This is a genomic window from SAR324 cluster bacterium (genome assembly GCA_029245725.1).
Classification (GTDB): domain Bacteria; phylum SAR324; class SAR324; order SAR324; family NAC60-12; genus JCVI-SCAAA005.
The window spans coordinates 1-51,439 of the sequence record JAQWOT010000129.1 but is presented as its reverse complement, the minus strand read 5'-3'; the positions used below and the strand labels follow the sequence as shown (position 1 = coordinate 51,439).

49 protein-coding genes are annotated in these 51,439 nt (G+C 45.3%); 34 read left to right on the top strand and 15 right to left on the bottom strand.

Annotated features, from left to right (window positions below; genetic code table 11):
• The first annotated feature begins 373 nt into the window (after window positions 1–373).
• A complete protein-coding gene (locus P8O70_05840) occupies window positions 374–790 on the top strand; it encodes a hypothetical protein (protein MDG2196398.1) in 417 nt (138 codons plus the stop codon).
• Between the two features lie 170 nt (window positions 791–960).
• Here P8O70_05840 and P8O70_05835 read toward each other — a convergent pair whose 3' ends face one another.
• A complete protein-coding gene (locus tag P8O70_05835; GenBank protein ID MDG2196397.1) occupies window positions 961–1,377 on the bottom strand; it encodes a hypothetical protein in 417 nt (138 codons plus the stop codon).
• 163 nt (window positions 1,378–1,540) lie between these two features.
• On the opposite strand from P8O70_05835, the gene P8O70_05830 reads away from it, so the two are divergent.
• The 16 genes from P8O70_05830 to P8O70_05755 all read left to right on the top strand — a co-directional run bounded on the left by P8O70_05830 (window position 1,541) and on the right by P8O70_05755 (window position 20,310).
• The gene (locus P8O70_05830; GenBank protein ID MDG2196396.1) at window positions 1,541–2,905 is read left to right on the top strand and encodes a hypothetical protein; all 1,365 of its coding nucleotides are present in this window, start codon (window positions 1,541–1,543) and stop codon (window positions 2,903–2,905) included.
• On the top strand, window positions 2,906–3,583 hold the full coding sequence (locus tag P8O70_05825; GenBank protein ID MDG2196395.1) for a hypothetical protein: 678 nt from the start codon (window positions 2,906–2,908) through the stop codon (window positions 3,581–3,583). It abuts the gene before it with no gap.
• 126 nt (window positions 3,584–3,709) lie between these two features.
• The gene (locus tag P8O70_05820) at window positions 3,710–4,417 is read left to right on the top strand and encodes a GntR family transcriptional regulator (protein ID MDG2196394.1); all 708 of its coding nucleotides are present in this window, start codon (window positions 3,710–3,712) and stop codon (window positions 4,415–4,417) included.
• A 25-nt stretch (window positions 4,418–4,442) separates the two neighbouring features.
• On the top strand, window positions 4,443–5,294 hold the full coding sequence (locus P8O70_05815; GenBank protein MDG2196393.1) for a phytanoyl-CoA dioxygenase family protein: 852 nt from the start codon (window positions 4,443–4,445) through the stop codon (window positions 5,292–5,294).
• On the top strand, window positions 5,291–6,490 hold the full coding sequence (locus P8O70_05810; protein ID MDG2196392.1) for an AGE family epimerase/isomerase: 1,200 nt from the start codon (window positions 5,291–5,293) through the stop codon (window positions 6,488–6,490). Before P8O70_05815 ends, P8O70_05810 begins: the two co-directional genes overlap by 4 nt.
• Window positions 6,487–7,263 carry a glucosamine-6-phosphate deaminase gene (locus P8O70_05805; GenBank protein ID MDG2196391.1) on the top strand — a complete coding sequence of 259 codons (777 nt, stop codon included), beginning with the start codon at window positions 6,487–6,489 and terminating at the stop codon, window positions 7,261–7,263. Before P8O70_05810 ends, P8O70_05805 begins: the two co-directional genes overlap by 4 nt.
• Window positions 7,264–7,386: 123 nt before the next feature.
• Window positions 7,387–9,297 (top strand): ABC transporter substrate-binding protein, encoded by a 1,911-nt coding sequence (locus P8O70_05800; protein ID MDG2196390.1) that lies wholly within the window; start codon window positions 7,387–7,389, stop codon window positions 9,295–9,297.
• A 73-nt stretch (window positions 9,298–9,370) separates the two neighbouring features.
• Complete coding sequence (locus P8O70_05795) at window positions 9,371–10,360, top strand: ABC transporter permease (protein MDG2196389.1); 990 nt, start codon at window positions 9,371–9,373, stop codon at window positions 10,358–10,360.
• A 1-nt stretch (window position 10,361) separates the two neighbouring features.
• On the top strand, window positions 10,362–11,864 hold the full coding sequence (locus P8O70_05790; GenBank protein ID MDG2196388.1) for a sulfatase-like hydrolase/transferase: 1,503 nt from the start codon (window positions 10,362–10,364) through the stop codon (window positions 11,862–11,864).
• A 22-nt stretch (window positions 11,865–11,886) separates the two neighbouring features.
• Window positions 11,887–13,020: an ABC transporter permease gene (locus P8O70_05785; GenBank protein ID MDG2196387.1), complete on the top strand. Its 1,134-nt coding sequence runs from the start codon at window positions 11,887–11,889 to the stop codon at window positions 13,018–13,020.
• 8 nt (window positions 13,021–13,028) lie between these two features.
• Window positions 13,029–14,060, top strand: coding sequence for an ABC transporter ATP-binding protein (locus tag P8O70_05780; GenBank protein ID MDG2196386.1), 1,032 nt, complete (start codon window positions 13,029–13,031; stop codon window positions 14,058–14,060).
• Window positions 14,050–15,114 (top strand): dipeptide ABC transporter ATP-binding protein, encoded by a 1,065-nt coding sequence (locus P8O70_05775; protein MDG2196385.1) that lies wholly within the window; start codon window positions 14,050–14,052, stop codon window positions 15,112–15,114. The genes P8O70_05780 and P8O70_05775 overlap by 11 nt, the downstream gene beginning before the upstream one ends.
• A gap of 13 nt (window positions 15,115–15,127) precedes the next feature.
• Window positions 15,128–16,252 carry an amidohydrolase family protein gene (locus P8O70_05770; protein MDG2196384.1) on the top strand — a complete coding sequence of 375 codons (1,125 nt, stop codon included), beginning with the start codon at window positions 15,128–15,130 and terminating at the stop codon, window positions 16,250–16,252.
• 44 nt (window positions 16,253–16,296) lie between these two features.
• A complete protein-coding gene (uxaC, locus tag P8O70_05765; GenBank protein ID MDG2196383.1) occupies window positions 16,297–17,727 on the top strand; it encodes a glucuronate isomerase in 1,431 nt (476 codons plus the stop codon).
• A complete protein-coding gene (locus P8O70_05760; protein MDG2196382.1) occupies window positions 17,724–19,208 on the top strand; it encodes a mannitol dehydrogenase family protein in 1,485 nt (494 codons plus the stop codon). Before uxaC ends, P8O70_05760 begins: the two co-directional genes overlap by 4 nt.
• Window positions 19,209–19,224: 16 nt before the next feature.
• Window positions 19,225–20,310 (top strand): Ldh family oxidoreductase, encoded by a 1,086-nt coding sequence (locus P8O70_05755; protein MDG2196381.1) that lies wholly within the window; start codon window positions 19,225–19,227, stop codon window positions 20,308–20,310.
• 12 nt (window positions 20,311–20,322) lie between these two features.
• Here P8O70_05755 and P8O70_05750 read toward each other — a convergent pair whose 3' ends face one another.
• The 7 genes from P8O70_05750 to msrB form a co-directional block, all read right to left on the bottom strand.
• Window positions 20,323–20,712 (bottom strand): SH3 domain-containing protein, encoded by a 390-nt coding sequence (locus tag P8O70_05750; protein ID MDG2196380.1) that lies wholly within the window; start codon window positions 20,710–20,712, stop codon window positions 20,323–20,325.
• 350 nt (window positions 20,713–21,062) lie between these two features.
• Window positions 21,063–21,290 carry a hypothetical protein gene (locus P8O70_05745; protein MDG2196379.1) on the bottom strand — a complete coding sequence of 76 codons (228 nt, stop codon included), beginning with the start codon at window positions 21,288–21,290 and terminating at the stop codon, window positions 21,063–21,065.
• Between the two features lie 278 nt (window positions 21,291–21,568).
• On the bottom strand, window positions 21,569–22,066 hold the full coding sequence (locus P8O70_05740) for a dienelactone hydrolase family protein (GenBank protein ID MDG2196378.1): 498 nt from the start codon (window positions 22,064–22,066) through the stop codon (window positions 21,569–21,571).
• On the bottom strand, window positions 22,035–22,154 hold the full coding sequence (locus tag P8O70_05735; GenBank protein MDG2196377.1) for a dienelactone hydrolase family protein: 120 nt from the start codon (window positions 22,152–22,154) through the stop codon (window positions 22,035–22,037). The genes P8O70_05740 and P8O70_05735 overlap by 32 nt, the downstream gene beginning before the upstream one ends.
• 17 nt (window positions 22,155–22,171) lie before the next feature.
• Window positions 22,172–22,432, bottom strand: coding sequence for a hypothetical protein (locus P8O70_05730; GenBank protein ID MDG2196376.1), 261 nt, complete (start codon window positions 22,430–22,432; stop codon window positions 22,172–22,174).
• Between the two features lie 236 nt (window positions 22,433–22,668).
• On the bottom strand, window positions 22,669–23,385 hold the full coding sequence (locus P8O70_05725) for an alpha/beta hydrolase (protein MDG2196375.1): 717 nt from the start codon (window positions 23,383–23,385) through the stop codon (window positions 22,669–22,671).
• Window positions 23,382–23,792, bottom strand: a complete 411-nt coding sequence (gene msrB / locus P8O70_05720) for a peptide-methionine (R)-S-oxide reductase MsrB (GenBank protein MDG2196374.1) — start codon at window positions 23,790–23,792, stop codon at window positions 23,382–23,384. Before msrB ends, P8O70_05725 begins: the two co-directional genes overlap by 4 nt.
• Window positions 23,793–24,043: 251 nt before the next feature.
• On the opposite strand from msrB, the gene P8O70_05715 reads away from it, so the two are divergent.
• From P8O70_05715 to P8O70_05700, 4 genes are all read left to right on the top strand, one after another.
• Window positions 24,044–25,216 (top strand): FIST N-terminal domain-containing protein, encoded by a 1,173-nt coding sequence (locus tag P8O70_05715; protein MDG2196373.1) that lies wholly within the window; start codon window positions 24,044–24,046, stop codon window positions 25,214–25,216.
• A gap of 69 nt (window positions 25,217–25,285) precedes the next feature.
• Window positions 25,286–26,167 carry a DMT family transporter gene (locus P8O70_05710; protein ID MDG2196372.1) on the top strand — a complete coding sequence of 294 codons (882 nt, stop codon included), beginning with the start codon at window positions 25,286–25,288 and terminating at the stop codon, window positions 26,165–26,167.
• Window positions 26,168–26,205: 38 nt separating this feature from the next.
• Window positions 26,206–26,904: a glutathione S-transferase N-terminal domain-containing protein gene (locus tag P8O70_05705; GenBank protein ID MDG2196371.1), complete on the top strand. Its 699-nt coding sequence runs from the start codon at window positions 26,206–26,208 to the stop codon at window positions 26,902–26,904.
• The gene (locus P8O70_05700; GenBank protein ID MDG2196370.1) at window positions 26,901–27,239 is read left to right on the top strand and encodes a tRNA-binding protein; all 339 of its coding nucleotides are present in this window, start codon (window positions 26,901–26,903) and stop codon (window positions 27,237–27,239) included. The genes P8O70_05705 and P8O70_05700 overlap by 4 nt, the downstream gene beginning before the upstream one ends.
• 7 nt (window positions 27,240–27,246) lie before the next feature.
• Here P8O70_05700 and P8O70_05695 read toward each other — a convergent pair whose 3' ends face one another.
• The 4 genes from P8O70_05695 to P8O70_05680 form a co-directional block, all read right to left on the bottom strand.
• Window positions 27,247–29,751, bottom strand: coding sequence for a hypothetical protein (locus tag P8O70_05695; protein ID MDG2196369.1), 2,505 nt, complete (start codon window positions 29,749–29,751; stop codon window positions 27,247–27,249).
• Window positions 29,752–29,765: 14 nt separating this feature from the next.
• Window positions 29,766–31,385 carry a SpoVR family protein gene (locus P8O70_05690; GenBank protein ID MDG2196368.1) on the bottom strand — a complete coding sequence of 540 codons (1,620 nt, stop codon included), beginning with the start codon at window positions 31,383–31,385 and terminating at the stop codon, window positions 29,766–29,768.
• 16 nt (window positions 31,386–31,401) lie between these two features.
• Window positions 31,402–32,466 carry a DUF444 family protein gene (locus tag P8O70_05685; GenBank protein MDG2196367.1) on the bottom strand — a complete coding sequence of 355 codons (1,065 nt, stop codon included), beginning with the start codon at window positions 32,464–32,466 and terminating at the stop codon, window positions 31,402–31,404.
• Between the two features lie 168 nt (window positions 32,467–32,634).
• Window positions 32,635–33,396 (bottom strand): helix-turn-helix transcriptional regulator, encoded by a 762-nt coding sequence (locus tag P8O70_05680; protein ID MDG2196366.1) that lies wholly within the window; start codon window positions 33,394–33,396, stop codon window positions 32,635–32,637.
• Window positions 33,397–33,675: 279 nt separating this feature from the next.
• On the opposite strand from P8O70_05680, the gene P8O70_05675 reads away from it, so the two are divergent.
• Window positions 33,676–34,974, top strand: a complete 1,299-nt coding sequence (locus P8O70_05675; GenBank protein ID MDG2196365.1) for a nitronate monooxygenase — start codon at window positions 33,676–33,678, stop codon at window positions 34,972–34,974.
• A gap of 51 nt (window positions 34,975–35,025) precedes the next feature.
• Here P8O70_05675 and P8O70_05670 read toward each other — a convergent pair whose 3' ends face one another.
• The gene (locus tag P8O70_05670; protein ID MDG2196364.1) at window positions 35,026–36,327 is read right to left on the bottom strand and encodes a PhoH family protein; all 1,302 of its coding nucleotides are present in this window, start codon (window positions 36,325–36,327) and stop codon (window positions 35,026–35,028) included.
• Between the two features lie 157 nt (window positions 36,328–36,484).
• Here P8O70_05670 and P8O70_05665 point away from each other — a divergent pair, with 157 nt between their 5' ends.
• The 7 genes from P8O70_05665 (at window position 36,485) to P8O70_05635 (ending at window position 42,381) form a co-directional block, all read left to right on the top strand.
• A complete protein-coding gene (locus P8O70_05665; GenBank protein ID MDG2196363.1) occupies window positions 36,485–37,279 on the top strand; it encodes a lysophospholipid acyltransferase family protein in 795 nt (264 codons plus the stop codon).
• Window positions 37,280–37,313: 34 nt separating this feature from the next.
• On the top strand, window positions 37,314–37,781 hold the full coding sequence (locus P8O70_05660) for a TerB family tellurite resistance protein (GenBank protein MDG2196362.1): 468 nt from the start codon (window positions 37,314–37,316) through the stop codon (window positions 37,779–37,781).
• On the top strand, window positions 37,778–38,851 hold the full coding sequence (locus P8O70_05655) for an AI-2E family transporter (protein ID MDG2196361.1): 1,074 nt from the start codon (window positions 37,778–37,780) through the stop codon (window positions 38,849–38,851). Before P8O70_05660 ends, P8O70_05655 begins: the two co-directional genes overlap by 4 nt.
• An 11-nt stretch (window positions 38,852–38,862) precedes the next feature.
• Window positions 38,863–39,792 (top strand): Gfo/Idh/MocA family oxidoreductase, encoded by a 930-nt coding sequence (locus P8O70_05650; GenBank protein ID MDG2196360.1) that lies wholly within the window; start codon window positions 38,863–38,865, stop codon window positions 39,790–39,792.
• A 4-nt stretch (window positions 39,793–39,796) separates the two neighbouring features.
• On the top strand, window positions 39,797–40,927 hold the full coding sequence (locus tag P8O70_05645; GenBank protein ID MDG2196359.1) for an LptF/LptG family permease: 1,131 nt from the start codon (window positions 39,797–39,799) through the stop codon (window positions 40,925–40,927).
• The gene (locus P8O70_05640) at window positions 40,924–41,559 is read left to right on the top strand and encodes an outer membrane lipoprotein carrier protein LolA (protein ID MDG2196358.1); all 636 of its coding nucleotides are present in this window, start codon (window positions 40,924–40,926) and stop codon (window positions 41,557–41,559) included. Before P8O70_05645 ends, P8O70_05640 begins: the two co-directional genes overlap by 4 nt.
• Before the next feature lie 72 nt (window positions 41,560–41,631).
• Entirely contained in the window at window positions 41,632–42,381 is a 750-nt protein-coding gene (locus P8O70_05635) for a DUF3750 domain-containing protein (protein ID MDG2196357.1), read from the top strand.
• Between the two features lies 1 nt (window position 42,382).
• Here the strand turns inward: P8O70_05635 and P8O70_05630 are convergent, their stop codons facing one another.
• Both P8O70_05630 and P8O70_05625 read right to left on the bottom strand, forming a co-directional pair.
• Window positions 42,383–44,158, bottom strand: a complete 1,776-nt coding sequence (locus P8O70_05630) for a chloride channel protein (protein MDG2196356.1) — start codon at window positions 44,156–44,158, stop codon at window positions 42,383–42,385.
• Window positions 44,118–44,783, bottom strand: a complete 666-nt coding sequence (locus P8O70_05625; GenBank protein MDG2196355.1) for a PTS sugar transporter subunit IIA — start codon at window positions 44,781–44,783, stop codon at window positions 44,118–44,120. The genes P8O70_05630 and P8O70_05625 overlap by 41 nt, the downstream gene beginning before the upstream one ends.
• A gap of 236 nt (window positions 44,784–45,019) precedes the next feature.
• Between P8O70_05625 and gcvP the strand changes: the two genes are divergently transcribed.
• The 5 genes from gcvP to P8O70_05600 form a co-directional block, all read left to right on the top strand.
• Window positions 45,020–47,902 carry an aminomethyl-transferring glycine dehydrogenase gene (gene gcvP, locus P8O70_05620; protein ID MDG2196354.1) on the top strand — a complete coding sequence of 961 codons (2,883 nt, stop codon included), beginning with the start codon at window positions 45,020–45,022 and terminating at the stop codon, window positions 47,900–47,902.
• Window positions 47,899–48,639, top strand: coding sequence for a PD-(D/E)XK nuclease-like domain-containing protein (locus P8O70_05615; GenBank protein ID MDG2196353.1), 741 nt, complete (start codon window positions 47,899–47,901; stop codon window positions 48,637–48,639). The genes gcvP and P8O70_05615 overlap by 4 nt, the downstream gene beginning before the upstream one ends.
• A gap of 61 nt (window positions 48,640–48,700) precedes the next feature.
• Window positions 48,701–49,057 carry a hypothetical protein gene (locus P8O70_05610; protein MDG2196352.1) on the top strand — a complete coding sequence of 119 codons (357 nt, stop codon included), beginning with the start codon at window positions 48,701–48,703 and terminating at the stop codon, window positions 49,055–49,057.
• A 731-nt stretch (window positions 49,058–49,788) separates the two neighbouring features.
• Entirely contained in the window at window positions 49,789–50,823 is a 1,035-nt protein-coding gene (locus P8O70_05605; protein MDG2196351.1) for an ABC transporter permease, read from the top strand.
• A 192-nt stretch (window positions 50,824–51,015) separates the two neighbouring features.
• The coding region (locus P8O70_05600; GenBank protein MDG2196350.1) for a hypothetical protein at window positions 51,016–51,439 on the top strand (424 nt) is incomplete at its 3' end.

The window sequence follows — 51,439 nt, the reverse complement described above, 5'->3', positions numbered from 1 at the left end:
CTGATGGCAATTTCCAATACTGGAGTGGAGGGTGGAAAGATATCACTAATACAAAGAAACAGATTCGGGCACCAAATGAAGTGAACGGCTTAAAAGTCCCGCCAAGGCCAAAATAGCCAACATTTTACAATCAATAACAGTAATCATTTCAGAATCTTATACTGATTTTTTGTTTGCTGTTAATTGATCCTACCTGTGTTTTTTTGCCCACATTTACGACTTTTTTGCTACCAAAAGTCCAATGCTGGTTGGAACGATTTCTCAATGCAATTACGACTTTTTTGCTACTTTTTCTTCTTCTTGGAAGAGCTATCGCCTAGAATAGCGAATAAAAAGCATTAAAGTTACGGATTGCCTAGTCAGGACCATTAAAGTGGATGTCCAAATTGAATTAGTGAAGGCAATGGGAGAGAATCCTACCCCAATTTCCTGGCCTGAGGTCTGTATCTCTATCGCAACTGGCGTAGTTTACGGGGAAAAATGGCATCAGGGATATCGTGGGGATGAAGTTCCACGAGCATTTGAAGCACATCACGTTGGATGGACATGCCTACATGGAGCTTTGTGGTTCTTTAATCAAGCAAGATGGCAGCAGTTTCCAAGAACGCACCAACTCATTTTGTTTGATAGTTTCCAGCATCAGAAAACAACTGCTCTAGCTTTCCCAATGTGTAAGCAAGTGCCAACTTATGAAGACTTCAAAAAGACAGGAGGTACCATCTATGTACCAACTCTTAAGAAAAAGCTGCTTACAAAGCTGCAGCTGCACCTGTTTATAATTGGTAACTAAATTCGGGGATGGGTGGCTATTCAAACTAGAAAATGCTTTGGCTCAGTGTAATGTATCCCTCACCGATGAATTCCTAACAGCGACTGATCCAAAGCTTAGGGAATAAATTGTTTGCTTAGCTTGGGTTCGAATGAGCCCGATTTTATGAGACTCAACGAAATAGAATTCTATCAATCACTAGAAAGAGGACTTGTTAGCCATTCCAACATGCCTTTACTCGTCGAAATCAAGTAACCCCCGGTTCCTTTCAATCCTGAAACAAACCCATCCACAGTTTTCTGAGTGATGCTGTCATCACAGGATCCTTGTTGCTCCAGCCAGTGAACAGTATTTCCAACGACCACAACACTTCCTGATACTATCAAAGAACCTGCGGATACAGTTATTGCACCTGCAGTCACTATGACTAAATTTGCCAAAACACACTCAGCATCTTGGCAACCCCGTGTTGCTCCAGAAAGTCCTTCAATCACAATTGAATCAGAGTTATCTAAACCCTTGACTTCAAGTGACCATTCCTTCGTAACCAATTGACAATCGTAGTTCTGGTTTGGTTTGGTTTCTGGGACGAAGCAAGAACTCGTCAACAAACAAGCAACTAATACAGATAAATATTTAGAATTTTTTCTAATCATCATTTAACCAAATTTGTAAAAGAAAGATCATTTCTTAATGTCTAAACAGCTGATTACGTTCCTGTTATTTATGATTTTTTTCATAACAGGCACATCTTATTATTACTATTGGACAGTGCCAGCAAATAGTATCTGGCACGACCAGAGAGCAGCAATTGAGGTTTTCCAAAAGATTATTGACGGGCAGTTTCCTTTAGTTGGATACAATCACAGCAACGGGATACCATCATTTGCTGCATTTTATTATATTATGTCACCAGTATATTACTTTTTAAAGGATCCAATTGGGTTATATTATTTTACAGCGTTTATTAATGTCATATCAATTTTAATTTTTACAACCTTTTTATATCTTAAATTAAATATTAGTTCTGCAATTTTATTTGGAGCTTATAGTATTACAAATGTTTGGGGTTTATATTATGGATCATTTCTCTGGAATCCAAATCTAATTCCCTTTTTTATGACTCTTTTATTTATCTTTACATTTAAGTTTTTTGACACTGAAAAAACCATTTTTTTTCACATATCTGGATTAATTATAAATTTGATTGTTCAGATGTCACCACAAGCAATTTCATTGGTATTTTCATTTGGAATTACGATAATAATATTAAATAAATTACCAAAACTAATTCATTTATTTAATCATGCTATTTGCCATTTCATTTTAATATCTCCATGGTTAATTCATACTCGCATCTTAAACCCTTCATCAAAAGCACCGACACACTCGACAATATTCAAAGACTTCACAGCACCCTTACTTGAATATACGAGTTATATTGGAGGTTGGGGATTGACCCAAGAAACTGGAAAATTCTTGGATTATGGAACAATAATTTCTCCGGAAAATCAATATTTTTTACCTCTTCTCAAGATTTCAACAATTGTTTGTATACTATTGGTAGTTTCTTTCAGTTTTCACTTTTTAACCAATAGATTTGATCAGAAAATCAATATCTCTTGGAGAAGTTTAGCATATTTTATAGGCCTTATTAATCTGTTTTCACTTCTTTTTTTCTTCCTTGGGTTAAGAGTAAATACTCACCATTTCCAATTTTTAAATCCCACCATTGCTTTGATTTTAGTTTTAGGAATCAACTTCCAAGTTCATAAAAAGAAATTATTTATGGGATTACTTTCTTTTGTAATTCTTACTCAGGGCACATACAGTTATTGGCGAGCAAATTCAGAATCAATTCGGCCCTACACCACTGACATTGGATATCAGGAGATTTTTTCAGAATATGTGAAAAATCGATGTCCTAATTCCGCGAGGGTACGATATGTTACCCCCAATGGGATTCATACCTATATGCAACACGGAGAATTAAAGGAAATAGTCTCAAGTTGTGATTGGATGCTTGTACAGAAAAATCATTACGATCTATCAATTATCATTCATGATTTCTTAAATGAAAAATTTCAACTATCTCAGAATAAATTTAAAAATTATCTAATTTGGTTTACAAAATAAATGAGAAGAAAATCAATTTTTATCTATATAATATTATTTTTAATTTTTTTGTTTTGTATTTGTTTTATTTACCTTAAAGAAAACGTTGAAACGTTCAATATTCAAGTAAAACAAAATATTGAAAGAAATCTTTCAATGGATTGGGGCCCAAATGAACCTAAGTTATTTGCTGAAGGTTACTCTTCAGATATTTTAAATCTCTCCCTAAATTTTAATAAATTTATCATTGAAATTCCAATGCATGAAAAATCTCATATTCTAAATTTGACAAAAAGAATGGTTTTCGATGAATGTATTTTTAAATTAAGTTTAATATATCTACTTTTAGATCTTGATTGCAGAAAATTTACAGCAAATTCTAAAAATTTAATGTTTAATCAAAATAAGCATATCACTTACTCTAAAAAATTTTATTTTGATAGTGATGTTTTTCAACGACTATTTACCCGATTTAGGTTTTTTGATTTCAAATTCCATTTTAACCAAGTTTCAATTGACAATGATTTTATTCAAGAGATCAATGGACAACTTAAATTTTATAACAATGAAAATGCGACGTTGACTATTAATGATCGATTGATTGAATTTTTCAACAGACCAGAAGGTCTTGAGATTCACCATCAAAATCAGACATTTTTCTTTTTGAACAAAAACTTTTTCCAACACTTTAGGAACTAAGCCAAAGACATAAGCTCCACTGATCCAGTTCTACCAAGCCCCAAACTTTGGTTGACTTTATGAAAAAAACTAATATATCAATACATCGAGAATTTATAGAAATGATAAATTTTCATAAAAATAATCATGGGTATTCTTCCACAAAAATCTGATACTGAGACGATCTGTATTAATCGTCGCTTACCTATCGTACCCCAAGTCCACTCAACTCTACATCACTTGATTGTTCATTGTGAGATTCCACCGGGTTCCCCCATCCGCGAGAAAGATCTGAGTGAACAAATGGAGGTTTCCCGTACACCAATTCGAGAAGCACTGTTGCAACTGGAGAAAGAAGGCCTTGTCGAGATCTATCCTCAATCTGGGACACGTATTTCCAAAATTAGTATGGAAGAAGTCCGTGAGAGTCATTTCATTCGTGAAGCCATGGAAAGCGCCACGGTCCGATTTGCGGCACAGCAGGGTCATTCCCAATTACATAAGCAACTGAACACTCGTCTTCAAGAGTTCAATGATTCTTTAGGCACTGCTGATAAAAATCTTTTATTCGAATTGGATGAACTCTTTCATAAAACAATTGCAGAGTTCCGCTTCCAAAACAGACTCTGGAAAATCACAAACATCGCAAAATCCCACATGGACCGTGTTCGGCACTTAACCCTTCCGCTCCCAGAAAGGATTTACGAAATTGCTGATGAACATCAACGGGTTGTTGATTGTATAATTCAGCACCAACCAGATGAAGCTGTGAGAGCCATCCAAGATCACCTCAGCGTGATTTTTTCGGATATTGAGCGAATTCGAACAGAACATTCAGAGTATTTTATTCAGTAACTTGTCGTTTAAAAAAAACTTACAAATGCCACTTCTGACTCAAACACAACTGTTAGATTTTGAACAAAATGGATTTCTGATCGAAAGAAACCTTTTCGATTCCGATGAAATCCAACTACTTCAGAAAACTGCCAAAGATGATCAGGAATTGGATCTTCGAAGCCAAGGAAGAAAAGACAGGTCAGGTGCCAAAGTCCGTCTTACACTCTGGAATCATCCAGGAGATGGAATTTATGGAATGTTTGCCCGGTGCAAAAAGCTTGTAGGCAGAATGGAAGAGCTGCTGGGTGGAGAGGTCTACCATTACCATTCAAAGATGATCCTCAAAGATCCTAAAATTGGAGGAGCTTGGGAATGGCATCAAGATTATGGTTATTGGTATCACTATGGATGCCTCCAACCTCTCATGACGAGCGCTATGATTGCGGTGGATCCTGCCAAAGTGAGCAACGGTTGTCTCGAAGTTCTGAAAGGAAGTCATATTCTAGGCCGCCTCGATCATTCCTTAGCTGGAGAGCAATCCGGCGCAGACCCTGAAAGAGTAGAGATCGCTGTAGAACGCTTCGACAGAGTCGCTGTAGAATTAGAACCTGGCGACACATTGCTTTTTCACTGCAATCTTCTGCATTGCTCGGGTCAAAACCACTCTCCTGATCCTCGCTGGGCGATGATTTGTTGCTACAACGCTGCACGTAATAATCCGTTCAAAACTTCTAGACATCCCCAATATACTCCTCTAGAGCAAGTGGATGACACTCTTATCAAAATGGTTGGGCTGAAAAGATTTAGTGAAAGTGGAGATGTTGATTTTATGGGTGATAAGGTTGATCGAAAAATCCCTTCAGCTCTTCTCAAACTAATACCTGAAACAATATGAGACCAACCACTGGAATTCGTCTCAGTTGGCCTGAGCTCAGAAAATTTTTGCACCAACATCTCACTGAGCATGTTCTCACATTCTGGTTTCCGAAACTGATTGATCAGAAATACGGGGGCTTAAACAATTGTGTTCAGGATGATGGTGAAGTCCTCTCCACCGAAAAATATCTTTGGTCACAAGGCCGAGCTCTTTGGGTGTTGAGTAAACTTTTTAATGACATTGATCAGGACTATAAATGGCTGGAGATGGCAACTCCTATCTCAAAATTATTAACAGATTATGGGAGGAACACTGACAGAGATTGGCACTTTAGTTTAAACGCAGACGGTACCCCTGCAAGAGAATCTCAATCTATCTATGTAGATGGTTTCTGTATCTATGGGCTGACAGAATATGCGAAAGCAACCGGTCACTCAAAGAGTCTAGACATAGCTTTGGAGGCTTACACCCACGCGAGTCCCAAGTTGGAGGATCATCGCCTAGTAAGGACAATGCCTCACCCAATTCCAACTGGATTCCAGTCCCATGGCCCCCTGATGTTGTTTGCACATGTGTTTCATGAACTGGGAATCCTGAGTGGCAGAGATGACATTAAGCAGCGAGCCCTTGAATTGGCAGAAAGGATTCTATCTCAACATCTTGATCCTGAGTCCGGCCAACTTCATGAGTTCGTTGTTTCTGGTGGTCAAAAAGATTCAAGTGATATTGGGCAGACAACGATTCCAGGGCATGTGGTGGAAAGCATGTGGTTTTTGGAAGAGATCTACCGTTACCACGGCCTCTCAGAAAAAATTCCGCTATTACTGGAAACCATTCGGACACATCTGGAGATCGGCTGGGACCAACAATTTGGAGGTTTAGTTCTTGCCACTCATCTTGGAGATGGGAAGCCCAAGTGGCACAATCCGCATGGTAAAATATGGTGGCCCCACACTGAGAGTCTACAAGCTCTGCTGATGGCTTACGCTCATACCAGAGAAAAATGGGCTGAGGATTGGTACTGGAAAATTCATGATTACAGCTTCACTCACTTTCCCAATTGGGATTCAGGTGAATGGTTTCACAATCTCGATCGGGCGGGAAAACCGACAACTCCCTATTTACAAACTCTTCCAGTGAAGGATCCTTTTCATTTGCCCAGAGCCCTAATTTATTCAATTCAAATCCTTGATGAACTTGGAGAAACAACATGACTACACCTGATCCTCAAAAACGATGGCTCGTAGACCAACTACCTGTTGAATTGTACGCTAGTAACGAAGAACTCGGACAGGCAGCGGCAAATAAAGCTCAACAAATCTTGAGGGAGACAATTGACAAAAAAGGATTCGCTAACTTGATATTGGCAACTGGGAATTCTCAACTAACTTTTCTAAAAGCTTTGAGAAGTTTGGGGGATGTTGATTGGCAGAAGGTCAGAATCTTCCACATGGATGAGTACATTGGAATCAATCCATCACACCCAGCCAGTTTCCCTCTGTTCTTAGAAAACCATTTTCTTCAATTTACGAATCCTGGTCATTTTCATCCGATTCCGAGTGAGCCTGCGGATGTGGATTCCGCCTGCAAGGCCTATGAGGCATTGATTCGTCAACATCCTGCTGATCTTGTCGCAATGGGGTGGGGAGAAAACGGGCATATCGCCTTCAACGATCCCCCAGATGCACATTTTGATGACCCACATTGGGTAAAAATCGTCGATCTAGCAGAAGAAAGTCAGCTTCAGCAGGTCGGTGAAGGGCATTTTAATTCACTGGATGAAGTACCAAAACAAGCGATTACCTTGACAATTCCTGCCCTTCTGTCTCCAGTACACATCCTTTGTATTGTTCCTGAAGCGAGGAAGGCTTCGGCAGTAAAGGCCTGTCTTTCTGAGCCGGTGGATGAATCTAGGCCAGGCTCCATCCTGAGAACAGTCTCACATGCTACCTTGTTGCTGGACCAAGATTCAGCTTCGCTACTCTAATCATATAACAATGGAGTTGCCTATGCTTTAAATTACGGGTAAATGACAGCAGTCTTTTGTCCAATGAGTTCATTTCATTCCAAAAATCTTAACTAACTGGAGTTAGTAAAAAGAGGACACTTCATGAAACGATCTACTTTTCTCAAATCTCTCGTTGCTCTTGGATTTTCTACAATCATTGGGAGCACAGGAGTAATTGCAGGGGAATCCCCCGATCTCGAAGCAATGGTCAAAGCCGGGACATTGCCACCATTGAATGAGCGTCTCCCTGAGATTCCATTGATGCTGCCTGTTGTTGACGAAATTGGTCAATACGGTGGCACACTCCGTCGTGCGTTCCTTGGTCCAGGTGACCACAACAACTACACAAGAGCCGTCTACGACGCACTAGTTCGTTATGCACCAGACGGAAGCCAGATTGTTCCTCATATCGCAGCAGGTTGGGAATCTAACGAAAACTTCACAGAATGGATTATTCGCCTCAGGCCAGGCGCTAAATGGTCAGACGGCACTCCATTCAACGCTGATGACATTATGTTCTGGTACGACAATATTTTGATGAACCAAGAACTAATGCCCGGTGGTGTTGGCTGGATGAAAAACGGAGATGGTTCATTGGCCTCAGTCCAAAAGCTTTCGGACTACTTGGTCAAGTGGACTTACAAGCAGCCAAACACAGCCTTCCTGCTAAATATGGCGAACCTGGATGGTGCTGACAAATCGATCAGCAATCTAGTATTTGTTCCAGCTCATTATTTGAAGCAATTCCATCCTGACCATACCAGCAAGGCTAGCTTGGATGCCAAGGTAAAAGCAGCAGGTTTTGATACTTGGACCCAACTATTCGCGGTGGAAGCACTCCCGCATTTGAGCGGTAATCGACCAGGCATGGCGGCTTGGGTTCCAGATGGAACAACTGTTTCGGACCAGGTCTTCACGATCAAACGTAATCCGTATTTCGTGGGAGTCGATCCACAGGGCAACCAACTGCCCTATATTGACGAAATCCGCTTTACCTTCTTTGCGGACAAGGAAGCTTTGAACCTTGCAGCAGTTGCTGGTGAGATTGATTTTCAGGGGCGTCACATCAACATGAGTAGTTATCCTGTTCTCAAAGAAAACGAGAACAACGCAAACTATCGTGTGGTTACCTGGCCAACCTTTGGAGGCTCAGATGCAGTTGTGATGCTGAACCAAACGTGGATAGGCCCTGAAGGTGAATACTTCCGCAATAAGAACTTCCGCATCGCGCTTTCTCACGCAATTGATCGAGATGCCATCAAGGAGCTAGCATTCTTCGGCCTTGGTGAAGCTCGTCAAGGAGTCCCTGCTCCCTTCCACCCTTACTACCCTGGAGATGAATACGCCTTCCGCTATACCGAGTTCAATCCAGAAGAATCTTCGGCAATGTTGGATAAAGTTCTTCCAAACAAAAACAGCGATGGACATCGTCTTATGTCCAATGGACAGGTACTTGACATTGAAATTGGGGTGGTCCCTCAATTTGGTGCTTGGACAGATATCGCACAATTGATTGTGGAGAATTGGGCAGAAGTCGGAGTCAAAGCACATGTGGAAGTTCGTGAGCGAGCTCAACACTTCTCGATGCGCCCAGCCAATGAGTTGATGTCAGAAGTCTGGAACGAAGACACCACGGGCTTCCCTTTCAGTGGTCAACCCAAGTTTGATCCCCGAAGTGATCCAGCTTTGACCTTTGCACCCTTAGTTGCCAAGTGGTATGCATCCGGCGGTAAGGAAGGACAAGCTCCACCTGCTGAAATCAAGCGCTTGGTCGACATCATTGATGAAGCCAAAACTTCTGGACGTAATCGGCAAATCGCCCTGGCCAAAGAACTCTTCCAAATCTGGGCTGATAATGTCTGGGAAATTGGAACCGTTGGGATGACCCCAATGATTCAGGGAGTTCTAGTTGCGAATGATAAGCTGCGCAATGTTCCAGCCGTTGCTGGAAACGATTGGCCTCTGCGTACTCCAGGAGATACCCGTCTCGAACAGTATTTCTATTCACGCTGAGTCACACTCCTAGCGGTCTGACTTCTTTTTGGAGCCAGACCGCACTCCAAACGTCTGTCCCAGACATTTCTGAATGTTAATCTATATCATCAAGCGGCTCCTGCTGTTGCCGTTCCTGCTACTGATCTTTTCTGTCATCGCCTTCCTCTTGATCCAAGCTCCTCCTGGTGACTTTCTAACCAGCTATATTGCTGAATTGGCAGCATCGGGATCCTCGATGGAAAGGGCCCAGATTGATGCGTTGCGTGCGCTCTATGGCCTTGATCAGCCCATGTACCTCCAATATTTCAAATGGATGGGAAGAATCCTGACTGGAGACCTGGGAGTATCATTGGATTGGCAACGTCCCATTAGTGAACTAATCGGTGAACGCATGGGGCTCACCCTCGCCCTTGGCTTGGGGACTTTTGTATTTACATGGTTGATTGCGATCCCGATTGGAATTTTCTCAGCCACACGCAAGTACTCTTTTTTTGATTACTTCTTCACTGTTTTTAATTACTTCGGTGTTGCCACTCCAACTTTCATGACGGCTTTAGTCCTGATGTGGATAGCCTTTAAATACTATGGTGTGAGCGTCACAGGACTTTTCTCAGCAGAGTACATCGATGCTCCCTGGAGTTGGGATCGAGTCGTAGATTTGTTGCAGCACTTATGGCTTCCCGTTGTCATTCTTGGGTTGGATGGAACTGCCCGTCTTGCCAGAGTTATGCGGGCCAACTTACTCGACGAGCTAAAAAAACCGTACATGGAGATGGCACGAGCCAAGGGTCTCTCCGAGTGGCATCTCGTCATGAAATATCCTGTCCGTTTAGCAATGAACCCCCTGATAAGTACGATTGGTTGGTATCTACCTCTTATCTTTTCTGGAAGTGTAATTGTCGCAACGGTAATGAATTTGCCCACCATAGGCCCTATGTTGCTTAGGGCTCTGATCAGCCAGGATATGTTTCTGGCAGGCACAATCATTCTCTTCTACATGATGCTAGCAGTGGTTGGCACATTGATTTCTGACATTCTCTTGGCTTGGCTGGATCCCAGAATTCGACTGGACGAGGAGTAAAATGTCACAAAAGCTAGAAAACAAACCCAATATTGTTTTGATCATGCCGGATCAACTCAGGCCTGATTTTCTTGGATGCTACGGCAGCAAATTCGTTCAAACTCCCAATATCGATATGCTTGCCCAACAAGGGTTACAATTCAACCGGGCCTTATCTCCCTCCCCAATCTGCATTCCAGCTAGGGCATCTCTACTCACAGGACACAACGCCCTCTCAACTGGAGTATTAACGAACAACTACTGGCTGCGCCCAGACCATGAAGATTGTGGTCTTCTCAGTTTTACCAACGCCCTTTTAGAAAATGGCTATCATAATGAAGGCATCGGCAAGATGCACTTCATTCCCTGGGACCAAGAGGAGGGATTCAGTCATCGTTGGATTGCTGAAGACAAGCGCCATATCCATATTCAGGATGACTACGCTGATTATTTGGCAGCACGAGATCTTCGGAAGCTTGCTGGCACAGAAGAACCTGGCTACCGAGCGGGCCGAATGGCTTCCGTCAACCCAATCCCATTGGAACACCAAGTGGACGTTTGGGTTGGAGATCGGAGTGTGGAGTTTATCAAGGATTTCCGCCAGGATAGACCATACTTTCTGTGGGTGGCTTTCCCAGGACCACATGATCCTTACAACCCACCCTCAGAAATTCTTGATTACATGCGTCCGGCAGAAGAGTTTCCCTTTTCAATTCCTGGAACCGCAGACAGTCAGAACTTTCAAAAGGGGTTTATTCAAGCCCACCTCACTGGATCAGCTCAAGCAGATTTTCGAGAGTTTCCAGAATTAGCCAAACAGACCATTCGACGACACTATGCAGGTTTGGTTCAGATCATTGATCACCAAGTCGGACAAATTTTAAGTGCTATAGAAGAGCAGAATTCTGAGCGTGAGACACTAATCTTCTTCACATCAGATCATGGTGATTTTCTCGGTGACTTCGACATGGTTGGTAAGGCTTTATTTTACGAATCCTCTTCTCGTATACCGCTGATTGCGAAAGGAACACCCTATCAGGTTGGACAATCCAAGAGCTTGGTTTCGTTGACAGATCTATACGCAACAATCCTCAGTCATGCGGGAATAAATATGATAGCTCAGGACTCCCAGGTAATCTCCACAAAGCCTGAGCAGCAGGCTCGTAAAAACCTGTTTGGAGCTACAGGTGCTGGGCTAATGTGGTTTGAAGAGCGTTGGAAATTATCACGCTACAAAAATGGACTCAGTACTTTATTTGATATGGAAGCGGACCCCCTCGAACAAAACAACCTACTTCTTGATCCTGATTTTGATGATATCCGCAACCACATGGAAGCAGAGTTAACCAAATCGTTGATGGAGGGTCTGGTTCAGGGTCATCAAGAAAAATCATATCCCTACATGACACTTACTCCAGATCATGCTGGGCATCATAGAAATTGGCAGCGTCTCTATCCAGCCAATACCTGGGAAAAACCTAACGAAATGAAGGCCAATTGGGGCAAAGCGGGGATGCCTGTATGAATCATTTTGCACAAGCCTACAGATGACTTCTCAAATCACCTTGAGCAATGAAGTCAACGAAACGGTCAAGGATGAGGCCTTTGACTTAGCTCCTAATTGGAAGCTTATCTGGTGGCGTTTTAAGAAGCATCGGTTAGCTTTAGTCAGTGCATTTGTGTTGCTTGGAATCATTCTGATTGCTCTGTTTCCAGATTTCTTCAGTATTCAAGATCCCAACAAATCGAGTGCTCGTGAATCTTTCATGCCGCCTCAGGGGATATCCTTTTTCCATGATGGAAGTTTCCAAATCCATGTTAAACCACTTAAAGGGAAACGGAATAAGACAACACTCAAGATGGAATGGGGTGTCGATGAGAAGAGAATTTTACCTCTTCATTTCTTGACAAGTGGTTATGAATACGAGGTCTTTGGGCTTTTCAAAACAGATCTACACCTCTTTGGTGTTGAAAAACCATCCGCTCGAAATTCGTTTCACCTGCTGGGTACCGATCGTCTAGGCCGAGATCAATGGTCTCGACTTATGCATGGAACCAGAGTTTCACTTTCAATCGGGCTGGTCGCAGTTGGGCTAAGTATTTTTCTTGGAATCCTGCTCGGTGGAATATCAGGATATTACGGAGGCTGGCCCGACTTAGTCATTCAAAGGTTGATCGAGATCCTTCAATCACTGCCACCTATTCCCATCTGGATGGCCTTGACTGCAGCCTTGCCCAGAGACTGGACGGTAGAGCAGACTTACTTTGCGATCACGCTAATCCTCTCACTGTTGGGCTGGACAACACTAGGGAGGGAGGTTCGTGGTAGGTTTTTGTCATTGAGAGAAGAAGACTTCGTCATGGCCGCAAAACTTTCCGGGTGCAGCCAAAGTCGAATCATCTTCCGACATATGCTACCCACCTTCACCAGTCACATCATTGCCACCAGTACTCTGGCTATTCCTGTAATGATCATTAACGAAACATTTTTGAGCTTCTTAGGTCTCGGTTTGCGTCCGCCTGCTATCAGTTGGGGTGTACTCTTACAAGAAGCACAGAATCTTCAGTCGATTGCCCTGGCTCCTTGGTTGTTGCTTCCTGGCTTGGCTGTCATCTTTACCGTTCTTGCGCTCAACATCCTGGGGGATGGCTTGCGTGATGCCGCAGATCCTTATAGTTGAGAATACAAATGACAAATCAGCCTCTGCTAGAAGTCCGCGATCTGCAGACTGTTTTTGAGCTTGATGAGGGATCTGTCAAAGCGGTTGATGGAGTCAGCTTTGATGTGTATCCAGGGAGAGTTCTCGGTATTGTTGGTGAAAGTGGCTGCGGCAAAAGTGTCACGATCAAGTCAGTCCTACGTTTGATCGAAAAACCTGGCAGAATTGCAAACGGTGCCATTCGCTTTCGGTCAAAAATTCTGGGTAATTCCTCTGATGAAATGGTTGATCTTGTTCAGTTACCGGCTAAGAGTGCTCAACTTCGGGCCTTGCGAGGGAATGAGATCGCCCTGATTCCCCAAGAACCAATGGCTGCATTCAGTCCAGTGCATACCATTGGCAATCAATTGATAGAGGTGATTCAACTCCATCAACCCGGCAGTGATGAAGAAGCGAAAAAGATTGCTGTGAATCGTCTCAAAGAAGTTGGAGTTCCAAATCCAGAAAGCGCAATGAATCGCTATTCTTGGGAACTTAGTGGCGGGCTTCGTCAACGTGCGATGATTGGAATGGCTCTTACCTGCGATCCACTGCTCCTTATAGCTGATGAACCCACCACTGCCATTGATGTCACCACACAGGCTCAAGTGCTGAGCCTACTGCGCAAGCTACAACAGGAGCATCAGACATCAATTATCTTCATCACCCGTGACCTTGGAGTGATCGCCCAACTCGCTGATGATGTCGTGGTGATGTATCTAGGAAAGGTGATGGAGAGTGGCCCAGTTGATCAAATTTTTCATAATCCCCAACATCCCTACACGCGGGCTCTACTTAGATCTATCCCAACCGTCTACACAAATAATCGCAGTCGTCTACCAACGATCTCAGGATCAATTCCTCACCCATTTCAGAAACGTACAGGTTGTCCGTTTGTGGCCCGTTGCCAAGAGGCTCTCCCGCAACAGAAGTGTTCCAATCAAGCACCAGTACTCAAAGTGATCAACGAACACCAATCAGTGAGTTGCTTCCTTCATGAAGAGGAGGTCAATGTCAGCTGAACCAACCCCATCAACTTTGACTGCTAGTACACTCATGCCTCCGGAGCGCTTGCTAGATGTCAAGGAGCTAAAAAAATATTTTCCTATCCGAAAGGGGGTTTTTAAAAGTGTAGTAGGCCAGGTAAAATCTGTTGATGGGGTTACATTTCATTTAAACCAGGGAGAGACCTTAGGGCTTGTGGGTGAAAGTGGCTGTGGAAAAACAACCACTTCCCGATGTCTGCTACGTGCCATCAATCCAACATCTGGTGAAATCCGTTATCGTCAAGCTGATGGGCAGTTGGTGGATGTGACACAACTAACCAGTGACCAACTGAGAGCACTACGTAAGGAGATGCAGATGATCTTTCAAGATCCATTTGCCTCTCTCAATCCTCGAATGAACTTACTTGATCTTGTTGGTGAGCCTCTTTTGGTCAACGGTGTCGCCAATCGCAAAGAACGAAGTGATCGAGTCGCTGATCTGCTTCATCTTGTGGGCCTGAGACCAGAATATATGCGTCGGTTTCCACATGCGTTTAGTGGAGGTCAGCGGCAAAGAATCGTGATTGCCCGCGCCCTGGCGCTAAATCCTCGACTGGTCGTAGCCGATGAGCCAGTCTCTGCTTTGGATGTTTCAGTACAGGCCCAGGTACTCAATTTATTGCTGGATCTGCAGGAACAGTTGAAGCTGACTTACCTGTTTGTTGCGCATGATTTGAGTGTCGTTCGTCACATTAGCGATCGTGTGGCCGTAATGTATGTGGGCCGGATTGTAGAAATGTCTCCAACAGATGAGCTTTTCCTGGCTCCAAAACACCCTTACACCGCGGCTTTGCTATCAGCCGTACCGGTTGCTGATCCCAGAATTCGCTCAAAGATGCAACCCTTGGAGGGAGATGTGCCCAGTCCGTCCAATCCCCCTAGTGGTTGCCATTTCCATCCCAGATGCCCCTTTGCCACTGATTTGTGTCGGCAAAAAGCACCAGACTTGGAAGAAGTCCAACCTAATCACTTCGTGGCCTGTCATCGGCAAGCCGAGTTAGCATTGTCTGGAGTCTCTCAGCCAACCTGATCCTAGTAGAAACATGCTCTTTTCAGCTGACCAAAAAATTCACGTCGATGAACAAGGGACTCTAAAAGAGTCCCTTCAGACTGTTGATGGTGCAGTTCAATCTGAAAGAAAGAGAACCCTTGGGTTGTGTGATATCCAGCTCAATGGTTTTGCTGGCATTGATTTTAACAATCCAGACTTAAACCCCGAAGAATTCCATCGATCGATGCAGGCTCTCCTGAAAACTGGGGTGACCAACGTACTTCCGACTTTGATCACTGCTGATCAAGTAGATTTGCATCAAAACTTTGAAGCATTAGAGAGGGCACGGGCGTTCTCTCCCATTGCACAGATGATGGTGCAGGGATATCACCTAGAGGGACCTTTTCTCAATCCAGCACAAGGTTTTGCAGGTTGCCATCCTTCTCAGTTCATGGGAGAAAAGCCATCTTGGGAAAAGTTCGCGAGTTGGCAAGCTGCAGCAGGAGGTCGAATCAAGCTTCTGACTGTGGCTCCAGAGATGCCTGGTGTCCTTGAATTGATTGCCAAATGTGTTGAAAGTGGAGTCCGCGTATCTCTCGGTCATACGAACGCTTCGCATGAAGATATCCGAAAAGCAGTGAATGCTGGGGCATCGTTATCAACACACTTGGGCAATGGGGTTGCCCAGTTATTACCGAAAGTTGACAATCCGATTCTGAGCCAACTTGCTGAGGAAGGTCTTTCTGCTAGTTTTATTGCGGATGGCTTTCATCAGAAACCTCATGTACTGAGCGTCTATATCAAAGCCAAGGGTTCAGACCGAACCATCTTAGTCAGTGATGGAACAGCAGCTTCTGGGGCAGTTCCTGGAATCTATTTTTTAGGCGCTACAAAGATTCAATCCAAACCTGAAGGTGTGGTGCATCTCTTTGGAACCCAGAATCTTGCTGGTTCAGCAGCAACTCTGCTGGAATGTCTGCAAAATGTCATAAGTTGGTACAACGTCTCTCTTGAACAAGGAATTCGCTGGACCTCAATCCAACCTAGAAAGCTATTGGGCTGGCCAACCACACAAAATGTTGGAGATCTTGCTGAATTGTTGGAGTGGGAATACATCAATGACCGTTGGAGCCCAGCATCTGTTCAACTTGGCACGCAGTTCATCAAAATTCATTGAAGAAACAACTGGAAACACACAAAAACTCAAATGGAGCGATGCTAATGAAACCCTATTCGCCATTTAATCACCCAGATAGACTGTTCAGTTCAGATCCATCCCAACGCAATGTTGCGCGAAGACTTTATGAGGAAGTCCGTGATCTCCCCATCGTTAGTCCACATGGTCATACCGATCCAAGTTGGTTTGCTCTAAACCAAAATTTTGGTAATGCGACAGAACTCTTCCTGATTCCTGATCACTACCTATTCCGAATGCTCTACAGTCATGGGATTTCCCTAACAGACTTGGGAATTCCGACTCGTGACAGTTCACCTACAGAAATGGATCACAGGAAAATTTGGCGAATATTTACTGAACATTATTATCTGTTTCGTGGGACTCCGTCGAAGATTTGGTTCGATCACGCCCTGCATGAGGTTCTAGGAATCAATGTTCCCATGCTGCTGGAGAATGCCGACCAAATTTATGACGAAGTGAACGCAAAACTCTCAAGCGAAGCCTTTCGTCCGCGTGCCTTGTTCGAACGCTTTCAAATCGAGATCTTGGCAACAACTGAATCTCCTCTTGATCCCCTGACTCACCATCAAACAATAAAAGATTCAGGCTGGCAGGGTAATGTCATTACCGCATTCCGCCCAGATCCAGTGGTTGATCCTGAGTTTGAGGGCTTTGCTGAAAATATTGGGAAGTTGGCTGAAATTACTGGAGAAAATGCTAATACCTGGAATGGGTACCTGAAGGCCTTGCAACAGCGACGAGAATTTTTCAAGTCGATGGGAGCTACTTCCACAGATCATGGGCACCCAACTGGAACTACAGCAGATCTTTCCCGAGCCGAATGTGAGCGGCTTTTGTCGGGAGCACTAGCAAGGAATCTCAGTGCTGTAGAAGCAGACCAATTCCGCGGACAAATGATCACAGAAATGGTGAGGATGAGTCTGGACGATGACCTTGTTGTCCAGTTGCATCCGGGATCCTTCCGTAATCATAATCAACCGCTCTTCGAACGTTTTGGTCGTGACAAAGGAGCGGATATCCCAATAACGACTGATTATGTCAATGGGCTTAGACCACTACTAAACAAATTTGGCAATGAACCTCGACTCAGCATGATTCTGTTCACCCTTGATGAGACCAGCTACAGCCGAGAGTTAGCCCCACTTGCTGGACACTATCCTATCCTCAAGCTAGGCCCTGCCTGGTGGTTCTATGACAGTCCAGAAGGGATGTTACGCTTCCGTAGACAAACAAACGAAACCACAGGTTTTTACAACACTGTTGGTTTCAATGATGACACCCGAGCTTTCATGTCAATCCCTGCTAGACACGATTTAGCTCGACGAATTGACTGCCGCTATCTGGCAGAACTCGTCTGTGAACATCGAATGAGCGAAGAGGAAGCTAGGGAAGTTGCAATTGATTTAGCCTACCAGCTCGTAAAGAAAGCTTATCGATTCAATGAGGAAAAATGAGTCGCGCATTAGCACTGCAAGAAAAATTTGGTAATCGCTACCCTCGAGAATCCTGTGGGATTGGTATTGTTCATCTTGGTATCGGCGCATTTCATCGCGCTCACCAAGCTTGGTATACTGACAAGTTACTGAGCCTATACCCTGGAAACTGGTCCATCTCCGGTATCAGTCTTCGGAGCCCAAATGTGCGAGATCAATTGGCTCCCCAAGATGGATTATACACTCTGGTGGAGAATGACCGCTGCGGGCAGCGTATGGAAGTCATTGGAGCCGTTCGTGAGGTACTTTGTGCTCCTGAGAACCCAGCAGCTGCCCTCAATCGGCTTTGTCACCCAGAAACCAAAGTTGTTTCCTTAACAGTCACCGAAAAGGGCTACTGTCACGATCCAGCTACGGGTCGTTTAAACCAGAAACACCCTCAAGTGATAGCAGATCTCGAAAACACAAATCAACCTAGCTCCGCCTTGGGTTATCTTTGTGAGGCACTTAATCGGCGTTGGAAACAAGATTTGGGTCCGTTCAGCATTGTTAGTTGTGACAATCTGCCGAGCAACGGCAAAGTGCTGAGGGGACTACTCATCGAATTTGCAAAACTTCGTGATGCTGAACTTGCAGACTGGATCAACGATCGCGTTACCTGTCCAAGCTCAATGGTTGACCGGATCGTACCCGCGACTACAGAGAAAGATCATCAGAATGTGCAAAAGCAGCTTGGCTTAGAAGATCAAGGAGCTGTAGTCACTGAGAGTTTTTCTCAATGGGTCCTGGAGGACAATTTTTGTGAAGGTCGTCCGGCTTGGGAAGAAGTCGGGGTAACCATGGTTGATGATGTAACACCATTCGAGCACATGAAATTAAGAATGCTTAATGGCACACACTCGACTCTGGCCTATTTAGGCTTCATGGCAGGCCATGAGTTTGTTGCTGATGCCGCCAGTGATTCTGATTTTCAAAAGCTCCTTCTTGGAATGTGGCAGGATGAGATCATTCCAACTCTCAGTATGCCTGCAGGGATTGATCTTCAGGCCTATGCCCATGACCTTATGGCACGCTATCAAAACCCAGAACTCAATCATCGCCTCTATCAAATTGCGATGGATGGCTCCCAGAAGCTCCCTCAAAGATTATTAGGTACCCTCCGCGATCATCATGCTGCCAATCGACTTCCAAAAAGGGTCCTGCTCGCCATTGCAGGCTGGATGCGCTATGTGACGGGAATTCAGGAGAATGGTAATAGTTTTGAGGTGCAGGACCCCTTGACTCCAAAGCTGCGTCAGCTTGCCCAAGAGTCTGGATTTCTTAATGGTCAGTTGAATAGTGAAAAGACTACAGAATACGTAAATCAATTACTGCAAATAGAGGAAATCTTCAGCAGCGACCTAGCTAATAATACTATATTCTCTCAGCAACTTACCTCAGTCCTTCAAGAACTAACAGAGAATGGGGTGCGTTCAGTGCTGCGGCAAACGGTAATAGCCTAATCAACAGAGACATTCGATGAGCGAGAATCGAGACTGGGAAAATCAAATGAAGCGTTCCTCCGTGGAGGAATTGAACCAGTTCCTGATAACTGTTCTGGAAAAAGCAGGAACCCGAAGTGAGAGCGCTTCAGCAGTTGCCAAAACTCTTTGCTCAGCCTCTATAAAAGGTGTGGATAGCCATGGTGTACGATTATTACCACACTATGAAAAGGTTGTTCGAGGAGGGCGGGTCAATGGAAAATCACAACTAGAAGTGAGGGAAGTAACCCCAGTCGCAGTTGAGGTCAATGCAAACAACGGCTTTGGACATTATGCATCTTATCGTGCGATTGAGGAGGGAATCCAAAAAGCCAAAACTTACGGAATCAGTATGATTTCAGTGATTCACTCTTCACATCTGGGAGCACTTGGTAGTTACGTTGAAGAAGCTGCAAATGAGGGATTTCTTGCCTTTGGTTTCTCCAACACTGACACTCTAGTTTTGCCTCATGGATCGAAAAAGCCCTTCCATGGTACAAACCCGATCGCATTCGCAGCCCCAGTCGACAATGATACGCCATTCCTAATAGACATGGCTACAAGCTGTGTTCCTTGGAATCGTGTGGCCGATTATGAAGCTCAAGGACGACCATTACCTGACGATATTGCCGTCGATAAAAACGGACAACCAACGAAGAATCACAAAGAAGCCGTTGCGCTCAATTCCTTTGGTGGCAACGACTATAGCTACAAGGGTGCAGCTCTGGGTGGGATGATCGAAGTGCTTTGTTCACCTCTAACGGGTATGCCTTTTTGCTCACAAATCTTAAAGATGAACTCTGACGATTTGTCAATCCCCAGGCATCTTGGCCAATTTTTCATGGTTCTTAAGCCAGATCTTTTTGTCTCTCGTTCTACTTTCATGGAATTGATGCAGAACTATTTACAGGAACTGCGTTCCTTACCAGCACAAGAAGGAATGGCTGTTATGGCACCTGGAGATCGTGAGTGGCGGGTCAAAGAGGAAAGATCGGAGCTTGGAGTTCCAATACCAGCTTATCTGGAAGAAGAATTCAGCAGACTTTGCGGAATTTATGGTGTGAAAGAACTTGGTTACAACTGATTTATACCAATTTTAGCGTAAATATTCCCGAGCAACCCAGCCTTTGTGGCTTTCTTTGTAACGGGCTGGCCGATCAACCATCACTCTTGCCCAATCTCCTGAGAGACACTGTTCTAGAACTCTCATACCGGATTCCAACCTAGCCACCAACTCCTGATCTGAATCGTTGGGATTTACGTAAGTAACCTTCTCAAACTTGGTTCCAGGTCCGACTCTCAGGTTCACCCGATCTCCAACTACTTCTCTGTTCTTGCCAGTCAGATCTTTTCCATCGCAAGGGGACTCTGATTTCACAACTTCTGGTTCCGCCAGATTCTCTTTCGATGAGGCGCGATCAATCGTTTGATAATCCATCAGCGCTACAAATATGATGAGCAAATGGACAGCTACCACTAGGATCAACGTTATCCAAAACTGAGACGATTGGGAAAGTTTGCTAAACATCAAGGGTGGGAGATTGAAGAATCGAATTTACAAGACACTCATTTAACTAAATGGAGATAGTCTGCCGTAGATCACTTTTGGTGTCCACCCTTGGATTTACTACCAATAATAAAGAAGGGATTGATCGGAGATTTGTGGAGGATTCAAATGAGGCCTAATTGAGCCTTCGGTTTCTGATCCAAACCAAAAAAATCTAAGATTAGGTGGGAGTAGATAGAGGTTATTGATCAGAACAATGATCGCTTGAAAGTCTGGGTAAGCAGGAAGGCCCCACATCTTTGACGAGACCTCCTGCCTTCAAGCGATGATTAGACGGCTTGAGGATGCTTGTGATCAATCCCATACTGCTTGTGAATACCAGCAAAACCTAGCAGACCTTGCCAACCCTTGAGAAAAAACTGACGAACTGACACACTTTTTCTCTCTTCTCGCACTTTGACAAACTGGGTCATTGCAAACTCCCAGTCATCTCGATACTCATTCTTGAAATACCGTTGAAGCTCAATTTCTTGATATCTTTGATAGGCGGGAAGCATATTGTCTCCTGTAGAAAAAATTGTTAATTAATTTTTAGTTTATGTTTAGTAATTTTACTTAATTTTTTCGCACTTGCAAAATAATTTTAAATTTTTTTCTAAATTCTTTCCATATACAGTTTAATTTTTGTTGGAAAAAAATTTATCATATATAATTTTTGCTGAACAATAATTTAGTCAGATCCTGATTTTAATAAACAAATCAGGTCGATGGATGGGGATATGTAGAGTGATCTGATCTGAGGACCGAGCTTAGAGCCCGGTGATCAAAGTAGGTATTAAATCTTGATGTAGTGGTTCCAGAATGCAACCGTTCTTTGCCAGGCTAGCTTTGCTGAATCTTGGTCGAAACGTGCACCATTGGTCTCGTTATGGAACGTGTGGTTGACACCGGGGTACATATGCATTGTGAAAGGAGCAGCGTTTACTGTCAGTACATTGATGAATTCAGGAATGCCTTTATTGATTCGTTCATCCAGGCCCGCATAGTGTAACACTAAAGTAATTTTCATCTTAGGCGCATCCTCGGCGCTGACTTGACTTCTGTAGAAAGAAACTGAGCAACTAAACTCAGTTGAGTTTACAGCCAATTGAATTGCCATCCCACCTCCCCAACAAAAACTGACGCAGCCAACTCTTCCGGAACTATCGCTGTGATTCTTGGCGAAACTGACTGAAGACAAGTAGTCCTGCTGGGTGATTCCCCTGTCCAGTTCCCGAATCAAGCTACGAGCCTGATCCTGATCATTTGGCAACTCCCCCCCGACTGAGAGCATCAGGTGCTAAGGCCAAGTAACCCTCCACCGCTGCTCTCCGAGAAATGTCCATGATATGCGGATTCAAACCTCGATTCTCATGAATCACTGTCACAGCAGGTAGCTTTATGCGTTCTTTGGTTTTGCGACGTAAGCTTGAATAGGGCCATTTGGTCTCAGAATTTCATTAGTCCCAGCCGTCAGCCAGATATTCTGCTCCGCTACTACCTGGGCGGCCATCGCATAATTATTCTCCAATACTGGTAGCAGAGCTACTGGAGCTGTGGGCCCCCCTGCTAATAAGGCCAATATCTCCAGAAAATGACGTCGTGGCAATCTTGAGCTTGTGTATTCATCGTAAAGTTCGATGGTCGATTGCTTAAACATGTCTGACTCCTATGGGTAAAGATCATCCTAAGCAAGCAGCTGATAAGACTCTCCAACATTCAAGCAGGCAAATTATCAAGAAGGAAATCCATACCTCGCTCAAGCCGTAGGTAAGTCAAGGAATCTAAGCTTCTATTAATTCACGGGGTCATTTGAACTCAATTAACGGACACTTCGTCAGTTTTTCTGCTGAATCTTGGATTCTCAGGCTTATTCAATCATGAAAAGAATTTTGATCAATCGGCTAATCCCAGTAACCAATTACAAATAAGTGGTCCTACCTTGTCGCCAGCTTCTAGAGTGGATAGATGTCCAGCCCCTGAGATGATTTCAAGTTGAGCTCTTGTTATTTTAGCAGCCATTTCCTGATGAACAGCAGGAGGAGTCATTTGATCAAACTCCCCACACAGAATCAGGGTAGGACAGTCAATCGCTGCCAAAGTTTCAGTACTGTCCGGACGGTTAAAAATTGCAGTTTGCTGCCTTAAATATTCTTCAGGGGAAGTTCGATAGATCATCGCCTTCAGCTTCTCTGATTTCTGAACATCATTTAGATAATCCTGAGCTGTTAGCATCCCATGGAAACGGCTAGCCATCTGATCAAAATTGCCCTTTTCCACCAGTCGCATTGTTTGTTCACGGGCCTTTACACGCTCTGGAGTGTCCAGTCGATAGTTTGTATCACAGAGAATCAGGGCCTTTACACGCCCTGGAGCCTTTCTCCAAATTTCAAAGGAGACATAGCCACCCATTGAAAGTCCCCCAAGAATGAATTCTCCCTCGACCTCCTCCAAAACGAACTCCGCCATTTTGGAGATAGAATCTTGATTTCGCATAAGAGGTTGGTGTACCTCAAAACCAGCTCTCTGAAGATGTCCTTCAGTTGTTTCCCAGAGGTAAGGATCACAAGCCAGACCATGCAGCAAGACGGCAGGATATTGCTCGGGGTTCATTCTGTCTCATCTGGCTGAGGTGGCTGATGTTGCAACGAAATTGAATTCATACAGAAACGGAGACCTGTTGGGGCTGGGCCATCCTCGAAGACATGACCAAGATGTGCATCACAACGAGCGCAAAGTACCTCAGTTCGAACCATAAAATGGCTCCGGTCCACTTCAGTTGCCACCACTTCTGGATGTATTGGTTGGGTAAAACTCGGCCATCCTGTTCCAGAATCAAACTTGTCGTTTGCATCAAATAATAACTGACCGCAACATCTACAAACGTAGATTCCAGGTTTTTTATATTGATTGTAAGTCCCAGTGAAGGCCCGCTCGGTACCTTTTTGGCGACAAACGTAAAATTCCTCAGAGGTCAGTTGATTCCTCCATTCCTTTTCTGACTTGATCACTTTTTCCATAATTTATCTTGTGAAAATGAGGCTTGTGAATTGATCTCCACTCTGTTGAAGAAGAGATCGTTTAGATCATGAAATTCATGGCCTTTGAAAACGCTTTTTGTTAGCTTTGATCTGCTAGATTCAAAAAAAATGGTTCATAGTCATTTTACCGATAAAATACCTCAGCATCGAGACTGATAATTCCATTTCAAACACGGCCCTACTCGACACCAATCATAGCTGAGCGGCGAAGTCACTGGAGATTATAGTTCATGAGCGCTATCGGGACAGGAAGTTCCAGTAAATCTAACTCCGTTCAGGCAGTCGAAGAAGCCCTCCAACAAGCTCGCATGAAAGTTCAGGGGCTTGTGGATTGGGGACTGATCTTCTTCTCAGCAGAGCATCTTGATCATGCTGAGAAGATTCGACAAATCCTGGTTGAAAATACACCCGGAACGCAATGGACCGGTTGCAGTGCCGGTGGTGTACTTTCTGAAAATGGAGAAATCTTTGGGGAACCAGGTCTTGTCATCTTATTGGCCCAGACCCCAGAAATCAGAACCAATGCCCTAACAACCTGCCAGCGTCGAGAGCATTCTCCTAGTGTGGCTCACCAACTTCGTGAATTTCTTGAAGGGCTGAAGTGCGAGGAGCCCCTTTTCCTCTTCTTCCCTGATGCCTATCAGCAAACTCCACATAATTTCATCAATACCCTGCGCTATACAAGCAATCAGCCGCAAGTTTTTGGTGCAGGTTCCTGTGATGATGGTGCTTGGAATCGCTCAGTCCAACTGGGACAGGAGGAAATCGTCGAGCATGGCATATCTGGAATGACGCTGATCGGAGAATTTCGCTACCAAGTAGGAGTGACTCAATCAGCCCTTGTGATTGGGGAACCCATGTTCATCACAAAAGTAGAAAACAACCAGATTATCGAATTGGATGGACACTCAGCGCTGGAGTCTTATGTACAGGCAGCCGTGGAACTTGGATTCAATGATATCGAAAGCGCTGCGCAACAGTTGATGCTCAGCTTTCCGTTAAATCCTCAAGAGCCCCAGTTTGTTGGAGAGTCTACAATCATAAGGCATCTCAGTGGAATCGATGTAGTCACCCAAGGCTTGGAAGTCCCGGAGCTGGTGAAAGAGGGTAATGTTGTCTCCTTTGCCCTGCGTAATCGGTTAGCCGCAGAAGAAGATCTAGAGATTATGTTAGATCGAATCTGGGATACTTTGCCAGAGACACCTGATTTTGGAATCTATTTCAACTGTGCTGCACGTGGGCGTCCACTCTATGGTGAAGATGATGTCGACCTCAAGCAGATAAATCAACGTCTGGGTTCCTTTCCAATCATTGGTTACTTTGGAGCTTTTGAATTAGCCCAGGTACCCTTGGGGCTTCAACTCTATTCCTACACGGGTGTCCTTGTTCTGGTCTACCTTTGAACGATAACCGCTGGTCATTCTTTTCTACCTTTCAGAATCAGTCTCTACGACAAGAAAGCAAACAACTCATTGACTGATCAATCTCCTCATCGCATTCGGGGATTCCTGCTGGTCACAATGGGGGTTCTGTTCATCTCACCCGACTCCCTATTAATTCGGTTAGCTGATCAACCTTTGGAAATCCAACTCTTTTGGCGCAGCTTGTTGCAAGGTATCGGACTCGCACTATTCACAGGTTTGCGTTACCAACTTAATTGGTGGAAGCAGGTTCGACAAGTTGGGCGACCAGGATGGGTCGTGATGATAGGTTTGATTTGTAGCTCCACTTGTTTTGTTCTGGCAATTCAACATGCTCAAGTAGCTCACGTCCTGTTGTTGCTAAATACCACTCCAGTAATCGCGGGGTTACTGAGTTGGCTGGTGCTGGGAGAAAAAATCAACCGCTTGACCTGGATTTTGATCTGGATCAGCATTGTTGGGTCGACCTTAATTGTTATGGATAGCGCTGCCATGGGTGAATCAGGTTCAAGCGTGTTTGGACTTTTAATGGCGCTTGGTGCTGCGCTGGCGACCGCAATTAATTTTTTGGGCGCACGTTCTCGGGCTCCCTTAGATGTGACACCAGTGCTTGTGCCAGCCTGTTTCCTGCTTAGTATTGGATCTGGCTTACTCGGTGGTGCTACATTGCCCCCATGGGAAAATTTACGCTGGTTGTTATTGTTAGGGGGAGTTTGTCTCCCGATGGCTTACATTGGAATTCAATCTGGTCCACGCTATATCAGCGCACCAGAAACAAGCATGATCATGCTTCTGGAAAGCGTTTTCGGTATCCTACTAGCCTGGATATTCTTGCATGAATTACCCGGTAAGTTGGGCATTCTTGGTGGAGGACTCGTATTGAGTGGACTATTGACCAAGGCTTGGTGGGAGTGGAAGAAGCCCTCTCAGTAATTTCTTGTATACCCTCTCTTGTGATCGGATAAGTCTAGATGATCGAACTCTATTATTTTCCCACGCCCAATGGGCATAAAATCACCATCTTTCTCGAGGAAACCCAGCTCAATTACAGAATTCATCCGGTTGATATTCTCAAAGGTGATCAATTCGATAGCGAGTTCCTAAAGATTTCTCCAAACAACAAGATGCCCGCAATTGTGGATACCGAGCCTGAGGATGGAGAGAATCCTCTTCCCTTATTTGAATCGGGTGCAATCTTGCGATACCTCGCTCAAAAGACGGAAAGATTTTATCCTCAAGAAATTCGAGAAGGCTGGGAGGTAGAGCAGTGGCTAACTTGGCAGGTTGCGCACTTCGGTCCAATGTTGGGACAGAATCATCATTTTAACATCTATGCTCCAGAGCAAGTGCCCTATGCTCAGGAACGTTATACTCAGGAAACCAGCCGTCTCTACAGTGTCCTCAATAATCGGCTGAGGGGTCGCGACTTTGTGGCTGGGACCTATTCCATTGCAGATATGGCGATCTATCCTTGGGCAACCGGCTGGGAGAGGCAGAAGCAGGATTTATCAATGTTTCCATACGTGGCTGACTACCTAAACCTGATTGGTAGCCGACCCGCTGTCAAAAGAGCCTATGAGATCGGGCAACAATACCGAAGAGTTGATGCCAAGCAGATAAAACCTGAAGAATGGCAAACTCTTTTTGGCAATAAATTGGCGAAGACATGAGCAATCTATCTTGGACAGATTTTATGAAGGTGGACCTTCGGGTGGGGACCATTGTTGATGTGCAAACTTTTCCAGAGGCACTCAAACCAGCCTGGAAACTCTGGGTTGATTTTGGAGAAGAGTTAGGGGTGAAGCGCTCAAGTGCTCAAATCACCAAACATTACCAAGTAGAAGAATTACTCGGCAGGCAAGTCGTTGCCGTCGTGAATTTTCCACCAAAGCAGATTGGGCATTTCATTTCAGAGTGCTTGGTCACAGGTTTCCCAGATGAGCACGGATCTGTAGTTTTGGCAACACCCGAAAGAGTTGTTCCCAACGGAAGCCGACTCTTCTAAAAATTCGTCAACTCAGGATTGTCTTAAAATTGACAATATCTTTTCTCAAGGCATAAACGATTGTGGTCAGCGCAATGCTTCGTGAGTAGCCAAACCGTTGATGCATGTTGGTGATGATTGTCTCGACAAGCTTCTGAACTCCCAGGTCAATGCTATTGTAGTGATTTACGTCATTCAACTTGTGGAAGAAGGCATTGTGCAGCACTTCCGGGTTGATCTCCTCCTCAATTTTGCGATGTGAGAGTGCTCTGGAGTACTCTTGTGCAAAGCAATTGAGCAGGTTGTCATTTCTTGAGTTAATGATTGTCCTATTTCCTTCTAGCACTAACTCTCCACTAGATTGCAGATCTAAGAACTTTTGTGCAATCATCTGCCGGAACAACTCTTCATCCATTTCCGGCTCCATCACTCTCTCCATGCTCTTCATATAGTTGTAATCAGGCTCGTCTACTTTCATTCCGCTGTTTGGATCAATGAAGGTAAAGCGAGGCACCATCACGTGGGCAAAAGCTCTGTTTCTTTGTGCACGAGCCAATAGTGCGTATTGAAGGTATCTTCTCAGATCAGCCTCAATTTGCCGTGGATCGCGGTCCACAGTACAAACAGTGACTTCATTGCGAATGATGTGAAAGTAAATGGCTCGTACTACGCCCACCAATCCATGGAAGTCTCCGTAGTCTCCCTCCCCTTCCTGCAACTCATGGCGCCCGACACTTCGGTCTGGTATGGGCTTCCGCTTGCGTGTGTAAAGGGTATCGATCTCCAACCAATGATGTAAATCTGGGCCTTCTGTGATGATGCGGTTCAGTTGGCTTAGGAAGATGCCGACGTGCACTTTCAGTCCATCTGAACTTGCCATCGTGTTTCGCATCACATTTTGCAACTGTCTGATCGAGATCCCATTGCGCCCCTCGTTGGGATAGTGTTCCTTCCACAAATCCCGCATAAATTCATCGTCAATTAATCTTAAATCTTCCTCAGTGAAAAGCCCTGAGTCACGAAGGTTAACCGATTCAGGATGGTGAGAGATCTGATCTCGAAAACTATGTTCATCGTTTAGATTCAAACCAAGTCGCAGGGCCTCGTTTCGGAAAGGATGCCAGTGCGGAAGTTTTTTGATGGTATTGACAGGGTCTTCAGCGTACGCCGAGTAGATGAAAAGCTTTTGCTCAGGAGTGATGTTTAGATAGAGTTCAATTTTCCTTTGATTCCAACTTGAAGGAAACTTCTTCCGCATTGGTGGCAGGAGTCTTGTCATCACAGAGTAGTATGAGGCGATCCTCAGAAGGTTTGGATCAACGTCGTACTTCTCGCGCATATTTGCCAGATCTCTACGGAGAATATCGGTTTCACTACTTGCATCTAAAAGATAGTTGACGGGAACCTTCTCTATGCGGTCCAGCAACTTTGAGGAGGTCAGTTGGTGGTCCAGCAGTTCCATTTCCTCAATATTGGTTGTCAGGATTACTGTACTATCAACTGCCGTTTGCGTGGATTCAACTGAAACTCTACCGCTGCCCAGTAACATCAGTAGGGGCTTATAATCACTTTCACAAATCCGCTCTCCACTCACACCAAAGGCGTCATGAATATGGAGAATCCCTCGATTAGATCCAATAATTGACCCCTCATAATACCTCAAGGACTTGCCTGGTAAGTGTTCATTGACAATCCCCATATCTTCTGCACTGAGATCCTGTGGACTGACACGGACTCGCAGGTGTTGCATGTCATCAATATTGGAAATTCCATGAGCTTGGGCCCCAGAAAACTCGATCTCTTCCACTCGAACATACCTCTCTAAGACCTCAAAAAGACTCATCCCTTTGTTTTTCGGATTACTGAGGAGTTCTTCAAGAATATCGAGAGTCTTTTTATCAAGATTGGCATTTTGGTAAAAACTGGGAATTAGAAGTGTTCGTTCTTCTTGTTGCTGGTTGATATGATCGAAAAGTTCTTGCCGGGGACGGCTTAGATTCCCATCAGCTTTTTGCATCAAAGTAGGGAAGAGCAGCAGGGGATTATGATGGAAAGAAGAGTGTACTTCTACGCAGCGGCTTCCATCTTCGTTTTCAAAGCGGAAAAAGAAAGTATAGAGCCTTACAGAAACCTGCTTAGTGTATTCCTCCAAAGCACGAATAATCAGGTCTACAACATTTGTTTTTCCTGATGCGGGGGGACCCACAAGAATAATTCCCCGATTTGGCCCAACCTCTTTGTCTGCTGATTCAATGATGTCCAGTACCTGCTTGATGCAGTATTCCTGACCAAATACTGCATTGATACCATTGCTAAAAGGATCCCTGAAAACGTTGTAACTGATGACTGGTTCACCGCTCTGAATCACAATTTCGTGTCCAAAATATTTGATTGCGGCAGAGATAATTGAGGAAGAGGTATGTAGATGGGTTTCAGGTTCTTCGAGAAGATTATTTACAAAATCGGAGAAATGAATTGTGTTCTTTCGCCGATATCCCAACAAGTCGCGCAACTTCAACGGTAATTCGGCCATGCTAACTCCATATGCTAAATACGGAATGGTTTTTCCGAGTTTCGCATTCGTTCCAGAATGCTTTCAAAGCGAACTGCCGTAACCACGGTTTCTTTGAATAGATTTGCCGAAAAGGAATAAAGCCAATTGCGAGAGATCAGATAAACAGGGGCTTTCCAAATCAAGTTCAGATTCTTTAGTGTGGGTTTTATCCAATCTTTCCGGAGGCGACGACCGTCGTCTCGGTGATAAAGCAACAAGCCTCCATCCTGAAAATCTGTATCGATCAGATAAATCCTCGGACGATGGAAGTGAGTAAAGAAATTTAGCATTTCGTTCTTGATAGGCTCTGGATTAATCCAGACATTGTAGTGATCCTCCTGAACAATGCTATCAGGTGGAATTCTAAGTTGTTGTGCTTGGCGTTTACTGAATCGATTCAAGTGAAATTCGTGCACCAGTTCTGGAGTCAAAAATCGTCTGAGGAACTCATAGTCTGTCACCGTTTTGACAAGATGCTCCATCTGCTGCATCGGTGTCTTGGTTGTGGGTCGTTTCCAATGATCTTTGACGTCTTGGCTTGTTTCCTCATGAAAATCCAAACTTACTTTCCCATCACAGTAAAGCTCCTCGATGTGAGTCCAAAGGTAGAAACCCAGATGATACGGATTTCGCATATAATATGGCCGTGGATAACAGACACCTGAGAAGACACGAGCGTAATCAATAATCCCTTTGACTGATTGTTCTTTGAAAAGCTCAGTCATGATTTTCTTTTCCCAGTACATCGCCCAGCCTTCGTTCATGATTTGCGTTCTGATTACGAAATCATGGGTCGAATGGACTGAGTAAATGTAATCTAAAACCGCTCGCTCACTCTGACTTGCTGGAGCATGGCGACACAGAAAACCCATGATATCCTGACAGGGAGCCTTTAGCTTAAATCCTGTGCGGCTGATGGTTTCCTGATGCTGCTTGGCCTGCATCTCCCTTTGCCAAGTTGTCTCTGGACTGACGTTTCGCATCAGGCTATCAATAGTACTGAAAGAGGGTGTTAACCGAGGAACAGGTTTGTCTTCAGATACATACGTATCTGTCTCCTGCTGGCGGGCCGTTTCTGTTTCTACAGTCCTGGCCAAGTTAAATTGTGAATGAGGAGCAATCAGAGGAACAAAAGATTCGCAGGCGTTCCAGAACTGGGAGTAGTTAATCTCACCCATTTGCTGACGAGCCCGATCCACCTTGCGGGAAAGATAGATCACCCACTCTGTACGATCTGGGTTAGAGTCCTTTAGGACATTCAGTTCGGAAAATTCGCAGTGCCCCACGACATGTGCCATGACTGAGGCCTGCATCATGGGTGAATTCGTGCTGTTCAAGTAGGCGTAAGAAGGATTTCCAGTTTGAACTACCTCGTAGTAGATACTCGCCTCCTGTCCGGTCTCAACTCGGTGCTTACGAGTCACCATCCGTTTGCCTTCCCAAATGTTTAGCGGGCTTACGGGATAGACATATTTTTCAAGGAGAGACATAAACTCCAAGCTATCCAGAATAAAGAATCGCATCTCAGGCAGCGTTCGTCCGAATGCTTTAGCATGGTGAACTACTCGCTGTTCCAATCCATAAATTTCTGGATCTGTCTGGACTGCACGCATTGAACTTCCCTAGTTCTCAGTGTTCAGCGAAAAGCGTTTTGATAACTTCAATGGTTTCAAGTTTATCGTTTAGTTCTCCAAGACGAATGATGGAGTCACGATAAAATTGTGTTGCAATCTGCCGATTCAGCAGACTTAAGCGCCCTGGTTGGACTTCTATGACCCCGATTCGATTAAAGATTGGGCGCAGATGTCCTTCAAGAATTTTGACAATTTCCTTGGCGTCATCGTCAAACAATTCACCATCACCAAAATAGAAGCCGTAAAAGTTTGTTGATGCTGGGTCGTATTCGTTCGTGGCGATCCGGTGAATCAATTGGTAAACCGGAGCTGCATGCGTACCCCCAGAATTTCCGACTTGGTAAAATTGTTCAGCCTGGACCTCGTAGGCTTCTGCATCGTGGACGAAGAATCGATGGTCGACGTTCTTTGCACCGTAGCTGTAGTCAATCCAGTTTTGGATGAAATTGACCAAGCGTTTTTCGAGGCGAAGACGTTCCCCATATGTTGAATAGGAGATATCCCCCATGTAAAAAACTACTGCCTTGAATCGAGGTTTCTCAACTCGCTCTGGCACTTTGAAACGACGATCCCGTCGCATGAATTGAAATTCATAGCGTTCTTCGTGGGGAGCGTAAACATCCATACCAATACTTGTACGTAGAGCACGTTTGAATGTCCGCTTCTTATCAAGAACAATCCCTGAGGGAGCAAAGGTTTTGAATTCGTAGGAGACCTCCTTGATTTTCCCATGTCCTTGCTTAACAAGACGCGGCAGCTTCAGGGATCTAGCGACTCTTTCCATCAAGTATTGAAAGGGGACGTTGAATCTGATTTTCCCTCCACCGCTACCCGGTCCTCCCCCACCACTACCTCCGCTCCCTTCTCCTTCGTCACCATAGACAAAGGTGGGGGCAACGATGTCATCCATTTCTACCAGAATATCACTCCCCCGTTCGCCAAAGTTCTCAAGATCCCCCTCTGTGAGAATAGTGTCGACAAGGTTTTCCAATTGTTCTTCAACGAATTCGTTGAAAGCCCCTTCCGATTCGCTGGAATTAATCTGATCTGTCACATTCATAGGAAACCGAAGAGGAGTCTTTGTGCGCACAATCGGTAAGCCATTGCCTCAATATGTTATTTTATAGGGCTAGAACATCTGCCCAAAGAGAGCAAATTTTTTCGGCTTTTGATAGTAGTAATAAATTACTTAATACACTGATCTAAATCAGATTCTATAATTTTTGATTTACTTAATTTTTGAAGCCAAGTCTTTGGTTTGTGACTGCAAACTATCCAACAGAGATGGGACCCAAGCTCGGTGTGCAACCAAAAATCCTGTAGGCTCTCGCTCATCAGCGGGTAAAGCAGCATCAACATCCTGTAATTCTCGCAGCGTCTGCATAAGCCGATCCAGTTCACTCACGATCAGCTTTCTGGAATCTACTGAAAGTTGAGCTGCAGCAAAATGCCAGCGCTCGTTGCTTTGATCAAATTCATCATTGAGAAATTCTGTCATGTTTGTTCGACCCCAAATTTGCCAGAGCGGACTATTCTTTTGCCAAAGAACACTTCGTTCAAAACACAAACGAATGCGGTCTTTTGGTAGCCATTCAATCAGCTTCAGTTGTTCCAATTGACCAAGTTGTACTCTGAGTTCAACTTCTTCTAGCCCAAATTCTTCAACAAGTTCTTCTGTTGCCCAACCGTTGACGAATAAAACGAGCAAAACTACTAAACTCGGCTGACTGAGCAGAGTCTTTAGCTGCATATCATTGAATGAATCAACGAGAGGTTGTTGTTCCCGACTGAGTTTGACCAATTCATAGAAATCGAGGCCCAGTACAGAGCAAATCTTTTCTAAGCGCTTCAGACTTAATGATTGGTCCGAAAACAACCTTTTCACGCTGGATTCACTTAATTTGAGACGTTGCGCAAGAATGCGATAAGTGATTCCTTGAATCTTTAAATAATGTTTAAGCGTTTCGAGCAATCGTGCTGTTTGGGTCATTCAAAATCCTGATACTTCCGGTGCAAGAAAATGAGACTTTTGAATTTGTGCTTTCCTTAGCCCGGCTACAACGTTAGTATTTGCTGAAGATTGGTTCTTTTCTTGAAAGAATTTTTTCTAACCTTTTTGGGATGAAACTATTGAAGCAAACGATTTGATAAGATTATTTCCTCAGTTCGCTGAGATCGCCTCGCTTTGATTCCCACCCCCCATTCTCCATTCTCCGGGATAAGCGCTGCAACTGAATCCGAAGAATATTACTCTGGAGTATAGCAAATGATGAAGATGGTTGACGATTTTCGCTGGAAACTGCGCCAAAAAGAGTATGTCCCGATCATGACCGGCGGCATGGGTGTGGACATCTCAACAGCCACATTGGCTCTGGAATCAGCTCGCCTTGGCGGTATCGGTCACATTTCCGATGCGATGGGACCTACTGTTTCAGACCGAAGATACGAGACCAACTTCGTGCAACAAAAGTATCAGAAGTACAAGACGAACACCTCAAGTTCAAACAAAACTCAGGTTCATTTCGATCTGAAAATGGTGGAAGATGCTGCTTTTCTGCATGTCGACAACACGATGAATGCGAAACGCGGCAATGGGATGATATTCGTCAATTGCATGGAAAAGCTCTCGATGAATAATCCTCGGGAAACTCTCCAAGCAAGAATGGTTGGGGCCATGAACGCTGGGATAGATGGTATTACGCTTAGCGCTGGACTCCATTTGGGCACCATGGCTTTGGTCAGTGATCATCCTAGATTCCGGGATACATTTTTGGGAATCATTGTTTCATCTGTTAGAGCTCTACGTCCATTTCTCAAGCGAGCAGCTAAGCTTGATCGGATGCCGGACTACATTGTTGTTGAGGGACCCCTAGCAGGTGGCCACCTGGGATTTGGGATGGATTGGGCTGAGTATGATCTCAAGACCGTTTTTGTTGAAGTAGTCGAATTTTTGAAAGATAACGACCTCGAGATACCTGTCATCCCTGCTGGTGGGATTTTTACCGGTTCCGATGCTGTTGAATACATGGAGCTTGGGGCTGCTGCAGTTCAGGTTGCCACCAGATTCACCGTCTCCGAGGAATGTGGCCTTCCAAATCGAGCTAAACAAAAGTATTTCGAAGCCCTAGAAAAGGATGTGGTAGTCAATCAAGTTTCACCAACAGGCTATCCCATGAGAATGCTGACCAATTCACCGGGCATTGGACAGGGTATTCGACCAAACTGCGAAGCTTTTGGTTACATACTTGATAGTGATGGGCATTGTGCCTACGTGGATGCCTACAACCGAGAATTAGAGCGAACCCAAAAAGAAGGTGGCAAGCTGATAGTAGAAGACAAGACCTGCTTGTGTACCCAGATGCGAAACTTTAAGATATGGACCTGTGGACATTACGTGTATCGTCTGAAAGACACTACCCATCAACTAGAGGACGGAAGTTATCAGTTGCTTACAGCAGAACACATCTTCAATGATTATCAATTCAGCGGAGATCATCAGGTCAAGCTTCCTAAAAAAACTGCTCTATCATCCCAAACTACCGCTGTGGCAGAAGTAGCCGCGGCCTAACTGAAGAAAAACCGTGTCCAAATGGGCACGGTCCTCCCACCTGAATACACCTTAAAGTACATTTGCTGCTAAATCTGCTAGCGGTGAACGCTCCCCATGAACCAACGTCACGTGCCCTGCCAGAGAATACTTCTTAAAGCGCTCAACAAGAGTATTTAAACCGTTTGAACCCTCATTTACGTATGGGTTGTCAATTTGGTGTGGATCCCCTGTTAAGACAATTTTTGTGTCTTCACCGGCTCTGGTCACGATCGTTTTCATTTCGTGTGGAGTGAGGTTTTGTGCCTCATCAACAATCATGTATTGTCTTGGAATACTTCGACCTCTGATGTAAGTGAGTGGCTCAACTGTGATGAAGCCTTGGTCAATCAATTCTTGATAGCCTTTTGTTCCCTTCCGACCTGAGTTACTTACTAACAACTCCAGATTGTCGAAAATAGGCTGCATCCAGGGATTCAATTTCTCGTTTAAATCCCCCGGTAAGTAGCCAATATCACGACCCATTGGAAAAATTGGACGGGAAACAATCATTCGTGTGTAGCGATTTTCCATCAACATCATATGTAAGCCAACAGCCAATGCTAACAGAGTCTTCCCTGTTCCTGCTTTTCCATTCAGGGTCACGATGGGAATTTCTGGATCCAAAAGTAATTCCAGAGCGAGGTGTTGTTCAGGATTTCTTGGTAAAATCCCCCAAACACCTTCATCGTGATGAAAAGGACGTAGATAGCCAATCTTGCTGTCAAAGATCGCCATCTCTGCATCATCCTGCCTGTCTTTGTTCAGCAATAAAATTCCCTCGTTAGGTAAAAACTCTTGATCTCCAGAGAGAATGTGACGATCACGAAATAGACCCAACTCTGTCCCTAAAAGTTCCAATCTTGTCAGGCCTTGGTAGGGCTCATCCTGGTGACGACCATCATAATTGATCGTTGGGATTCCAAGTACATTCGCCTTGACCCGTACATTTGTGTCCAAAGTAACCAAGGTTACTTCCTTTTGCTGATAGAGGAGTTCCCACGCAACAAGCAAGGTTCTATTGCTAGCTCGATCCAGATCTAGTTCTTCTGGAAAATCGATGTCATCTGGAGTACTCATGGAAATCACTAATTCACTATCATTCGATAGATGAATTCCTTTTGATAGATTCCCCAGTTTTCGGCATTGATCCAGAACCTGAGAAATGTTTCGGGCATTACTACCTGTCGCACTCATCACGCTCTTAAATCGATCAATTTCCTCAATCACATGTAAGGGAATAATGATTTGGGAGGTTGGGAAGGCGTGAATTGAGTCGGGATCATAAAGTAAGACATTTGTATCTAGAACATAACGGGGGAAAAGCTGTTCCATACTAAAATTGATTGATGTAAGGACGGGATGGGTGAACTTGTACTTTAATCAAAGACTACTAGAGTGAATTAGCTTTGTGGCAGAGTCAACGTTGCTTAGTCAAACTCGTCTTCATCCTAAACAGTTTCAGCACGGACCCTAGGGACTTCTTTCCAAAATGAACGACCAAAAACTTTCCACAGTAGAGCCAGCCAAGAGCCCGTCTGAATCCTTGAAAAATGAAGAGGCCGATTCATTAACGTCAACATTCATTCTGCTCAGGTCGATCTGGTGTACTCTCTGGTTATCTTTCCTGACCATGGTTGATGTTTCATTGAGAAATGCTGGAAGAGAGGTGATCAGCCCCCGAGTCAAACTATGGGCGCAACGCTTGCTTAAGTATGCTGATGTTAACTACGTCGTTCACTATGAAAAACCTTGGTCCATCGAACCCGGTAGACGCTACGTCCTGATGAGTAATCATCGAAGTTATTTTGACATTCCCTTAGTCCTGGCGGCAATTCCTGGAGCCGTCAGAATGATTGGTAAACAAGAGTTGTTTAAAGTCCCCATCTGGGGACAAGGTATGATCGCCGCTGAATTTGTTCCAATTGATCGGAATGATCCAAAAAACTCAATGAAGTCTTTGACCAGAGCCAAAAGATTGATGGAAAATGGGGTTTTGATTTGGCTGGCACCAGAGGGGACAAGGAGCCCAGACGGGAAGATGCAACCCCTTCGTAAAGGTGGATTCCTGCTCGCCAGGCAAACTGACGCGGTAATCATTCCAATCGGATTGCGTGGTACTGAAACTGTCATGCCCCCAACTGGCTTCAAGATTAATGCAGGAAAATACCTTTCGGTTCACGTTGGAACTCCCGTGGACACTGCATTGCTTAGCCGTTCTGAAAAAAGAGAACTACCATTACGCATAACTGAGGAGCTCAAAAACCTTTCTGGCGAAATCCCCTGAAAGTGCATGAAAAACCTTTAGCCTGCAAAATCACATGAGTGTACAGATGTTAACTGGCCTACAGCCAGAAATCCTCAATGAACAACAGAAAACTTGGTTTGCCGTAGCAGTTTGCCACGCCATTGTAGCAGATGGGAATATTGATCCTAGCGAACTGAGTTATTTAGAACAGGCTTTGTCCTTCCTAAGCTCAAAAACCCAGGTTGACTCCCTAGTGCAGGCGGTCAAGGACCAAAAGCTGCCAAAGTTGGACAAGTTTCCTTTGGCAACACGAGAACTGGAGGTCAAAATTTTTATCGAGTTGGCATTGATCACAACTGCTGATGATGTGATCAGTACGCGTGAAATGGATTTCTTGATGAACGTCGGCAGGATTCTTGGCTTTGGTCGTGAATTTGCGAAAGTATTGATTCGCTGGGCTTCTGAAGGCATCATCTGGCGAAATAAAATGCATAAGATCATTGATTCTGGAGTGGAACTGCACCCTGAATATATTACATGAAAAGCAAACTTCCCTCTTCTGCTGAGACCACCCTAGGCTTACTGACTTTTTTTGCGGGTGGGCTTTTCGTGATTGCTTGTGGATTTATCCTTCAAACTCTCTCTGGGATTCTGATCCCTTTTTTTGTAGCGCTCTTTCTAGCCTATCTTGCAGAGCCTCTTCAGAAACTTCTGATCCGTTGCCGTTTCCCAACCGGTCTTAGAGTTCTCCTTGTCTTACTCAGCACTGCTCTGATTCTATATCTTGTCGGGCAATTGGTCTACAACAGCGTCAATGCGTTAACAGCTAACCTTCCTCGCTATCAGATGCGGATACAAGGGATGCTTATCGATGCGGCAGATGCCCTCAGCATCCCTCCTTCAGTAATACAAGAACAACTAACAGAAATTCAGTGGACGGATCATATCAATGCTGGAGCGATTGCACAAATTTTAGGGCAAGGATTGGGGAACTTTGTTGAGTTCCTCACGAACCTGTTTCTTGTACTGCTTTATCTAGTGTATCTGCTTTTCGAACGGGAGAGTTTTATTCGAAGGTTGGAAAATTCTTTTTCCCATCGCAGCGGGGCCTCCAGAGCAGTTGCGGTGATTCATTCCATCAATCAGCAAATTGCCAGCTACTTGAACATCAAGACGGGAGTTTCAGCACTTACAGGAATTGTGGTTGCTGGATTTCTCCTACTTTTTGGGGTCGATTTTGCTCTCTTCTGGGGACTCTTGACGTTTCTACTAAATTTTATCCCCTCTTTTGGCTCAATCCTAGCGACCATTCCACCAATCATAATTTCTTTTGTCCAATTTGAAACCCTGGCCGAGCCATTGGTCATCATGGTCCTACTCATATCAACTCAAGTATTTGTGGGGAATGTGCTTGAGCCAAAAGTGATGGGTGATAGTTTAGGAATGAGCCCATTGATTGTTGTGCTTGCTCTGATTTTTTGGGGTTGGTTGTGGGGTCCCGTTGGAATGATTCTCTCCGTACCCATCATTTCTGTATTTCGCATCACTTGTGAAAATATTGACGTTCTCAATCCAGTCGGTCGTTTTTTGAACGAACCAAAATTGCGTTGAAGAGTAATTGAATGCTCCGAACTGCCGTCATCGGCGTAGGCTACCTTGGTCGATTTCATGCCCAAAAATATGCCCAACTGTCAAATGCAGATCTAATTGGTGTTGTAGATAGCGATTTCGACAGAGCCACTATTGTAGCTGAAGAGACAGGCACCCAAGCTTATCGAAATTATGAGGATTTGCTTTGTGAAGTTGATGCTGTCAGCATCGTTGTACCGACAGTCCATCATCATCAAATCACACGGCCTTTTCTGGAAGCAGGAGTTCATGTTCTCCTTGAAAAGCCGATTGCTAGTACCATAGCTGAAGCAGAGGATTTAGAGGGATTGGCAAATCATAAGCAGCTTGCACTGCAGATTGGTCATGTTCAACGCTACAACGTAGTCTTCAAAGAATTCCGCCAAGCCATCCAACGACCGAAGTTCATCGAAAATCTCAGGATTGCACCCTTCCCAAAAAGAGGCACCGATGTCGATGTGATTCTAGATTTGATGATTCATGACATTGATCTTGTGCTTGCTATCACTGGGCAACTTCCAACTAAAGTTGAGTGTACTGGAGTTTCAATCCTAACCCCCCTCACAGATCTAGCTCACGCTAGATTGGTTTTCCCTGATGGTTGCGTAGCTAGTATGACAGCCAGCCGTGTTTCCGATAAAGCAGAACGGAAGATGCGCATCTTTCAAAACGGCCTTTATCTCTCTTTGGATTTTGGAACAGGGCTGGCTCGGAAACTACAAGTGGATTTAAGTAGTAACCTGAGTCCTGAAGATCTCCAACCGGAGAACCTTCAATTGGAGCGTGGAGATGATTTACTCGCTGAAATTGCTGATTTTTTGAAATGTATAGAACAGGGTAATGGCCCTCAAGTTTCAGCGAAAGATGGTCGTCAAGCCCTGCAAGTAGCCTGGCAATTGAAAGACCTACTGGCCACAAACTAATCTTATGCTGGCCCGTTCCCTTTTCCTTCAGCTCATCCCCCCTTTCCTGCTTGCCACCTTTATTCTGACCTTCATCCTTTCGATGGATACGGTCTACAAACTTATTAACCTTATTGTCTCCAGAGGTGTACCGGTAGGGAGCGTTTTGCTGATGTTACTCCACCGACTACCCCAGTTTCTATCTGTCACTCTGCCAATTGCAGTTGTGATTGCAGTTGTGGTTGTTTTGGTTCGATTATCAAACGATCTGGAACTTACAGCCATGGGTGCTGCGGGCTTAAGTCCGTGGCAACTTAGTGTACCCGTCGCAACCTTTGGATTGCTAGCAACCATTCTGGACATGGGAATTACCCTGTGGATGCAACCAGCTGGATATGCTGCCTATGAAGAGGAGACACTAAGGTTGTTAAGATCGCAAACTGCGAAAACGATTCGACCTGGAGTCCTGAACTATGATTTTCCAGGCAAAGTCCTCTATGTGGAGACCAAATCTCCCAATGAGGAGTTGGGAGGGATTTTTATTTCAGATACTGAATTGAGTCTGGGCTCGATGGTTTCGCTTTCCTCGAAAGGTCAACTCCTCATCAGGGAGAAAGAGCAGGACATCCTTCTTCAATTGAAACAAGGTACGATGCACTTTGGCAATGTTGAAGGTGGATATCGAACAATCGATTTTGAGGAATTCCAATACCAGTTTCGTCCTCCTCAGTTGGATGGTTCGCCAAATCGAAAAGTCTGGGGAGTTTCCACCATGGATCTCATTCAGTCAGATCGATATTTTGGAGAGCAAACACGGCAAAGGGAACTTCAACTCAGACTCACGACACCGATGGCTTGCCTCGCCTTTGCTTTGGCAGCACTGACCATTGGTATGGTAGACCCTAGAAGAGGGCGATCTAACGCTTATCTCCAAGCTCTGGCCTTGATCATCATTCATTACATTCTATGGTCTTTCTCAAAGGACCTGACCATTGGGAAAGAACCGATAAAAGCTGTTGTTCTCTGGGTTCCCCCCATTTTGATTGGACTGTGGGGAGTGTATCAAATCCAATTGAATCATCAAAATTGGAGAGGCCCTCTCGTATGGTGCTGGGATCACCTGCCTTTTAAGAATTTGAGCGACCCTAAAACATGACAAAATTTTTCATTACTCTGTTTTCAGTTTTCTTCTGTCCTTACTTTATCCAGGCAATTACTTTGGAGCGAGTTCAGGAACGCTACCTAGAAATGCAGAGCTTCCAAGGAAATTTCTTGCAAACCACAATTGTTGAAAGTGAAGACCGGCGAGCAAGTGCCTCTGGCATCATTGCATATCAACGTCCTGGCAAAATGCGCTGGGAATACCAAGAACCAGATCCTCAGTTACTTGTAACTGATGGTGACACTCTCTGGTTATACGACCCTTTGCTGGAAAATGTGATGATTCAGGAGTTGGCCACTGTGACAGACGGGACTGCCCTGGCGTTCCTCCTCGGTGCGGGTGAATTGAGTGAAGACTTCACACAGCAAAGGATGCAGAAGTCCTTACTAGATCCTGATAAATCATGGGAAGTTTTGGAACTGGTTCCCAACCGAGAACAAAGTGCGATCGAGTTTTTACAACTCGGTGTGGATAGCCAAACGGGAGCCCTGGAGGCGCTGCTCTTCAGGGATAACAGTGGTTCAGTAAGAATCATTGAATTTGAAGCGCTAAGCTACAACGTCGAATTTTCAGAGGATTTTTTTAGTTTTGAGATTCCTCCTGGTATGGAAGTCATTCGCCCTTAGCCTCTCGACCATCACAGAATCTCTCATCTTCTTCGACAAATGATTTCCATCAGGTACCAACTATACTGGAGAGTGATTCGCTTGTTGCTCCTTTGCTTAGTCTCATTGACTCTCTTGCTCTTGACTGGCCCGTTGTGGACTTGGAAGTTCTCTGATCTAGATTTGGACACCCACTGGAGCAGAAGCTCTCAAGCAACAGTTACGATTCCTAATGCTGAAGTGACAAAGGATGAAGCAGTCATTCAAATCTATGGAGCACGAGCCTATAACTGGCGAGGAGCATTTGCAGTCCATACCTGGATTGCGATCAAAGAAGCAGGAGATACTGACTTTCGACGATATGATGTAATCGGTTGGCGACACTTTCGTAGTATGCCCGTGGTTTCTGAATCAATTGGACTACCAAACCGAGCATGGTTTGGGAATGCTCCTGAGCTTTATGGTCAAGTACGTGGTCAGGGAGCTGAAAAATTAATAAGGAAAGTTGAGGACGCAATCGCCAGCTATCCTGCGAGTGAATTCTATCGCGTCTGGCCTGGTCCAAACAGCAACACCTTCACTGCACATGTGCTTCGGCAAGTCCCAGAACTTCGAGTGACTTTACCGCCCACTGCCATTGGTAAGGATTTTCCTTTGAGTTTTTGGATACAACCCACGACAGGTGGAAGAGGATTGCAGCTGACTATTTGGGGAATTTTTGGAGTTTCTATTGGAATTGAAGAGGGGCTTCGCTTTCAGTCGTTTGCACTGGAATTCGGTCTAAACCCTTGGAAAGGAGAGCTTTACTGGCCTGGGATTGGGACAGTGTATCTTTGGAGCTGATTTAAACCGTGATTTGCAACTCCCTTCGGTAATGATCAAACAAAGTTGATTTTGAAAGCATCCCCAAAAAGCGCTCCTTGCCATCCATCACCGGTAACGCCCAAGCCCCACTCAATTCAAATTTATCCAGCGCTTCTTCAATAGACTCATTTGTAGAGATGGTGGGTAGAGAGCGCATGATTGAACCCATGGAAACTATGTTGTAGAGATGGGTATCAAATAGGTAGGAACGGATGTCATCTAGAAAAACAATTCCGATGCAACGATCAGAATCTGCTTCAAGAACCGGAAAATAATTACGATGCGCATTTTTGAAGACCTCTACAAACTCTCCCAAGAGGGTACTGTCTCGGACTGTTAGGAAATCATGATCCAACAAATCCCGAAAATCCCTCGACAGTGATCGTAGTAAATGTTGATCAGATCCTCTTTTGACTAGATCACCTTTGAAAATCAAATTTCGAGTATAAACAGAACCCACTTCCAAAAATGAACTCGTTACCATGGCGCTGCTTGCAGTGAGCATCAAGGGAAGAATCAGCGAATATCCCCCTGTGGATTCCATGACCAGAAAAACCCCGGTCAGAGGCCCATGCATCACTCCAGTCACCATCCCAGCCATACCAACCAGAGCGAAGGCTGCTGGTTCTGCCACACCTTCCCAACCAGTCAATCCCAATATTAAGCCGAAAGACATACCTACCGCACTGCCAAGCACGAGGCTTGGAGCAAAGACACCTCCCACACCACCGGAACCTAGAGTCACGCAACAGGCGATGAATTTCAGTAAGATAAAAAATAGGACCCATTCGACCGTATGCTGATCCATCTGTGCCAGGAACTCTTGGGTGATGTTATAGCCCTCTCCAAGCACGGATGGATTGAGGTAGGCCATTCCCCCAATGATTGCACCTCCGAGGGCAGCTCTCGCCCACGGACTTCCTATCTTATGAAATTTCTTCTCAGACCAACTGAGGCTTCTGGAAAATGCAATTGAGACGAGGCCTGTCAGGATTCCAAGGAGAACACAGGCGACCAAGGAGGTTGGGTCGAAGAACTCAAACTCATGTGTAAATGTGATCTTATTGCCCATCAGGACCCGACTGAACTCTGTCGCAGTCACTGCAGCAATGATCGAAGGCAAGACAGTCAATACCGACCACTCACCAAGAATGATCTCCAGTGTAAAAATCAGACCCGTCAAAGGAGCGTTGAAAATCCCTGCAACCGCACCTGCTACCCCGTAGCCAAGTAGTAGTTTGCTACGGCGCTCATTTGTATTCAGCCAGCGCGCAACCACAGCCCCCCAAGCAGCTCCAATACAGACTGTGGGCCCTTCTAGTCCAGCAGAATTCCCAGTTCCAACAGTTAATAGACTTCCTAAAAACCTGGAAAAAATCATCCTTTTTTTCAGATTTCTCGCGTCATGCAGTACAGCATGAATCACTTCGGGAACCCCGTGTCCTGAAGGATCTCTCAACAAATTTCGAATCATGAAAACAGCTAAACCCGCTCCCAGTGCTGGCATCAGAATCTGGCCAAGATCAGGGAGAAAGAGAATGGATTCTTGTAGGAAGTGGACACCCCAGTTTAGACTCACTGCCAAGGCCCCGCTACCAGCTCCAATGATCAGAGCACATAGCATCATCACAACAGTTTCACGGGCAGAATGAGCTCGAAAGTGTGACAGTCGTTCGCCCTCTCCTAGAGGCGTGCTTGGTAGGAGAGTTTGAAGCTTAGTGTGAAGTTCTTGCTTGAATGTAGTCCAAGAGTTCATCTTGTGGGGGTGCCTGCTGCAGAAAGTCCTCGACGCCTGCTTGCCGCAGCAGACCAGCTATTTGCGAAAGGATCTTAAGATGGTGGGAAGATTCGGCGCTGAGCAAAACAAAAAGTGTATGGACAGGTTGTCTGTCTGGTGCGTCCCATTCGATAGGTGAAGAGAGAAAGAAAACATCCACACGGGATTGGGACTTCGAGATGGGCAATGGATAGCGAGGATGAGGAACCGCTACTCCTTTACCCAGAGCAGTTGACGACTGGTTCTCACGTTCCAATAGGAGTGTCTCTAATTTTTGTGGCGAGATCCTATTCAACTGCATCTGTCCCGGCAGATGTCTAAGAACTGCATCTCGATCTTCACCCTTGAGCCTGTAATGAGTGCCACCCAATTCTAAGGCAGCCAACAAATTGTTTGTAACAAGATTTCCCTTTTTGCCCAGTGCGGATGAACCCAAGCGGAGGTGCTTGGCTTCTGCCCAGGAAATCAGCGTAGCCTGATTGACAAGCGGTTTGCCGTTCCGAATAGTACAAGGGAATTCCCCTTGCTGAATCCAGCGACGAATCGTTGTTTCTGGCACCCGGAGTAAATTAACCACCTCCGTGATGGTGAGCATCTGAGCCATGGACTTCGACTAAATGAAAGAACAACTGCAATTTAATTTGCAAACCATAACTATTTCTCCTGTTCGCTGCAAACAAAGAATGGAAGAATGATCAGAAAATTTTGGCAAAGTCGGATTGGCTTTCAAGATCTTAAGATTTACTAGTACCAACCTTGCAGCGATGACCGGAATTTGTCATGATTCATTGAGTGATATCAAGCTACTTACCTGATCTTTTAATTTTCCTTGAATATTTCATGCCTACACAATCAAGCTTGCTCAAAGAACTTAATCAACTTCATCCTTCGGCAGATTTTGTCCACCGTCACATTGGGCCAAACCAGGCTCAACAACAAGCAATGTTGCAGTTCCTAGAGCTGCAATCTCTAGAGGATTTGCTCGAAAAAACGGTGCCCTATGACATTCTGCAGCCACAAAGCAAGCTGGACCTGAAACCAGCAAGTGAAGAGCAGGCGCTGAATGAGTTGAAATCAATGATGGAGGCTAACCAGCTTTGGCAGAGCTTTCTGGGTCAGGGTTACTATGGAACACACCTGCCTAATGTGATTCGCCGAAACCTCCTGGAGAATCCAGGCTGGTACACCGCTTATACTCCCTACCAGGCGGAGATTGCCCAGGGAAGATTGGAAGCGCTTCTCAATTTCCAGCAAATGGTCTTAGATCTCACAGGAATGGAGGTTGCCAACGCTTCGCTGTTGGACGAGGCCACTGCAGCTGCAGAAGCGATGACACTCTGTCAACGTCACTCGAAGAAAAAAAGCAATCAGTTCTTTGTTGATCACAATGTGCACCGGCAGACCCTCGATCTTCTGCAGACCCGAGCGGAGCCGATGAACATTCATTTGGTGGTTGGTGAGCCAGCAGAAATACCAAGCGGGGACTATTTCGGAGCATTATTGCAGTATCCCAATACATTTGGGGTGATCAATAATTGGTCAGAATGGATCGAAGCCATGCACCAGCAAGGGGTCTTGGTAGCTGTGGCCACGGACTTACTCAGCCTAACGCTCCTCAAACCACCCGGAGAGATGGGGGCTGATATCGTCTTTGGCAGTGCCCAACGTTTTGGAGTACCCATGGGTTATGGTGGACCGCATGCTGCCTTTCTGGCAACGCGTGACACCTTGAAAAGATCTCTGCCAGGAAGATTAATCGGTGTCTCTCAAGATCGACAGGGACAGCTTGCCCTTCGCATGGCTTTGCAGACTCGTGAGCAACATATCCGCCGTGAGAAGGCCACCAGCAATATCTGCACAGCTCAGGTTCTGCTTGCTGTCATCGCAAGTTTTTATGCAGTTTATCATGGTCCTGATGGTCTCAAAAAAATCGCTAGAAGGACTCATACCCTGACGGCACTACTTCGACAAGGTCTGGATCAGGGTGGGTTTGCCTCGAATGATCAGTTTTTTGATACCCTTTGCATCGACGCCATAACGCAACAGCCAGAAATTCTGCAGCGTGCACAAGAAGCTAAGATCAATCTTCGAGTGATAGACTCAACTCATCTCGGAGTTAGTCTTGACGAAACTACGACTCCAGAAGATGTCAGCAAGCTTCTCAAAGTTTTTGGAGTAGAAGCAGATTTAGATGCCTTGCTCAGTCAAGCCAACTCCTCTGATGCCGGCATTCCAGAAAGCTTGCAAAGAGAATCAAATTTCTTGAGCCATTCTGTTTTTCATCGATACCACTCCGAAACAGAATTGATGCGCTACCTCAGGAATCTGGAAGAGAAGGATCTGGCGCTGAATAGGGCTATGATTCCTCTGGGCTCCTGCACAATGAAATTGAATGCCAGCGCTGAGATGATCCCGGTGACCTGGGAAAGTGTAGGGTCTCTTCATCCATTTGTGCCCGTGGAGCAGGCGCAAGGAATGCAGAAAATGATTCAACAACTGGAAGATTGGCTGATGCAATTGACCGGTTTTGATGCCATCTCAATGCAGCCCAACTCTGGAGCACAAGGCGAGTACGCAGGGTTGCTGACCATCCGCAACTATCATATCTCCCGAGGAGAAGCACATCGTCACATCTGTCTAATTCCCAGTTCTGCTCATGGTACCAATCCAGCCAGTGCCCAGATGGCAGGAATGAAAGTAGTGGTTGTCAACTGCGATTCCCAAGGGAATGTTGACGTCAATGATCTTCGTCAAAAAGCAGAAGCACACGCTAGCGGACTAGCCGCCTTGATGGTAACTTATCCATCGACTCATGGAGTTTTCGAAGAAGAAATCCGCAGCATCTGTGAAATCATCCAAGGCTTTGGTGGACAGGTTTATATGGATGGAGCCAACCTGAATGCACTGGTGGGCATAGCTCAACCCGGTCAATTTGGACCAGATGTGATGCACTTTAATCTGCACAAAACCTTCTGCATTCCACATGGAGGTGGAGGCCCCGGAATGGGCCCCATTGGCGTCCGTTCTCACCTGGCCCCCTATCTGCCGAACCACTCCATCATCAAAGTTGCCGAAAATCGGACAGGTGGTGCCGTTTCTGCTGCACCTTGGGGAAGCCCTAGCATTCTGCCAATCTCCTGGATGTACATTCGTATGATGGGAGGACCGAATCTGCGCATAGCCTCCCAGGTTGCCATCCTCAACGCAAACTATATGGCAGAGCGACTCAGCGGTGCCTATCCGATTCTCTATCGTGGTCGCAACGGACGCTTGGCACATGAGTGTATTCTGGACATCCGACCACTGAAGAACATTTCCGGAATCTCTGAGGAAGACATTGCGAAACGTCTAATGGACTATGGATTTCACGCACCCACCATGTCCTGGCCTGTCGCTGGAACTCTGATGATTGAACCAACGGAGAGTGAATCCAGAGAAGAATTGGATCGTTTTTGTGAAGCAATGCTCAAGATCCGTGAAGAAGTCCGCAAAGTAGAAGAGGGAACCTGGCCTTTGCAGGACAACCCATTGGTCAACGCTCCACACACTCAATTGGACCTAACCGCTGAGGTCTGGAATCATCTCTACAGTCGAGAAATCGCAGCGTATCCCTTGCCAGGCATGCAAACCCAAAAATTCTGGCCAACCGTCAATCGAATCGACAATGCCTATGGAGACCGAAACCTTGTCTGCTCTTGCCCAACAGTGGAATCATATCGATGATGGAGGAAGCCAACTTTCAAACCGGTATTTTTGAGGAGATGCCTTTTGAGCAATATCAACAAGCTCAAGGATTGAATCAGTCGACCCTTAAGCAGATTTTTCGACCTGGAAATTACTACAACCCGCATGGAGTCCTGATCGGCAATGCGGGCCACTGCCTCCTGCTTGAACCTGAAAGATTTGAACAGGATTATCAGCGACTTGCTCCGGGGATTTCACTCAGAAAGTTAAAAAAACTGGAAGCAGAGGAACAACCATCCAGCGAAGAATCTCGTCCAACCATGCTTCCCACCAACATCTGGGATGCATTAATGAATGCGCAGAATGCAGTCAACACGCACCCACAGGCAAGCTGGATGCTGGAAAATAGCCTCAAGGAGGTCTCGCTTTTCTGGCAAGCCCCTGAGAACAGCTTGCGCTGCAAAGGCCGGTTGGATCTGTTCTGTCCGGAGAAAGCCTTTATTGCCGATCTCAAATTTTCCTATCGGACCATCACCGAGGCCAACACGCAATGGCACTATGCCTTTCAAGCCGCCTGGTATCGTCAGGGAATTTACCAACTCACTGGCGAATGGCTTCCCTTCTATCTGATCTTTGTGGAGCGCAACACTCCTTACCGAGTAGTGGTTGCTGAATTGGAAAAGGAAACCCTAGACGTCGGTGATCGATTGTTGCAGGAATCTTTGGTCGAGTACGAAGCCTATGCGGCTCCTCCAGAATTTGACGATCCTGCTTGACAAATAACCATCTCTGAAAATGAGATTTTTGATTCATCAAATCCCTCACCCAAAAGACAACATGGCTTTTCTACAAATTCTTATCCTGGCTACGATTCTGGGGCTATTCATTGGAGCTTTCACATTGCTGTTGGCTGGCAGTGAACGAGCGCTAAGATTTCCAGGATTCGCTATCATTCCGGGGGCTATGGTTGGTTTGGATCTTGGGCTGACCTCACAGTGGGGAGAGTTCAGCTTGCTGGTAATTGGGGGACTGACCGGTTATTTTCTGATACTTGGCATTTGGCGTGGTCGTCCCACTGTCCAGGGTCTGTTGCCCTTGAACAATCAAAGTTTCGACGAAAAAAACCCTACCCTAGGTGATTCAACTTCAACCGCAGATGGGAAGTCGGAAGACAAATTGGCGAACTATATTTGAGAGTTGGCTGAATCCAGGCAAATGGTTGCCCTGTCAATGTTGGCAGTGTGGTCAGGCGCTTCGGGGAGATTCGGAAGGCCCTTTCACCAACCTGCTGTGCTATTCGTGTGAGGTCAACCTACCTTGGATCAGGAATCACTGTCTGCGTTGTGCACAACCTACCCTGAACCCCTCCCAATTTGATTGCTCAGCCTGCAAGAATTTTCCAACCTGGCATCCGGACGAATGTCAAAGCGTATTACTTTGCGAAGATTCGATTCGAGAGTGGCTGCTGAGCTTCAAGTTTACACAACAAACGAGGCTCCGTAAATTGCTGGGGATGCTTTTTCATGAAGGACTGACGATTCAGGGGGTCGAGTTGACTGGGCGTTAGTTCCGGTAGCTCTTTCCAAAAGTCGTTTGCGCTAGCGACAGTTCAACCAGACTCAATTGCTGGCATTGGAAATTCAGAGACACATCCCCACTTTAAGCCTACCCAAGACCAATCCAATTACCCAAAAAATCCAAGGATCCAGTCAAGTGATCACCTTGAACAACGACGCAAGAATGTGCAGAATGTTTTTGAGGTTCATTTTACGCACACACTTTATCGTGTCTGGCTTGTGGATGACGTGATGACCTAAGGGGCTACCTTGAACGAGATCGTGCGTGTCCTTAAAAAAATCTGGGGTGACTTTTGTCGGCAGTTTAACACTCGCTCGACGCTTGTTGGATTCCTAAAGCAAACACTCATGGCTTCTTCTCTTCTCTCCAATCCAATCAATCAACGACGCCTGAGGGCTTTCCGTGCCAACCGACGAGGCTATTGGTCCCTCTGGTTCTTCCTCTTTCTCTTTTTCTTCAGCCTACTGGCGGAACTTGTCTCCAACGACAAGCCTCTGTTGATTCGCTTTGACGGAGAGTTTTACACCCCTTTTTTGGTAGAGTACTCTGAGACTCAATTTGGTGGAGAGTTTGCGACCGAAGCGGAATATACTGATCCTTTTGTCAAGGACCTGATCAAAGAAAAAGGTTGGATCCTCTGGCCAATGATTCGCTACAGCTATGACACGATCAACTACAACCTGAGTGTCCCGGCACCAGCCCCTCCTTCTGCAGAAAACTGGCTGGGAACTGACGACCAGGGACGCGACGTGATGGCGCGCTTGATCTATGGCTTTCGCATCTCGGTTTTGTTTGGACTCTGCCTGACGGTCTTCAGTTCGATCATTGGCGTGGCTTTTGGGTCCCTGCAAGGCTACTACGGAGGCTGGGTTGATCTGGGGGGGCAGCGCTTCATTGAAGTCTGGTCTGGATTACCAGTGCTGTTCTTGTTGATCATCCTCTCCAGCTTTGTGGAACCCAATTTCTGGTGGCTGCTCGGCATCATGCTCTTGTTCAGTTGGATGGGGCTTGTTGGGGTCGTCCGGGCTGAATTTCTTAGAGGTCGGAATCTCGAATACGTCCGGGCTGCCCAAGCCCTTGGATTGAGCAACACCACAATCATGTGTCGTCACATCCTGCCTAACGCAATGGTCGCCACCCTGACCTTTCTACCCTTTCTGCTGAACAGCTCGATCACCACGTTGACTTCCCTCGACTTCCTTGGCTTCGGACTGCCAGTTGGTTCGCCTTCGCTGGGTGAACTTCTAGCTCAAGGGAAGGCTAACATCCACGCTCCCTGGCTTGGCCTCTCAGGTTTCTTCGTGCTGGCTCTGATGCTCAGTTTGCTCGTATTCATTGGTGAAGCCGTCCGTGATGCCTTTGATCCTCGGCATCGAGGATAACCCTGTAAATTGGCTCACTGCTCAGCAATTTGAAAATAATTGAAAATAAGTCCTAGTAAGTTGAGTTCTTGTTAACTGGATTCGTGAATAATTTGCTGAATTTTTATGATAAGCAACTATTAGAATTTTAGTTAAATAAAAATGCTACTTCCTTGGCAAGTAGTTCATAGTCTATTTACTACGCCGAAATCTATGGGTAAAACAAAGCAGAAATTCCCAATTTATCTCTGTTGTTTCTGGCTAATTTTACTTTCTCTTTCCCTGCCATTGAGCACATGTGCTCCTTTACCGAAGGAAGGTGAGTCTCTTGATAAAGCTGAGGTCACGCTAACTCTGCAACACCGGAGTTCGGAACGCAGTGCTCAAAGAGCGGGCTCCAGTTCCCGTGCCACTGAGTTCATTGTCGTTGTCCCCGGAGGGACTAGCTTCTCCGAGCAGGGACCCACCAATTCTGTTGGATCAGGAATCCTGAGCCTGCCTTCGAATCAAATCTCACTCTCTTTAAATCTCAACATTCCCCTGCGCCTCTTCATCTACCGCTACGCTGAAATACTCAGCTCAGCTACACTGCTTGCCAAACTCAATAGCCAAACTCTCAACCAGGGAGCCATTGATT

Coding starts and splice junctions, on each gene's coding strand:
- P8O70_05760 (MDG2196382.1), top strand. CDS start 17,724: ATGAGTCGCGCATTAGCACTGCAAGAAAAATTTGGTAATCGCTACCCT.
- P8O70_05640 (MDG2196358.1), top strand. CDS start 40,924: ATGACAAAATTTTTCATTACTCTGTTTTCAGTTTTCTTCTGTCCTTAC.
- P8O70_05660 (MDG2196362.1), top strand. CDS start 37,314: ATGAGTGTACAGATGTTAACTGGCCTACAGCCAGAAATCCTCAATGAA.
- P8O70_05800 (MDG2196390.1), top strand. CDS start 7,387: ATGAAACGATCTACTTTTCTCAAATCTCTCGTTGCTCTTGGATTTTCT.
- P8O70_05605 (MDG2196351.1), top strand. CDS start 49,789: ATGGCTTCTTCTCTTCTCTCCAATCCAATCAATCAACGACGCCTGAGG.
- P8O70_05645 (MDG2196359.1), top strand. CDS start 39,797: ATGCTGGCCCGTTCCCTTTTCCTTCAGCTCATCCCCCCTTTCCTGCTT.
- P8O70_05680 (MDG2196366.1), bottom strand. CDS start 33,396: ATGACCCAAACAGCACGATTGCTCGAAACGCTTAAACATTATTTAAAG.
- P8O70_05780 (MDG2196386.1), top strand. CDS start 13,029: ATGACAAATCAGCCTCTGCTAGAAGTCCGCGATCTGCAGACTGTTTTT.
- P8O70_05715 (MDG2196373.1), top strand. CDS start 24,044: ATGAGCGCTATCGGGACAGGAAGTTCCAGTAAATCTAACTCCGTTCAG.
- P8O70_05655 (MDG2196361.1), top strand. CDS start 37,778: ATGAAAAGCAAACTTCCCTCTTCTGCTGAGACCACCCTAGGCTTACTG.
- P8O70_05670 (MDG2196364.1), bottom strand. CDS start 36,327: ATGGAACAGCTTTTCCCCCGTTATGTTCTAGATACAAATGTCTTACTT.
- P8O70_05700 (MDG2196370.1), top strand. CDS start 26,901: ATGAGCAATCTATCTTGGACAGATTTTATGAAGGTGGACCTTCGGGTG.
- P8O70_05730 (MDG2196376.1), bottom strand. CDS start 22,432: ATGTTTAAGCAATCGACCATCGAACTTTACGATGAATACACAAGCTCA.
- P8O70_05785 (MDG2196387.1), top strand. CDS start 11,887: ATGACTTCTCAAATCACCTTGAGCAATGAAGTCAACGAAACGGTCAAG.
- P8O70_05705 (MDG2196371.1), top strand. CDS start 26,206: ATGATCGAACTCTATTATTTTCCCACGCCCAATGGGCATAAAATCACC.
- P8O70_05630 (MDG2196356.1), bottom strand. CDS start 44,158: ATGAACTCTTGGACTACATTCAAGCAAGAACTTCACACTAAGCTTCAA.
- uxaC (MDG2196383.1), top strand. CDS start 16,297: ATGAAACCCTATTCGCCATTTAATCACCCAGATAGACTGTTCAGTTCA.
- P8O70_05775 (MDG2196385.1), top strand. CDS start 14,050: ATGTCAGCTGAACCAACCCCATCAACTTTGACTGCTAGTACACTCATG.
- P8O70_05650 (MDG2196360.1), top strand. CDS start 38,863: ATGCTCCGAACTGCCGTCATCGGCGTAGGCTACCTTGGTCGATTTCAT.
- P8O70_05770 (MDG2196384.1), top strand. CDS start 15,128: ATGCTCTTTTCAGCTGACCAAAAAATTCACGTCGATGAACAAGGGACT.
- P8O70_05805 (MDG2196391.1), top strand. CDS start 6,487: ATGACTACACCTGATCCTCAAAAACGATGGCTCGTAGACCAACTACCT.
- P8O70_05825 (MDG2196395.1), top strand. CDS start 2,906: ATGAGAAGAAAATCAATTTTTATCTATATAATATTATTTTTAATTTTT.
- P8O70_05795 (MDG2196389.1), top strand. CDS start 9,371: ATGTTAATCTATATCATCAAGCGGCTCCTGCTGTTGCCGTTCCTGCTA.
- P8O70_05725 (MDG2196375.1), bottom strand. CDS start 23,385: ATGAACCCCGAGCAATATCCTGCCGTCTTGCTGCATGGTCTGGCTTGT.
- P8O70_05695 (MDG2196369.1), bottom strand. CDS start 29,751: ATGGCCGAATTACCGTTGAAGTTGCGCGACTTGTTGGGATATCGGCGA.
- msrB (MDG2196374.1), bottom strand. CDS start 23,792: ATGGAAAAAGTGATCAAGTCAGAAAAGGAATGGAGGAATCAACTGACC.
- P8O70_05610 (MDG2196352.1), top strand. CDS start 48,701: ATGGCTTTTCTACAAATTCTTATCCTGGCTACGATTCTGGGGCTATTC.
- P8O70_05665 (MDG2196363.1), top strand. CDS start 36,485: ATGAACGACCAAAAACTTTCCACAGTAGAGCCAGCCAAGAGCCCGTCT.
- P8O70_05790 (MDG2196388.1), top strand. CDS start 10,362: ATGTCACAAAAGCTAGAAAACAAACCCAATATTGTTTTGATCATGCCG.
- P8O70_05745 (MDG2196379.1), bottom strand. CDS start 21,290: ATGCTTCCCGCCTATCAAAGATATCAAGAAATTGAGCTTCAACGGTAT.
- P8O70_05740 (MDG2196378.1), bottom strand. CDS start 22,066: ATGCTCTCAGTCGGGGGGGAGTTGCCAAATGATCAGGATCAGGCTCGT.
- P8O70_05810 (MDG2196392.1), top strand. CDS start 5,291: ATGAGACCAACCACTGGAATTCGTCTCAGTTGGCCTGAGCTCAGAAAA.
- P8O70_05820 (MDG2196394.1), top strand. CDS start 3,710: ATGGGTATTCTTCCACAAAAATCTGATACTGAGACGATCTGTATTAAT.
- P8O70_05755 (MDG2196381.1), top strand. CDS start 19,225: ATGAGCGAGAATCGAGACTGGGAAAATCAAATGAAGCGTTCCTCCGTG.
- P8O70_05625 (MDG2196355.1), bottom strand. CDS start 44,783: ATGGCTCAGATGCTCACCATCACGGAGGTGGTTAATTTACTCCGGGTG.
- P8O70_05690 (MDG2196368.1), bottom strand. CDS start 31,385: ATGCGTGCAGTCCAGACAGATCCAGAAATTTATGGATTGGAACAGCGA.
- P8O70_05675 (MDG2196365.1), top strand. CDS start 33,676: ATGAAGATGGTTGACGATTTTCGCTGGAAACTGCGCCAAAAAGAGTAT.
- P8O70_05615 (MDG2196353.1), top strand. CDS start 47,899: ATGATGGAGGAAGCCAACTTTCAAACCGGTATTTTTGAGGAGATGCCT.
- P8O70_05685 (MDG2196367.1), bottom strand. CDS start 32,466: ATGAATGTGACAGATCAGATTAATTCCAGCGAATCGGAAGGGGCTTTC.
- P8O70_05815 (MDG2196393.1), top strand. CDS start 4,443: ATGCCACTTCTGACTCAAACACAACTGTTAGATTTTGAACAAAATGGA.
- gcvP (MDG2196354.1), top strand. CDS start 45,020: ATGCCTACACAATCAAGCTTGCTCAAAGAACTTAATCAACTTCATCCT.